Annotated in this window: 61 protein-coding genes, 1 tRNA gene and 1 other annotated feature (1 of these 63 only partly in view); of the genes, 23 read left to right on the forward strand and 39 right to left on the reverse strand. The window is 47.1% G+C overall.

Annotation, left to right across the window (positions count from 1 at the left end; translation table 11 throughout):
- Positions 1–377: 377 nt before the first annotated feature.
- Positions 378–1250, reverse strand: coding sequence for a nucleotidyltransferase-like protein (locus tag AXG56_RS14880; RefSeq protein ID WP_062515278.1), 873 nt, complete (start codon positions 1248–1250; stop codon positions 378–380).
- Between the two features lie 134 nt (positions 1251–1384).
- Here AXG56_RS14880 and AXG56_RS14885 point away from each other — a divergent pair, with 134 nt between their 5' ends.
- The gene (locus tag AXG56_RS14885) at positions 1385–1762 is read left to right on the forward strand and encodes a YgzB family protein (protein WP_062515279.1); all 378 of its coding nucleotides are present in this window, start codon (positions 1385–1387) and stop codon (positions 1760–1762) included.
- A gap of 77 nt (positions 1763–1839) precedes the next feature.
- Here AXG56_RS14885 and perR read toward each other — a convergent pair whose 3' ends face one another.
- From perR to AXG56_RS14910, 5 genes are all read right to left on the reverse strand, one after another.
- Positions 1840–2283, reverse strand: coding sequence for a peroxide-responsive transcriptional repressor PerR (perR, locus tag AXG56_RS14890; protein ID WP_035388587.1), 444 nt, complete (start codon positions 2281–2283; stop codon positions 1840–1842).
- 114 nt (positions 2284–2397) lie between these two features.
- Positions 2398–2955, reverse strand: coding sequence for a cob(I)yrinic acid a,c-diamide adenosyltransferase (locus tag AXG56_RS14895; RefSeq protein ID WP_008632545.1), 558 nt, complete (start codon positions 2953–2955; stop codon positions 2398–2400).
- A 2-nt stretch (positions 2956–2957) separates the two neighbouring features.
- Positions 2958–3911: a D-2-hydroxyacid dehydrogenase gene (locus tag AXG56_RS14900; RefSeq protein ID WP_062515280.1), complete on the reverse strand. Its 954-nt coding sequence runs from the start codon at positions 3909–3911 to the stop codon at positions 2958–2960.
- 74 nt (positions 3912–3985) lie between these two features.
- The gene (gene bcp, locus AXG56_RS14905; RefSeq protein WP_008632555.1) at positions 3986–4456 is read right to left on the reverse strand and encodes a thioredoxin-dependent thiol peroxidase; all 471 of its coding nucleotides are present in this window, start codon (positions 4454–4456) and stop codon (positions 3986–3988) included.
- A 62-nt stretch (positions 4457–4518) separates the two neighbouring features.
- The gene (locus tag AXG56_RS14910; protein ID WP_008632557.1) at positions 4519–4929 is read right to left on the reverse strand and encodes a potassium channel family protein; all 411 of its coding nucleotides are present in this window, start codon (positions 4927–4929) and stop codon (positions 4519–4521) included.
- A gap of 181 nt (positions 4930–5110) precedes the next feature.
- Here AXG56_RS14910 and AXG56_RS19205 point away from each other — a divergent pair, with 181 nt between their 5' ends.
- The 3 genes from AXG56_RS19205 to AXG56_RS14925 all read left to right on the forward strand — a co-directional run bounded on the left by AXG56_RS19205 (position 5111) and on the right by AXG56_RS14925 (position 8079).
- Positions 5111–5197: a YjcZ family sporulation protein gene (locus AXG56_RS19205; RefSeq protein WP_079478425.1), complete on the forward strand. Its 87-nt coding sequence runs from the start codon at positions 5111–5113 to the stop codon at positions 5195–5197.
- A 203-nt stretch (positions 5198–5400) separates the two neighbouring features.
- The gene (locus AXG56_RS14920) at positions 5401–6699 is read left to right on the forward strand and encodes a glutamate-1-semialdehyde 2,1-aminomutase (protein WP_062515282.1); all 1299 of its coding nucleotides are present in this window, start codon (positions 5401–5403) and stop codon (positions 6697–6699) included.
- 312 nt (positions 6700–7011) lie between these two features.
- Positions 7012–8079: an aromatic acid exporter family protein gene (locus AXG56_RS14925; RefSeq protein ID WP_008632560.1), complete on the forward strand. Its 1068-nt coding sequence runs from the start codon at positions 7012–7014 to the stop codon at positions 8077–8079.
- A gap of 173 nt (positions 8080–8252) precedes the next feature.
- Here AXG56_RS14925 and AXG56_RS14930 read toward each other — a convergent pair whose 3' ends face one another.
- The 4 genes from AXG56_RS14930 to AXG56_RS14945 form a co-directional block, all read right to left on the reverse strand.
- On the reverse strand, positions 8253–10019 hold the full coding sequence (locus AXG56_RS14930; RefSeq protein ID WP_062515283.1) for an ABC transporter ATP-binding protein: 1767 nt from the start codon (positions 10017–10019) through the stop codon (positions 8253–8255).
- 68 nt (positions 10020–10087) lie between these two features.
- Positions 10088–10615 (reverse strand): DUF402 domain-containing protein, encoded by a 528-nt coding sequence (locus AXG56_RS14935; protein WP_008632566.1) that lies wholly within the window; start codon positions 10613–10615, stop codon positions 10088–10090.
- Between the two features lie 185 nt (positions 10616–10800).
- A complete protein-coding gene (locus AXG56_RS14940) occupies positions 10801–10977 on the reverse strand; it encodes a gamma-type small acid-soluble spore protein (RefSeq protein WP_008632568.1) in 177 nt (58 codons plus the stop codon).
- 123 nt (positions 10978–11100) lie between these two features.
- Positions 11101–12171 (reverse strand): C40 family peptidase, encoded by a 1071-nt coding sequence (locus AXG56_RS14945; protein WP_008632569.1) that lies wholly within the window; start codon positions 12169–12171, stop codon positions 11101–11103.
- Between the two features lie 264 nt (positions 12172–12435).
- Here AXG56_RS14945 and AXG56_RS14950 point away from each other — a divergent pair, with 264 nt between their 5' ends.
- Entirely contained in the window at positions 12436–12660 is a 225-nt protein-coding gene (locus AXG56_RS14950) for a hypothetical protein (RefSeq protein ID WP_008632571.1), read from the forward strand.
- On the opposite strand, the gene mutY is transcribed toward AXG56_RS14950, so the two are convergent.
- Positions 12650–13738 carry an A/G-specific adenine glycosylase gene (mutY, locus tag AXG56_RS14955; protein WP_008632573.1) on the reverse strand — a complete coding sequence of 363 codons (1089 nt, stop codon included), beginning with the start codon at positions 13736–13738 and terminating at the stop codon, positions 12650–12652. The two genes, AXG56_RS14950 and mutY, sit on opposite strands and share 11 nt — an antisense overlap.
- 60 nt (positions 13739–13798) lie before the next feature.
- Between mutY and AXG56_RS14960 the strand changes: the two genes are divergently transcribed.
- A complete protein-coding gene (locus tag AXG56_RS14960) occupies positions 13799–14800 on the forward strand; it encodes a metal-dependent hydrolase (RefSeq protein ID WP_008632576.1) in 1002 nt (333 codons plus the stop codon).
- A gap of 44 nt (positions 14801–14844) precedes the next feature.
- Here AXG56_RS14960 and AXG56_RS14965 read toward each other — a convergent pair whose 3' ends face one another.
- Positions 14845–15111 (reverse strand): YfhJ family protein, encoded by a 267-nt coding sequence (locus AXG56_RS14965; RefSeq protein ID WP_026578587.1) that lies wholly within the window; start codon positions 15109–15111, stop codon positions 14845–14847.
- Between the two features lie 109 nt (positions 15112–15220).
- Here AXG56_RS14965 and sspK point away from each other — a divergent pair, with 109 nt between their 5' ends.
- Positions 15221–15394: a small acid-soluble spore protein K gene (gene sspK, locus AXG56_RS19210; protein WP_008632580.1), complete on the forward strand. Its 174-nt coding sequence runs from the start codon at positions 15221–15223 to the stop codon at positions 15392–15394.
- Entirely contained in the window at positions 15387–15530 is a 144-nt protein-coding gene (locus AXG56_RS19345) for a YpzG family protein (protein WP_152413291.1), read from the forward strand. Before sspK ends, AXG56_RS19345 begins: the two co-directional genes overlap by 8 nt.
- Before the next feature lie 37 nt (positions 15531–15567).
- On the opposite strand, the gene AXG56_RS14970 is transcribed toward AXG56_RS19345, so the two are convergent.
- Positions 15568–15903 (reverse strand): YfhH family protein, encoded by a 336-nt coding sequence (locus AXG56_RS14970; RefSeq protein WP_008632582.1) that lies wholly within the window; start codon positions 15901–15903, stop codon positions 15568–15570.
- A 92-nt stretch (positions 15904–15995) separates the two neighbouring features.
- On the opposite strand from AXG56_RS14970, the gene AXG56_RS14975 reads away from it, so the two are divergent.
- Entirely contained in the window at positions 15996–16655 is a 660-nt protein-coding gene (locus tag AXG56_RS14975; RefSeq protein ID WP_062515285.1) for an SDR family oxidoreductase, read from the forward strand.
- A gap of 88 nt (positions 16656–16743) precedes the next feature.
- Here the strand turns inward: AXG56_RS14975 and AXG56_RS14980 are convergent, their stop codons facing one another.
- From AXG56_RS14980 to glcT, 3 genes are all read right to left on the reverse strand, one after another.
- Positions 16744–17010, reverse strand: a complete 267-nt coding sequence (locus AXG56_RS14980) for a phosphocarrier protein HPr (protein ID WP_008632598.1) — start codon at positions 17008–17010, stop codon at positions 16744–16746.
- Between the two features lie 15 nt (positions 17011–17025).
- Positions 17026–19062 carry a glucose-specific PTS transporter subunit IIBC gene (ptsG, locus tag AXG56_RS14985; RefSeq protein ID WP_008632601.1) on the reverse strand — a complete coding sequence of 679 codons (2037 nt, stop codon included), beginning with the start codon at positions 19060–19062 and terminating at the stop codon, positions 17026–17028.
- A 243-nt stretch (positions 19063–19305) separates the two neighbouring features.
- Entirely contained in the window at positions 19306–20148 is an 843-nt protein-coding gene (glcT, locus tag AXG56_RS14990) for a glucose PTS transporter transcription antiterminator GlcT (RefSeq protein ID WP_008632602.1), read from the reverse strand.
- Between the two features lie 188 nt (positions 20149–20336).
- On the opposite strand from glcT, the gene AXG56_RS14995 reads away from it, so the two are divergent.
- A complete protein-coding gene (locus AXG56_RS14995) occupies positions 20337–21155 on the forward strand; it encodes a Cof-type HAD-IIB family hydrolase (protein ID WP_062515287.1) in 819 nt (272 codons plus the stop codon).
- Positions 21156–21174: 19 nt separating this feature from the next.
- On the opposite strand, the gene recX is transcribed toward AXG56_RS14995, so the two are convergent.
- Positions 21175–21984: a recombination regulator RecX gene (recX, locus tag AXG56_RS15000; RefSeq protein ID WP_062515289.1), complete on the reverse strand. Its 810-nt coding sequence runs from the start codon at positions 21982–21984 to the stop codon at positions 21175–21177.
- 112 nt (positions 21985–22096) lie between these two features.
- On the opposite strand from recX, the gene AXG56_RS15005 reads away from it, so the two are divergent.
- The 5 genes from AXG56_RS15005 to AXG56_RS15025 all read left to right on the forward strand — a co-directional run bounded on the left by AXG56_RS15005 (position 22097) and on the right by AXG56_RS15025 (position 26887).
- Positions 22097–23005, forward strand: coding sequence for a TIGR01777 family oxidoreductase (locus AXG56_RS15005; protein WP_026578591.1), 909 nt, complete (start codon positions 22097–22099; stop codon positions 23003–23005).
- Between the two features lie 251 nt (positions 23006–23256).
- Complete coding sequence (locus AXG56_RS15010; RefSeq protein WP_026578592.1) at positions 23257–24378, forward strand: amidohydrolase; 1122 nt, start codon at positions 23257–23259, stop codon at positions 24376–24378.
- Positions 24379–24584: 206 nt separating this feature from the next.
- On the forward strand, positions 24585–25385 hold the full coding sequence (locus AXG56_RS15015; protein WP_026578593.1) for a DUF4397 domain-containing protein: 801 nt from the start codon (positions 24585–24587) through the stop codon (positions 25383–25385).
- The gene (locus AXG56_RS15020; protein WP_062515291.1) at positions 25386–26090 is read left to right on the forward strand and encodes a class F sortase; all 705 of its coding nucleotides are present in this window, start codon (positions 25386–25388) and stop codon (positions 26088–26090) included.
- A gap of 245 nt (positions 26091–26335) precedes the next feature.
- Complete coding sequence (locus AXG56_RS15025) at positions 26336–26887, forward strand: GNAT family N-acetyltransferase (RefSeq protein WP_008632611.1); 552 nt, start codon at positions 26336–26338, stop codon at positions 26885–26887.
- An 18-nt stretch (positions 26888–26905) separates the two neighbouring features.
- Here AXG56_RS15025 and AXG56_RS15030 read toward each other — a convergent pair whose 3' ends face one another.
- Positions 26906–27592, reverse strand: a complete 687-nt coding sequence (locus tag AXG56_RS15030) for a DUF3298 and DUF4163 domain-containing protein (protein WP_026578595.1) — start codon at positions 27590–27592, stop codon at positions 26906–26908.
- 133 nt (positions 27593–27725) lie between these two features.
- Between AXG56_RS15030 and AXG56_RS15035 the strand changes: the two genes are divergently transcribed.
- Positions 27726–29975 carry an EAL domain-containing protein gene (locus AXG56_RS15035; RefSeq protein ID WP_062515294.1) on the forward strand — a complete coding sequence of 750 codons (2250 nt, stop codon included), beginning with the start codon at positions 27726–27728 and terminating at the stop codon, positions 29973–29975.
- A gap of 63 nt (positions 29976–30038) precedes the next feature.
- Entirely contained in the window at positions 30039–30398 is a 360-nt protein-coding gene (locus AXG56_RS15040; protein ID WP_026578597.1) for a Lin0512 family protein, read from the forward strand.
- Between the two features lie 32 nt (positions 30399–30430).
- Here AXG56_RS15040 and AXG56_RS15045 read toward each other — a convergent pair whose 3' ends face one another.
- The 6 genes from AXG56_RS15045 to AXG56_RS15070 form a co-directional block, all read right to left on the reverse strand.
- Positions 30431–31099 (reverse strand): TraR/DksA C4-type zinc finger protein, encoded by a 669-nt coding sequence (locus AXG56_RS15045; RefSeq protein WP_062515296.1) that lies wholly within the window; start codon positions 31097–31099, stop codon positions 30431–30433.
- A 103-nt stretch (positions 31100–31202) separates the two neighbouring features.
- Positions 31203–32339, reverse strand: a complete 1137-nt coding sequence (locus AXG56_RS15050) for a bifunctional cystathionine gamma-lyase/homocysteine desulfhydrase (RefSeq protein WP_062515299.1) — start codon at positions 32337–32339, stop codon at positions 31203–31205.
- 4 nt (positions 32340–32343) lie between these two features.
- Positions 32344–33261 (reverse strand): PLP-dependent cysteine synthase family protein, encoded by a 918-nt coding sequence (locus AXG56_RS15055; protein WP_062515301.1) that lies wholly within the window; start codon positions 33259–33261, stop codon positions 32344–32346.
- 21 nt (positions 33262–33282) lie between these two features.
- Positions 33283–33741: an S-ribosylhomocysteine lyase gene (locus AXG56_RS15060; protein ID WP_062515304.1), complete on the reverse strand. Its 459-nt coding sequence runs from the start codon at positions 33739–33741 to the stop codon at positions 33283–33285.
- A 4-nt stretch (positions 33742–33745) separates the two neighbouring features.
- Complete coding sequence (locus AXG56_RS15065; protein ID WP_008632627.1) at positions 33746–34405, reverse strand: class I SAM-dependent methyltransferase; 660 nt, start codon at positions 34403–34405, stop codon at positions 33746–33748.
- A gap of 128 nt (positions 34406–34533) precedes the next feature.
- Entirely contained in the window at positions 34534–35715 is a 1182-nt protein-coding gene (locus tag AXG56_RS15070) for a DEAD/DEAH box helicase (protein ID WP_035388591.1), read from the reverse strand.
- A 160-nt stretch (positions 35716–35875) separates the two neighbouring features.
- Here AXG56_RS15070 and AXG56_RS15075 point away from each other — a divergent pair, with 160 nt between their 5' ends.
- The gene (locus tag AXG56_RS15075; RefSeq protein WP_008632630.1) at positions 35876–37063 is read left to right on the forward strand and encodes a M14 family metallopeptidase; all 1188 of its coding nucleotides are present in this window, start codon (positions 35876–35878) and stop codon (positions 37061–37063) included.
- Between the two features lie 41 nt (positions 37064–37104).
- Here AXG56_RS15075 and AXG56_RS15080 read toward each other — a convergent pair whose 3' ends face one another.
- The 3 genes from AXG56_RS15080 to AXG56_RS15090 form a co-directional block, all read right to left on the reverse strand.
- On the reverse strand, positions 37105–37446 hold the full coding sequence (locus AXG56_RS15080) for a hypothetical protein (protein WP_235601515.1): 342 nt from the start codon (positions 37444–37446) through the stop codon (positions 37105–37107).
- A gap of 116 nt (positions 37447–37562) precedes the next feature.
- On the reverse strand, positions 37563–38936 hold the full coding sequence (gene argH, locus AXG56_RS15085) for an argininosuccinate lyase (protein ID WP_026578602.1): 1374 nt from the start codon (positions 38934–38936) through the stop codon (positions 37563–37565).
- A complete protein-coding gene (locus tag AXG56_RS15090; RefSeq protein ID WP_008632637.1) occupies positions 38929–40164 on the reverse strand; it encodes an argininosuccinate synthase in 1236 nt (411 codons plus the stop codon). Before AXG56_RS15090 ends, argH begins: the two co-directional genes overlap by 8 nt.
- Before the next feature lie 54 nt (positions 40165–40218).
- Positions 40219–40434: a binding site (T-box leader), on the reverse strand.
- 305 nt (positions 40435–40739) lie between these two features.
- Between AXG56_RS15090 and queC the strand changes: the two genes are divergently transcribed.
- The 3 genes from queC to queE are packed head-to-tail and all read left to right on the forward strand — an operon-like array spanning position 40740 to position 42593.
- Positions 40740–41405, forward strand: coding sequence for a 7-cyano-7-deazaguanine synthase QueC (gene queC, locus AXG56_RS15095; protein WP_062515310.1), 666 nt, complete (start codon positions 40740–40742; stop codon positions 41403–41405).
- Positions 41405–41872, forward strand: coding sequence for a 6-carboxytetrahydropterin synthase QueD (gene queD, locus AXG56_RS15100; protein WP_008632644.1), 468 nt, complete (start codon positions 41405–41407; stop codon positions 41870–41872). Before queC ends, queD begins: the two co-directional genes overlap by 1 nt.
- Complete coding sequence (gene queE, locus AXG56_RS15105; protein WP_062515315.1) at positions 41865–42593, forward strand: 7-carboxy-7-deazaguanine synthase QueE; 729 nt, start codon at positions 41865–41867, stop codon at positions 42591–42593. The genes queD and queE overlap by 8 nt, the downstream gene beginning before the upstream one ends.
- A gap of 42 nt (positions 42594–42635) precedes the next feature.
- Here the strand turns inward: queE and AXG56_RS19020 are convergent, their stop codons facing one another.
- The 5 genes from AXG56_RS19020 to AXG56_RS15125 all read right to left on the reverse strand — a co-directional run bounded on the left by AXG56_RS19020 (position 42636) and on the right by AXG56_RS15125 (position 45898).
- Positions 42636–42803: a YqaE/Pmp3 family membrane protein gene (locus AXG56_RS19020; RefSeq protein WP_008632649.1), complete on the reverse strand. Its 168-nt coding sequence runs from the start codon at positions 42801–42803 to the stop codon at positions 42636–42638.
- Positions 42804–42809: 6 nt separating this feature from the next.
- Positions 42810–43541, reverse strand: coding sequence for a phosphatase PAP2 family protein (locus tag AXG56_RS15110; RefSeq protein ID WP_008632651.1), 732 nt, complete (start codon positions 43539–43541; stop codon positions 42810–42812).
- 64 nt (positions 43542–43605) lie between these two features.
- Positions 43606–44580, reverse strand: a complete 975-nt coding sequence (locus AXG56_RS15115) for a bile acid:sodium symporter family protein (RefSeq protein ID WP_062515318.1) — start codon at positions 44578–44580, stop codon at positions 43606–43608.
- A 143-nt stretch (positions 44581–44723) separates the two neighbouring features.
- Positions 44724–45623: a CsxC family protein gene (locus tag AXG56_RS15120; protein WP_051348978.1), complete on the reverse strand. Its 900-nt coding sequence runs from the start codon at positions 45621–45623 to the stop codon at positions 44724–44726.
- Between the two features lie 202 nt (positions 45624–45825).
- Positions 45826–45898, reverse strand: a tRNA-Ala gene (locus AXG56_RS15125).
- A gap of 184 nt (positions 45899–46082) precedes the next feature.
- Here AXG56_RS15125 and AXG56_RS19790 point away from each other — a divergent pair.
- Complete coding sequence (locus AXG56_RS19790) at positions 46083–48110, forward strand: methyl-accepting chemotaxis protein (protein ID WP_082794492.1); 2028 nt, start codon at positions 46083–46085, stop codon at positions 48108–48110.
- Between the two features lie 41 nt (positions 48111–48151).
- Here the strand turns inward: AXG56_RS19790 and AXG56_RS15135 are convergent, their stop codons facing one another.
- From AXG56_RS15135 to trpE, 7 genes are read right to left on the reverse strand one after another with little or no spacing between them, the layout of a single operon-like run.
- Positions 48152–48736, reverse strand: a complete 585-nt coding sequence (locus AXG56_RS15135) for an aminodeoxychorismate/anthranilate synthase component II (protein ID WP_026578607.1) — start codon at positions 48734–48736, stop codon at positions 48152–48154.
- A 34-nt stretch (positions 48737–48770) separates the two neighbouring features.
- Positions 48771–49571 carry a tryptophan synthase subunit alpha gene (gene trpA, locus AXG56_RS15140; RefSeq protein WP_062515321.1) on the reverse strand — a complete coding sequence of 267 codons (801 nt, stop codon included), beginning with the start codon at positions 49569–49571 and terminating at the stop codon, positions 48771–48773.
- Between the two features lies 1 nt (position 49572).
- A complete protein-coding gene (gene trpB / locus AXG56_RS15145; protein WP_008632670.1) occupies positions 49573–50766 on the reverse strand; it encodes a tryptophan synthase subunit beta in 1194 nt (397 codons plus the stop codon).
- Positions 50747–51403, reverse strand: coding sequence for a phosphoribosylanthranilate isomerase (locus tag AXG56_RS15150; protein WP_026578609.1), 657 nt, complete (start codon positions 51401–51403; stop codon positions 50747–50749). Before AXG56_RS15150 ends, trpB begins: the two co-directional genes overlap by 20 nt.
- Positions 51400–52164 (reverse strand): indole-3-glycerol phosphate synthase TrpC, encoded by a 765-nt coding sequence (gene trpC, locus AXG56_RS15155; protein WP_062515323.1) that lies wholly within the window; start codon positions 52162–52164, stop codon positions 51400–51402. The genes AXG56_RS15150 and trpC overlap by 4 nt, the downstream gene beginning before the upstream one ends.
- A complete protein-coding gene (trpD, locus tag AXG56_RS15160) occupies positions 52157–53179 on the reverse strand; it encodes an anthranilate phosphoribosyltransferase (RefSeq protein ID WP_008632674.1) in 1023 nt (340 codons plus the stop codon). Before trpD ends, trpC begins: the two co-directional genes overlap by 8 nt.
- Positions 53176–54690, reverse strand: coding sequence for an anthranilate synthase component I (gene trpE / locus AXG56_RS15165; protein ID WP_062515325.1), 1515 nt, complete (start codon positions 54688–54690; stop codon positions 53176–53178). The genes trpD and trpE overlap by 4 nt, the downstream gene beginning before the upstream one ends.
- Before the next feature lie 384 nt (positions 54691–55074).
- Between trpE and AXG56_RS15170 the strand changes: the two genes are divergently transcribed.
- On the forward strand, positions 55075–55437 hold the 5' portion of the coding sequence (locus AXG56_RS15170) for a sigma-70 family RNA polymerase sigma factor (RefSeq protein ID WP_062515695.1). 144 nt of this gene lie beyond the right edge of the window; only the first 363 of its 507 coding nucleotides appear in the window; the start codon lies at positions 55075–55077; its stop codon lies off the right edge, out of view.

Here is a 55437-nt window from a genome sequence, read left to right on the forward strand (position 1 = left end):
GTGCTTGTTTGAATTCTCTCTATATAATAGAAAGAATGTTTGACGTACTGGTTGGTTCGTTCAGTTTTCAAAGATCGATTTGTTGTCGTTCGCTCGAAAGCGACCTTTACATCATAACATTTAAAGCGATGTGATGTCAACAACTTTTTTCAGCTTTATTTCGTTGTCGTTTTTAGCGACAAGATAAATCTTAACATGTTTCGCTTAAGTAAGTCAATACTTTTTTTGAAACATTGCATTGCTTCGTTTGCGTTGCACCGTTTGTTCTTGATGCGACGCTTAATAATATAGCACGGTTTAAAAGTTACCGTCAATAGTTTTATTCAAAAAAAATCCCCTTTCTTAATTTAAGAAAGAGGTTAACAGAAAAGCACAGGTTAATCCGCTGCCGGCTTATAGGTCCTATGAAAGATCTGCGGTCCTTTCGTCTCTTGCAGTATGACGTTTAACACGCCTTTATCGACCAGATATTCAATCATAGATGATAAATCCAATATATACTCCTGTATTTCAGGATGCACTTTCAATTCACCGAATGACCAAGGTTCTTCCCTCTCGTTCATCAGGGTGAGCAGATGGCGGGCACTTGCTCTCGAACGTTTGCTGACGGAATGTTCTACGGCAAGAATCATCAATTGGATTCGTTTATCCGTCGGTTCCCCGCTCTCAATCAATTCCTGATACAGCTTATAAATCTCCGGTTCGATCCGCTTCACCTGGTTCCATACCGTGACCTCCGGATGAAACCCTTTCTCTATAATAGCCAGCCGGGCGAGATAGTGCAGGGAATGAACCATACGGCTGTAGGAATCCAAGTACTGGCCGGAATCGTACAAATCTTTGGATTCACTGTAACTTCGAATCAGCTTTGCAAACTCGATCGCTTTCTTCAAATCACGAGTCTTCTGTGGGAATTCCCTTAAGTTTTCTTTTAAGTGGCTTACATACTCATTTCTTTCAAATACAATCGTCCCGTTGATGACCCATTCTACAGAACGGCGGTAGGAGCTGGTGTCGATCCAATGCTGAAGCAATGTTTCATCTACTATATGCATGGCTGCCGATTTATTATTGAATTCGTAATGTTTTACATACCATAATTCTTCCGCATCCCTGACAATAATGAAAAGAATAACATCGAAATTATCGGTAACAGGGCTGATCGGCTTCATCTTCTCCAATAGCAGAATACCGAGTGTATTGCTTTGGCTCGCGCGCTCTTGATAGATCGGGCGTAATACATCTTCCATTTTTCTTCCTCCAGATTCAGTTTCCCTTACGTATCTTTTTATTCGCTGTTATTTGGCAAATTCCTTTTTTCCATGCGTATTTATGGCAGGAAAAATATGCTATACTACTTGGTAGATACGAAGGAGGGACCGGCATGGCCTTGAAATACAGCAGCAAGATCAATAAGATTCGTTCCTTTGCTTTCTGGCTGATTTTTCTGGGGATTGGTGTCATGTATATCGGCATCGTCTTCAAACAGACTCCTTGGTTAATGACTGTCTTCATGATTCTGGGAATGTTGTTCGTCGGTTTGAGTACCGTCGTTTATTTCTGGATCGGTTTATTGTCGACAAGGACCATCCAAATCATCTGTCCTTCCTGCGAGAAGCCGACAAAGATGCTCGGAAGGGTGGATGCCTGCATGCACTGCGACCAACCACTGACCATGGATCAGTCCTTGGAAGGCAAAGAATTCGACGAACGCTACAATTCGAAACGATACAAACGACAAAAACCGAAAGAACAGTCCTGATTCAGAAAGAGCCGCTATAGGATAGCGGCTCTTTCTATTTGTACATATAAAAAAACTGAAAGCGAAGGCTTTCAGTTTCAATGAGAATTCTTCGATTGACAGTCGGAACATACTCCGTACACTTCCATGCGATGATGACTAACATTAAATCCAGTCACCTGTTCGGCCAATGATTCTACTTCGTTCAAGCTTGGGTAGTGAAAGTCGACAATCTTACCGCATGATTCGCATATCGCATGATAGTGATCACTGGTATTACAATCAAAGCGGCTGGATGAATCTCCGTAGGTCAATTCACGGACAAGGCCGATATCTTTAAAGACGCGGAGATTATTGTAAACCGTAGCTACGCTCATGTTTGGAAATTTACTTTCCAAGGCTTTGTAGATTTCATCAGCTGTCGGGTGAGTCATAGAATTCAGCAGGTATTCAAGCACCGCATGACGCTGTGGAGTAATCCTCACACCAGAGCCTTTCAATGTATCAACGGCTTCTTGGAGTCGATGATCTGACACAGTCATGCACCTCGCTTTCATTAACTGATTCTTGATTTATAATATTATTAAATTAGAATCCTTACAATTAGTGTAACCTCTGATAAAAGCTTTTGTCAATATAAAGACAGCTGCAGATGTTTACACGTCAGGGTTCAGCAGCGACTCTCTGCCGCCAAGCTGCTTATTGATATAGCGTGCTGCAACAAAAAGGAAGTCCGAAAGACGATTTAAATAGGATACGACCAACGGGTTCTGCAGGTCTTCCTCAAGCGCGACAGCAATCCGCTCCGCGCGCCGGACGACTGTACGTGCCAAATGGAAAGAAGCCGAAGCCTCATGCCCGGAAGGTAAAATGAAGTTCTTCAACGGATCCAAAGACTGATCCCACTCATCAATCTGGTTCTCAAGCAGATCGATATGCTCTTTCTTCACCTTCCACATCACTTCCTTCCCTTTAGGGGTGGCAAGCTCCGCGCCAACGTGGAACAATACAGTCTGGACGTTTTCAAGCGCCTGCATAAAAGCATCTTTATCGGCCCAGTCTTCCTTTCTCAAATAGCTTAATGCAAGACCTATATGGGAATTCGCTTCATCACACGTTCCGTAAGCTTCTACGCGGACATCGTTCTTCGGTACTCTCTGACCATAAATCAAGGACGTCTGCCCCTTATCTCCTGACCTTGTATAAATTCTCAATTTCAGTACCCCCGTTTCGTGTCGATTATATTTTGCAGTTCGCCCTCTCCACTTAGAAAGACGGACAGATTATCTTCAAACAATTGGAATCCTCTCGGCACATACCCCGGCGAAATGCCGGAAAGATGCGGAGTGACAGTGACTTGTTTTTCTTCCCAATAAGGATGCCCCTCAGGCAGCGGCTCTTCCTCCATTACATCAAGAACAGCATGAGCGATATCCCCGTTCCTGACCGCTTCCAACAAGACATCCGTCGCCACCAGATCCCCTCTTCCCATATTCAGAAAGATACAGGTTTCCGGCATGGCAGCGAAGTGCTCCTTCTTTAAAAGGTACCTTGTCTCTTCGGTACTCGGAAGGACAGCGACAACGAAGTCAGCCAGCGGAAGAATCAAGTCCATTTGTTCCACAGGAAAAACACGATCGAAATGAGGACGCCGCTTTCCTGATTTGGAAATGCCTGTCGTCTTCATATGAAACGCCTTCCCCAGGCGGGCCACCTCCTGGGCAATCGCTCCTGTTCCGAGCACGACTAATTTCTTCTCGCTTATTTCTGTCATGGTCGGACGCCTGTCCCACTTATGCTGTTTCTCATTCTCCATGAGCGTTTTTGCCTGTCTGCTGACCTGGAGCAGCATGGAAATGGCATACTCCGCCATCGGCCTGGCATGAATACCGCGGACGTTCGTAACTAGAATTCCCCGCTTTTCGATGTCTTCAAACGGCATCTTATCCATCCCCGCCGACAGCACCATAATCCATTTCAACTTTTTAGCGGCGGTGATTTTAGTTTCGTCCAAATCCTCGCCGTATGTAATCAGTACATCTGCATCTTCAAGGTAATGCACCCCTTCATCCATTCCGTGGCAGAAGCAGAATTCAGCCTCGGAAAACCTGGTCCGAAGGTTATGTTGTATTTCATCCGGTACACGTTTAATGACGGAAACGATCTTCATAGAGTTCCCTTCTTTCCTTGGTTTTGTGCAAAAGGAAACCATAGTCCCTGCAGGGACTATGGTTTCCTTCTCAATTATTGCAGGTTTTCACGAATGTATTGGAGCGCTGCTTCGACATGGCCCTCAACCTTCACTTTACGGAACTCTTGTGCAAGATTCCCTTCTTTATCAATAATGAAGGTGGAGCGTTCGATACCGTAATATTCTTTACCGAAGTTCTTTTTCAGTTTCCATACACCAAACTGCTCGGATACTTCCTGGTCTTCATCGGCCAAAAGTAAAAATGGCAGATCATGCTTATCAATGAATTTTTCATGGGATTTAACTGGATCGGGGCTTACTCCCAGAATTACAGCATCCACGTCGCCGAAGCTCTCGTGATGGTCACGGAAATCACACGCTTCCGTTGTACATCCCGGCGTCATGTCTTTCGGATAAAAGTACAAGACGACGTTTTTCCCTTTATAATCGGATAGTGACACCTGCTCCCCATTGCTGGCAGGGAGTGTGAAATCTGCTACTGGCTTTCCTTGTTCAACTGTCATGAAGGACCCTCCTAAATGAATTCTACCTTAAGGGTACCTCATATGAAGACAAACTTCCAACATCAACGATCTGCCTGATGCTTCTGCCACACTTTTGCTACGAGGGCAGCAGGAAGTGTATAACCGATCATCGCTTCCAGAATAGCGATCCATTTCCCTATCCCGACAGGAATCATATCCCCATATCCTACAGTAAATAAAGTAATGCCGCTGAAATAAATGCTGCGCGCAATCTCCCCCATCCAAAGCGGCTGATAAAGGCTGGATTCAATTCGATAAACGGCCATTCCCTGATTCAGAAGGGCGGCATATATAATTCCGAACCCTATCATGACGATGGCGTAGAGAAGCATAATGGAAATGAAGAGCTGAAAAGAGAAGATCTTATGCTCGAATTCCAAAGAAACGAAGATCTGCCTAAGGCTTGCGGCGATCAAAACAAGTGCGGCCACAGTAATGATGATAGTAATCATGGCATGCTCCCTTTCCCAAGGGCGGAAGGATCACAAGGCCCTCCTTTTCTCTTATGAGGGCTTGTACGATTTTATGCTACTCTCCCTCCGTCACTTTCTTATGAAAAACCGGGCGAATGCACATCCCGCTTTACCGGACCCTGCATACGATACTGTAAACAATGGAAAGGGGGAATTGTGAATGGGTTACGGATATGGCGGAGGCTTTGCGCTAATCGTTGTTCTTTTCATCCTTCTAATCATCGTTGGTGCAGCGTTCGTATACTAAAATCGATACACTAACCTACTTACGTTAAATCGTAAAGGTGGCTATCTTTTTCCGGTGTAAACGATCGGTTACTGTTTCAACGCTCTAGAGTGAAGGAACCGGAAGAAAGACATCCTCTCAGGATGTCTTTTTCCATCTGTCTTCATGAATGGACAAGCATGCTACAATGGTTAGGAAGGAAGAGCTTATAGGAGGTTTATAAAATGAATTTCACTTCATCAGAACAATTATATAAAGAAGCACAGGAACATATCGTCGGAGGGGTAAACTCTCCGTCCAGAGCCTACAAAGGTGTCGGCGGCGGTTCTCCGGTTTACATGGAGCGCGGGGAAGGATCCCGCTTCTATGATGTAGACGGGAATGAGTTCATCGATTACCTGGGAGCTTATGGCCCGATCATCACCGGACATGCCCACCCTCATATTACAGAAGCCATTGTGAAAGCAGCCCACAACGGAGTTCTTTACGGAACGCCGACTTCTCTTGAGAACCGGTTTGCGAAAATGCTCAAAGACGCCATCCCGTCTCTTGATAAAGTCCGTTTTGTTAATTCAGGTACGGAAGCGGTGATGACGACGATCAGAGTGGCGCGCGCGTACACCGGCCGCAATAAAATCATCAAGTTCGCTGGTTGTTACCACGGCCACTCCGATCTCGTACTTGTGGCAGCCGGATCCGGACCATCCACTCTCGGCACCCCTGACTCTGCCGGCGTTCCGAAAGCCATTGCCCAAGACGTCATCACCGTGCCTTTTAATGATATCGAGCCATTCAAGGAGGCACTTCGTAAGTATGGTGACGAAATCGCAGGCGTTCTTGTAGAGCCGATTGTCGGCAATTTCGGAATTGTGGAACCAAAACCTGGCTTTTTACAACAGGTAAACGATCTGGCTCACGAAGCCGGCGCGCTTGTCATATACGACGAAGTTATTACAGCATTCCGCTTTACATACGGCAGTGCCCAGCAGCTGCTGGATATCGAGCCGGATATGACAGCAATGGGTAAAATCATCGGCGGTGGTCTGCCGATCGGGGCATACGGCGGACGCGCAGACATCATGGAACAGGTTGCTCCCCTCGGACCTGCTTACCAGGCAGGAACGATGGCTGGGAATCCAGCATCCATGTCTGCTGGTATTGCCTGCCTGGAAGTGCTGCAGCAGGACGGCGTGTATGTGGAAATGGATCGTCTCGGCAAACGTCTGGAAGATGGCATCCATAAGCATGCAGAACATGCAGGAATCCAAATCAAAATCAACCGCCTTAAGGGTGCGTTGACCGTTTATTTCACAGATGAAGAAGTGGAAAACTATGAGCAGGCGGAAAATACCGACGGCGAACAATTTTCCAGATTCTTCAAACTGATGCTTGCAGAAGGCATCAACCTTGCCCCGTCGAAATATGAAGCATGGTTCCTCACTACGGCTCATACAGATGAAGATATCGATCAGACATTGGCGGCAGTCGAACGTACTTTTCAGACGATGGCCGATGAAGCATGACCTATCCCCTCCCGTTTTTCCGGGAGGGATTTATTTTATTGTAATTTATCTGAATATTCAATTGATTTAACAAGAATGGCATGCTATGATATATACATAATTCTGAATATTCCCACGAATTATGATCTTTGTTTCATTTCTTTCCCTTTTCATAGGTTCCAGCCAAACAGCTGGATCCCCTCAGGCTTATGCATCTACTTAGCATAAGCTTTTTCTTTGTGTTTTTTTACAACCAAAATAAGGTATAATGGTTTCATCGTTCGTCTGTAGCAGCAGATTGCTACCCATATTATATAGAAGGATGATGTTAGCATGAAACTCGGGGCAAGAATGATGAAGACAGGCTTGGCAGTCGGCGTCGCTTTATATATCGGCCACATGGTCGGATTTGTATCGCCTTTACTTGCTGCTATTGCCGTTGTTTTCTCCATCCAGCCATCCATTTACCGTTCGTACCAGTCTATTATTGAACAACTGCAAGGGAATACCATCGGGGCAATCATCGCTATTGTGGCCGTTTTCACTTTAGGTAATGATCCATTCATCGTTGGTTTTACCATCATTATCGTCATCGGAGTGACGACGACTCTCCGCATGAATGAGAATACCATTTCTCTGGCTGTCGTTGCCGTTATTGCATTGATGGATTCAACCGATCAGACCTTCCTGTACTTTGCAGGCTCGAGGTTTACATCGATGTTGATCGGTATCCTTGCTGCATTTATTGTGAATTTGGTTTTTCTGCCTCCACGATACGAGACGAGGCTGTTTATGAAGATCGATTCCGCCACCACGGATATTTTGCAGTGGCTGAGGGTCACGACCCGCCAGTTATCCGATGAACCTGCGTTAAAGTATGAAATCACACGCATACAGGACAACATGCGCTGGGTAGACCATACGTATCTGCTTTATTCCGAAGAGCGGACCTATTTCAAAGGCACCCGTTTCTCCAAAGGACGTAAACTGGTCCTTTTCCGTCAGTTAATTACAACAACGAAAAAATCATTTGATGTCCTGAAGGCTTTCTACCGGCTGGAACATAAAATTGAGCAGATTCCCGAAGACTTTCAGGATGCGCTCGTCCAAGAGCTGGACAAATTAATCAACGCCCATGAAAAACTGATTTTATCCCTGAAGGGCAGAATTAAACGGACACATAAACAGTCCCTTCGTCAGATTGAAGAGCCGGATATACCACTGTTGGTGGAACGGCTTGTTCATGTCTACGAAGAAAATAACAACCCTGATAAACTGGTATTCCTGCCGCTCGCTTCTCAGTTAATGGAGTATTATTACCAACTGGAGAAATTGAAGAGGCTGTTGAAAAGCTACCAGAATCACCATCAGGATGATTTCATTCAAACAACGGATAAATAAGTTTTTTGACGGAAGAGTATTCCCCGTTGATCCGGCAGACCTAAATATCCATAGAAAAAAAGCTGCCTCCAAGAGGCAGCTTTTTTCTATGGAGAAGACGACAAATCTTCTTCAAATGATTTTTTCCAGCTCGAACTATTTGCTATTTCTAAGCGCCCGACAACGAATGTACTTTACCTTATTTCCTGTTTATTCGTGTCCAGTTCCTGCACCTGATACAGATCATAATAGTGCCCGCGCTGCTGGATCAGTTCTTCGTGACTGCCGACTTCGACAATCTCTCCATTTTCAATCAAGACGATACGGTCTGCATGTGTGATGGTCGACAACCGGTGAGCGACGATAAAGGTCGTTCTTTCCGATGCCAGACGTTCCAGCGCACTTTGAATCAAGCTTTCACTTTCCAAATCCAAAGCGGAAGTTGCTTCATCCAAAATCAACAGAGCCGGATCCTTGAGAAACACCCTCGCAATGGCTACGCGCTGCTTCTGACCACCTGACAACTTCACTCCCCGCTCACCGACGAGTGTATCGTATCCGTTGGTCAATCCCATGATGAAGTCATGGGCATTGGCAGCTTTGGCGGCTGCAATGACTTCTTCATCCGAAGCATCCGGGTTTCCCATCCGGATGTTCATGGCAATGGATTCGCTGAACAGGATGTTGTCCTGAAGTACCATACCGACATTGTCACGAAGGGATCGGGTTTCGTAATCGCGGATATCTTTCCCATCAATCAAGATCCGTCCTGATGTCACATCATAAAATCGCGGAATCAAACTGATGAGCGTCGATTTTCCCCCTCCGCTCATACCGACCAGAGCAATCGTTTCCCCTTTTTCTACATCGAGCGACACGCCCTTCAGTACGTCCGGCTCGTCGTCATCATAACGAAAAGAAACATTCTCTATCTTTACATCCCCATAAGCGTTATCCATCTTCACTGCACCTTCGCGGTCCGTGATGTCATACTTCTCATCCACGAATTCGAATACCCTGTCCATCGACGCGATCGACTGTGTAAGAACGGTCGCCGAGTTCACCAGTCTGCGAAGCGGATTATAGACCCTGTCCATATACCCTACGAACGCGACCATCGTACCGATTGTAAGGGAACCGGTGATGACCTGATATCCGGCAAACGTAATGACAAGAAGCGGCGCCAGGTCCGTAATCGTATTTGTCACGGAGTACGTGTAGGCATTCCAATTCGTATGAACAAGGGCCTTATCAAGAAAATTCTTGTTCTTCCCATCAAATTGGTTCTGTTCATAATCTTCGAGCGCAAAACTTCTTGTCACAGGTACTCCCTGGACCCGTTCATGCAAGTGACCCTGAACTTCTGCCAATGCCTGAGAACGGTCCCTCGTCAGCTTGCGTAGTCTGGCGTAAAAGAATTTGACAGCGAATCCGTAAAGCGGGAAGAGAGCGATCGACACAAGGGTGAGCAGCGGATCCATTGTCAGCATAATGATGACAGCTATAACTATCGTAATCATATCCAGCCATATGTTCATAAGCCCGGTAATAACGAACGTCTTCGTCTGCTCTACATCATGGATGACCCTTGATATAATCTCCCCTGTCTTCGTCTTTGAATAGAAACGGAGACTGAGCCGCTGGATGTGATCGAATAAACGCTCCCTGATGTCGTACAGGATTTTATTTCCGATCCACTGAGCCAGATACTGCCGAATGTATTCAATGGGTGGTCTGATGACAAGGAACACAAGAAAAGCTGCGCCCATAAGAAGCAGGAGGTTGTCCATTTTCTCAGAAGCCGCCAGCCCTTGAGCATTGATGATGTCATCAATGACGTATTTAATGATTAACGGCATTAATAATGGAATGGAAAACTTAACGATTCCGATCAGAATAGTTATAATAATTTTACCTTTATAAGGACGGACAAATTGGAGATATCTCTTGATGCTGTCCAAACAAACACCTTCTTTCATTTAACCCTGTAACACAAGGAAGCGCACTTTTTAAAGTGCGCGGAGACTGCTTATCTATACGTCAAATAACGCTCGTACCACTGATCGATGAATTCCGGAGAAAACGGTCCTTTTCTCTGCCTGATCCACCGAATTAACGTATCTATATTGTTATATAGAATTCTGTCTAAAACATGCGGATAATTCATCTTACGCTTGTGTACATCATATTCGTCTTCATCAAGGATTTTAAAAGTCATATCAGGAAATACTTTGACATCAAGGTCGTAATCGATGTATTTGATCGTTTCCTCTTCGAAGATGAAGGGAGAACTGATGTTACAGTAATAGTATACTCCGTCGTTCCTTAACATACCGATGACGTTGAACCAATGTCTGGAATGGAAATAACAGATGGCCGGTTCACGCGTCACCCACCTGCGCCCATCACTCTCCGTAACGGTCGTACGATCATTGGCTCCGATAATAACATTCCTTGTTCCTTTTAAAATCGTGGTGCTTTCCCAAACTCTGTGCAGCTGCCCATTGTGCTTATAACTTTGGATTTCAATCCTTTTTCCTGCTTCTGGGCCGGGCATAATATCCCCCCTTCCCTTTCTATCCGCACTACCTTCTTTCCATTATAACGACAAATAGATGGGATTGAAAATAAATAGGACTGCATCAAAAGAAAAGAAGCCGCCTGGCATCCAGGCGGCTCCTTCCATTCGGGGGATTGTGACAGGCTAATAAACAGCCTGGTCAACCTTACCAACGTCTCAGGTTACTTTTTCTTAGCCTGAGATTTTTGGTTCTGCTGCTTTACGTGCTGTGCATCAGTTTCCTGTGCAAATTCAGCACCGTATTGGTTTTGACCCTGAGCAGCTTGTTGGTTCTGTTGTTTTACGTGATTTTTATCAGTACCAGCAGCTGTTTTGTTTTGTTTTGGTTGCTTAGCCATGTGTATCACCTCCGCAAAAATTATTGTGTACAGGAGGCAGGCTTTTCATTCCTCAAAAATAAATTTTTCTAACAAAAAAAGTGCAGGGCCTCCTGACAATGAAGACCTTGCACTTTTTTTCAATTAGTTGGATAGACGTTTCGTTCCAATATAGCGCTGGCTCCAGTAGTTGCTGGAAAGAGAGCTGATCTCTACACCATTTGTAGAACCAGTGTGAATGAACTGGTTGTTTCCTACATAGATACCGGCATGGGATGCACCAGGCTTGTACGTTTCAAAGAAAACGATGTCCCCGCGTTGACGGCTGGAATCGCTGACGGACGTCATGCGGCTGTCTGCATAAATGGATGCAACCGTACGAGGAATGCTGATTCCTTTTTGAGCAAACACATAGTTAAGGAAACCACTGCAGTCAAACCCGGCCGGAGTGGAACCCCCCCACACATAAGGCGTACCGATGTGTTTCTTAGCCTCTTGAATAACACCTTCTGCATATCCAGAGTTTGAGCTGGATGCATTTGAGGTAGATGTATGACTAGAGGATGAAGAAGACGAAGAGGAGGAAGAAGAAACCGTACCATCCACTTTGATCTTCTGACCGACATAAATCATAGAACCGGAAATATTATTCAGGCTGCGCAGTTTAGAAACAGATGTTCCGTATTTATAAGCAATACCGGAAAGCGTATCTCCGCTCTTCACTGTGTAGGAGCTTGCTGAAGAAGAACTGGAAGATGAGCTGGATCCTTTAGACGCAGAGCTGCTGCTTGAACTGTTGGAGCTGCTGCCGGACAAAGAAAGCTTCTGACCAGGATAAATGATGTCACTGGAAAGTCCGTTGATGCTCTTCAGTTTGGATACGGATGTACCGTTACGGGAAGCAATTACCCAAAGGGAATCACCGGATTTAACCGTGTAAGAACCGCTTGTAGAAGTAGAAGTATTAGAACTTGAACTGCTCTTCGTTGATGAACCTTTTTCAACAATCAAATTCTGACCGACATAAATGATGTCTGAATTTAAACCGTTCCAAGATTTGATTTCTGAAATAGATCCGTCATATTGATGGCTGAGTCCCCAAATAGTGTCTCCGGATTTAACTTTATGTAATTCGTCCGCAAATACAGAAGATCCCCACAATGATGCCCCAATCAAAGCTCCGCCGACAGCCGTCACAAGTTGCTTTTTATTCATAATTTATTTAACTCTCCCTATGTATATAATTATTGAAATTATGTGGTCAATTAACCTATGTCCCATTATTCATCTATGACACGTTTTTGTAAATAGCCCGAAACTTCAACAATTACCAACATTTCACGCTTGACACCTTATCAAATAAGGGTTTCTTTGGTTTCATTACAGTTACTTTACAAGTTTGTTACATACGTGAAGGAGTATCGTTGCAGGTATGAGGAATTCGTTGCAGCGCAGACTAGAGCTATAGGAGGAATAGCTATGTATGTAGGTAGAGACTTGTCCGCACTGACGATGGAATCTAAACAGGAATGGCAGGATAAAGAACTCGGTTACTTCCATTATGCCTTATCCCAATCCGCCCCTTATTTGAATGCAGAAGGTGTCACATTGCTCAGGGAGATCAATAACGAAATAAAGCGCCGCGGTCTTAAAGGCAGCAAAGAAGCTACCTGGACCAACGGCACTCATACAGTCATCGATTAATATAGGGATGGGCTTTCTGATGAGAAACTGGGAATGGATATGCTTCAAGCGCTTCTTCATCGACGAAGCGGGCACGGGCACGATCGAGCTCGCCTCCGGTGACGGTAGCTTTGACGACATCCATTTCCCAAATCAAATGGGAAAAGACGTGTTTGATTTGAGTAACCGTCTCCTCAAAGCGAATGCTCAAGCCGTATTCCCCGTAGAACCAGTGGACGGCGGCTTCCATATCAAGGTCTTCCATCGGCACCATCGGATACTGCCACAAGGAGGCCAAAAGACCTTCATCCGGTCGTTTTTCTATAAGCACTTCTCCCTCTTCGTTCGTAATAACCAAGAGCAGATAAGGGTGTTTTTTCTGTTTCTTTTTGGACGTTTTTACAGGTAATTCTTCCTCGATACCTTGTGCGAAAGCCCGGCATTCGGATTGGACGGGACACAAAAAGCAGGAAGGAGATTTGGGTGTACATATGAGGGCACCCAATTCCATCAGTCCTTGATTAAAGGAGCTGGGATCCTCCTGCGAAATAACTCCACGGACGAGGCCTTCAAAAAGTTTCCTTGTGCTCTGTTTAGCGATATCGTCTTCTACATGGAGCACCCGGGATAAGACACGCATGACGTTCCCGTCTACCGCCGGTTCCGGTATATCATAAGCAATACTCAGAATCGCTCCCTTCGTGTAAGGACCGACCCCTTTCAAACTCCCCAATTCATCCGGATCATCCGGTACGACGCCGCCATAATTTTCGACGACCTCTCTCACGGCGTTTTGGAGATTGCGGGCACGGGAATAGTAACCAAGCCCTTCCCACGCTTTCAGAACTTCCTGCTCTTCTGCTTCTGCTAATGCTTTCGGAGTGGGAAACTTAGTCACAAAGTGGTTAAAGTAAGGGATGACGGTATCAACCTTCGTCTGTTGGAGCATAATTTCTGATACCCACACTCTGTAGGGGTCCTGATTCTCCCGCCATGGGAGAATTCTTTGTTCCTGTTTAAACCAATGGATCAGCTGTTCTCTGAACGATCCACCATTGAAATCCTTTAAAATGTGCTGTACTCGATCTGTTTTTTTCATTGTTGATCATCCTTCGTGATAAACTACTATTGAAGCTTCCCGGCCAAAGGAGGTAGAGACATGGATACTGCCACACATATAGTCATGGGAGTGGCTCTGGGCGGGCTTGCCACACTGGATCCCGCTGTTCAATCCGACCCGGCTTTATTTAATGCTGTACTCGTCGGTACGATCGTCGGCTCTCAAGCACCTGACTCCGATACCGTGTTGAAATTGAAGAACAACGCTGTTTATATCAGACACCATAGAGGAATCACCCACTCCATCCCTGCTGTCGTTCTATGGGGCATCAGCATTCCGGCTGTCATTCACGCCTTTGTGCCTGAAGTAAGCTTCCTGCACCTGTGGCTCTGGAGTTTCCTTGCGGTTATTCTTCACGTCTTTGTCGATGTGTTCAATGCCTATGGGACACAGGCTTATCGTCCATTTACGAAAAGATGGGTGGCTTATGGCTTCATCAACACCTTCGACCCTTACATTTTCCTGATGCATATCGCAGGGATTATCGCCTGGAACCTCGGTGCATCCCCAGGGCCGATGTGGTTGATCATCTACTTCGTCATTGCCCTTTATTATGTCAAAAGGTATATGGATAAACGGACGATTGTCAAACGGATCCACGCCCACTTCGGTGATGTAGAACAAATCGCGACATCTCCTACGATGAAGCAGAATATTTGGAGAATCGCCATTACGACACCGGACAAATATTACGTCGGCCGCGCTGTTGACGGTGAAATAACGATCCTGGACGAGTTTAGGAACAAACCGATCGATTATGAAGACCCGGTCGTCAAAAAAGCATTAACCGACCATAACATTAAAGCTTTCTTGTCCTTTTCTCCAGTATATCGTTACGAAATGAACTACTACGACGAATACACGGAAGTAAGATTTATTGACCTGCGCTACCGGTCGAGAGGGCGTTATCCATTCGTCGCGCTTGCCCAAATTGATGATGAACACGGAGATAAATTAAAAATACTGAACTCCTATACGGGCTGGGTATTCACGGAAGAAAAGCTGCAGAATAAACTGAGCCCGATGGAGGACAGCAGATAAACAGCAGGAAAGGAGCCCCGTTTTTAGCGGAGCTCCTTTTTGTTTTAATGAAAGTACCCTTTACGCTCAAGCATTTGTTTGTACTTGGGGTTGGTGGCGACGAATTCATGCAGTCTCGGCCCGTAATTATCTATCCAGCGCAGAACGATCTGCTCGGTCACCTGCTTGCCCTGATAATCATGCCCCGCTTTCGCCCTCGTCGTTTCAAAGTCTTCCCAAAGCAGCTCCACCCATGTGGTCGCTTCATCTATAGTCAAATGCTCATTCTTTTCATACAAACGCTCAGCTAACCGCTGATAAATTTCATTCATTTCTACCACTCCAAATTTGCCAATGTTTTCGCATCCATTGTACCACATATCCTCCGATGAGCTACACATACTAACCTTGTCTCCTAAAGAGACACGAGGAGGATGACCGATGCGTAACAAGGCGAAGAATTTTCCTAATGTCAAGATGACACACGCGCCTGATGACCAAAGTGAATACCTTGCTAAACGTCCTGACGGAACAATCAACAACAAGCCCCAGGAACGAGCAGCAAGATCAAGGCACAGGGATGTCAATGATATAGGGAGGAATTATCATGGGTAACCGTATGTTTAACGGAAAAAACTCAGGAATACGTTCGCACCGAAGCCTGAAGCACTTGAACAAGCGAGTGAACGGCGAAACGGAACAGACGCAGGCAGACCAAATCACCGAAGTACAGATGCGTAAAAGAAGCTGATCATACAAAAGCCGGGCCCTTAACGCCCGGCTTTTCCTTATACTATTTTATCTCCCAGCAATGCGATAGGAATCGCTTCTTCTTCCTCTTCCGTAAGCTTCTCTCCCTGCTGGTTCTCCCTATATCCCCAAGCAAAAATACCATTCATATAGTCAATTTTGAAGGCAGCAGGCTCCCCTTCTATCCGATACCGTTCTCCCGGATGAAATACGGAGGGGTCCATCATGTAGGACTTTGCCATAATGATCTTCCGTTCATGTACGGCGAATTCGTTGACCATCCCCATCTGCTCCGCCTTCTGGGCCTTTTCCGTCAATTGGGCAATCTCCTGCCTGAGTTCTTCCTGTGTATAATCACTGTATCTTCGTTCCATCCTTGTCCTCCCTTTCTCTGTCTCTTCTTTACATCTTAACAGGATATAGGCACAATGAGTATGGTGAAAGCACGATCAAAGGAGGAGTTTTCATGGAACGCGTATGGATCACTGGTGCCGGGACCGGTTTAGGTAGAGCATTAGCGCACCGTTATGCCGGAGAAGGAAACCACGTCATCTTGACAGGGCGGAACAAGAAAAAGCTGATGCAGGTACACGAAGAGATAATGGAGTATCCAGGGACGTCTGAAATCGTCGTTTGTAACATATCAGACGCGGATTCTGTTGTGGATGCTGTACGTCAGGTCGATCATGTGGATGTATTGATCAACAATGCTGGTGTCGGCATTTTCGGGGAGCTGCAGAATTATACGCCGGAACAAATAGATCTTGTCCTTGATACGAACGTCAAAGGCACCATCCTGCTTACCCAGCATACGGCGTCGATGCTGAAGAAATCAAAAGGACGTGTTTTGAACATCATTTCCACAGCAGGTCTGCGAGGCAAAAGGAACGAAAGCATTTATTGCGCCAGCAAGTATGCGGTCCGTGGTTTCACAGAGAGTCTGCATCAAGAGTGGGAAGGGCTTCCGATGACGGCAACCGCTGTTTATATGGGCGGAATGAACACGCCATTCTGGGATCAGTCCGATCACGTAGAGAACCCGGGGCGAATGAAGGGACCGGAAGTTGTAGCGGAACAAATCTTCCAGGAAGATGACGGGCGGAAGGAGATTTTCGTTGATCGTTAAAGGGGAGCAAGAGCGTTTCTCCATTGGAAACCGCTTTTCAAGCAAAAAAAGCTGACCGCAGAGGGTCAGCTTTTTTTGTTAGAGAGAATTACTCTCCAAGGTTTTCTTCTTTTACTTTCGCTACAATTGCCTCTACAGCTTCTGTTTCGTCAGAACCTTCCGCTTTGAAAGTAACTTCCGCACCGTTAGGGATACCAAGAGACATAACGCCCATGATGGACTTCATGTTAACGGATTTACCGTTGTACTCAAGGTTTACGTCGGATTGGAATTTACCTGCTACTTGTACTAGAGCTGTTGCTGGACGAGCGTGCACGCCGTCAGCAGATGTGATTGTGATTGTTTGTTGTGCCATGATTCATTCTCCTCTTTATTTTGTAATTTCAATGATATCTTTATCATTGTGATCGACATGTCCGGAAGCCTTAATGGTTACAGATTGTCCTTCTTCGAGGTTCGTGAAGACGATCGGTGTAACGATAGACGGCGCGTTTTCTTTGACAAAGTCAAGGTCCACTTCCATCATCGTCTGTCCCTGCTTCACTTCGTCCCCTTCAGCAATTCTATCTGTAAACCCTTCCCCTTTCAAGCCTACAGTATCGATACCGATGTGGATAAGGATTTCTGTGCCGTTATCCGCCTGCAGTCCGATCGCATGCTTCGTCGGGAATACGTTCAGGACTTTACCGTTTATCGGCGAAACTATCTTACCATCTTCCGGCTCCATTGCAAAGCCGTCTCCCATCATTTTACCTGAGAACACTTGGTCAGGTACTTCTGTGATCGGCATGATTTTCCCTTTAATCGGGCTGACGAAGTCCAACTCACCTTCTCTGACAGGCATATCGTTATCGCTGACTTCGTTGACAATTTCTTTTACATCTTCCTGTTTACGCGGTGTCTTTCCATCGATGATATCCTGCATTTGTCCACGAAGGGAATCGGATACAGGTCCGAAGATGGCCTGGATGTTGTTTCCAACTTCCATGACACCGGATGCACCCAATCGTTTCAGACGGTCTTTGTTCACATTACCTTTGTCATTAACAGAAACGCGAAGACGTGTAATACAAGCATCCAGGTGAGCGATGTTTTCCTGACCGCCCATTGCTTCGAGAATTTCATATGGAAGATCGCCCACTTCGCCGTCTTCCTCTGCATTCGCGTCTTCTTTCTCACGGCCCGGCGTCGCCAGGTTGAACTTGAGAATCGCCCAGCGGAATCCGAAGTAATAGATCACGGCAAGGACAAGTCCGACGATGATGACCCACCACCAGTCCGTACGGTTCGGAAGGATACCGAACAGGATGAAGTCGATCAATCCTCCGGAGAAGGTCATACCGATCTTCACATTCAACAGTTCCATGACCATGAAGGAGAAGCCGGCAAATACAGCGTGAATTCCGAAAAGTACCGGAGCTACGAACAAGAATGAGAATTCCAGCGGCTCTGTAATACCAGTAAGGAAAGAAGTCAATGCTGCAGAAAGCATGATTCCTCCGACTACTTTCTTACGTTCCGGTCTTGCCGTGTGGTAAATGGCAAGAGCAGCAGCTGGAAGACCGAACATCATGAACGGGAATTTACCGACCATGAACGTACCGGCAGTGAAGTCCACGCCGTCTTTCAACTGTTCAAAGAAAATCGCCTGGTCGCCACGAACGATATCTCCGGCTGCACTCGTATAGCTGCCGAACTCAAACCAGAACGGTGAATAGAAAATGTGGTGCAGACCGAATGGAATCATGGAGCGCTCGATCAGACCGAAGAAGAACGCGGATATTGTCTGGTTCCCTTCCAGCATCAGACGGGACAGCGCATTCAATCCACCCTGCGCATACGGCCATACGAACAGCATGATGATACCAAGGAATAAAGCAGAGAAAGCGGTAATTATTGGAACGAAACGCTTCCCGGCAAAGAATCCAAGGAACTGCGGCAGTTCAATATTGAAGAATTTGTTGTACAGGGCCGCGGCTAAGATACCGACGATAATCCCTCCGAATACCCCTGTTTGCAGCGTAGGGATTCCTAACACCATTGCATAGGCAGGGTCGGTTACCATATCGGCATCGACGCCTCCCAGTACGCCCATTACGACGTTCATAATCAAATAACCGATGATGGCTGCCAGTCCGGCAACTCCATCCCCTTTTGCAAGGCCGATGGCTACACCGACAGCGAACAGCAACGGCAGGTTATCAAAGACGATTCCGCCGGCTTCCGCCATGACTTGAAGCAATGTCTGAAGCCAAGGTGTTCCGAAGAACGGAACTTTATCGACGAATGAGTCCTGCGCAAAGCTTGTACCGAAGGCAAGCAGGATACCGGCCGCCGGGAGCAGTGCTACTGGTGTCATCAACGCCTTACCTACTTTTTGTAAAGTACCAAAAGCATTTTTGAACATTGTATTTCCTCCTTTTTTAAGTGAATGAAAACAGTTGGACCCGGGATGTATAGTAATAAAACGTTTACAATTATGCCGGGAAACGCTGCACCTGATCAGGCAGGTGCAGCTGTACGACTCGTAATCAGACGAAAAAAAAAGCATGAGTACAAGACATTCCGCCTGCAAAAGGGTACACGTATCCCTTAAGCCGTAACAGAATTCCCTTGTACTCATGCCTGATCGCGTCAGTAACACGTACGTCTAGGATTTATGGGTCAACCGCTGCAGATGAATGGTCAAATAAATGGCCTCAGATTCATCTACGGGTTTGTTCAACTGTTTTTGCATCACTTTCATTAACTTCCATGCAAGATTATAGCACACCGGGTACTCCTGTTTCAACATGTCTGCTAAACGAATTTCATCCCCTACGTTCTCCTCCTGATACACACGATCAATTGCTCGGTGAAGATGCTGGACAAGTCTGTGATAATCAATGCTGTTCCGATCAATCGTCAGCTTCATCGTATCTTCGACGATGGATACAAGTCGAGCGATCAGCTGGTTGTGCCTGTTGATTTCTCTCAAGGTTTTGTCCGTGACTGCACTATGGATATGCAGAGCAATAAACCCGATTTCCCCTTCAGGAAACTGCGTACCCATCCGATCGTAAATCATCGTGACGACTTCCATGGCCACCTGGTATTCTTTTGGATAAATCGATTCGATTTCAGATAAGAAAGGATTGGTAAACTGCATGTTCTTTTTCGCGCGATTGATGGCAAAGGCGAGGTGGTCGGTCAATCCGACGTGGATATGCTGGTGCAGTTCCTGCCCCATCCTCTCTTCAATGTGGATGAGAATATCATTCATGAAATCGATCAGCTGCTCATCGATATGAGGCAGAAGGTTAACATACTGTTCTTTCTCTCTCTCGTTACTTAATAAGAAGGTCTTATCGGCTTTGTCAAAGGAAACATCCTCTCCGGATTTCCGATTAAAGCCGATCCCCTTTCCTATCAATACCACTTCCTCATAAACCGGGTGGGCAGCAATGACAACGTTATTATTCAATACTTTTTCTATCCTTAACTGCTGTTCCATCATGGACCCCCACTCAACACTATTAAAAGCGTTTTCAGCGTTCTCATAACTTCTATCGTATATTCCACAGCGGAATTTTACAAGAGGTTAACATAACAGAGAGGCTTCTCCTTTGTCTGAAAGCGGTTGCGTCGTGTACAATCAGTAAGGTATGTACATCAATGAAGAAACTTGGAGGAGATATATTTATGATCAAACTATTCGTCACAGATCTCGACGGGACCCTTCTCGGCATGGATCACTATATAAAAAACGAAGATATTGATGCATTGAAATGGATGATTGACCACGGCACTCCGCTTACGGTGGCTTCCGGACGTATGGATCACGAAATCGCAGAAGTATTGAAACGTGTGGGCGTCAACGGTCACCGTGTCAGTCAGAACGGTGCTTTCGTTTATGATAACCAAGGACAGGAAATCTACGCAGGAACGTTTGAAGGCAATATGGCGGAAAGAATACTGACTGCCATCGAGAAAGAGCCGATGGTCAAAACCGTCTCCACAGCCGATCAGACCTTTACGGACAAGCACCACGAATGGGTGGATATTATTTCCGAGCAGCTTTTCCATGACATTATCATCCAGCCGGACTTGAAGCAGGAAATCGGCCAAACGATTTTCCCATCCAAGATCACCTTGAATGGACAGGAAGCAGACGTAGTGCATGCCGCCAAAAACATCAAGGAGACGTTCGGTGAAGAGATTGACAGCTTCATTTCCCACGAAACCTGCGTGGACATGATGCCTAAAGGGATCAACAAACGGAACGGAATTCGTAAACTGATTGATAAACTCGGATTAAAACCGGAAGAAGTTGCTTGTGTCGGAGATTCGTTTAATGACATCAGCATGTTCGAAATGACACCACACAGTTATGTCATGGCGACCGCCCATGATGACGTAAAAGCAAAAGCCTCTCAGGTCGTCGACCACGTTCACGAAGCAATCGAAGACTTGGAGAAAAAAAGACTATTGAACAAAAAAGAACAAGCGGCTGACGTCTGAGCCAGCGCTTGTTCTTTTATTAATCTTCCAAATGCTCGTCTAAAAAGCGATCGATCAAATCGAAAGGAAAACCTTTCCTGTATAAACCCGCTTTGACCTTCTGCTTACGCTCGTATCCTTCTTTGGATGCGAACTTACGCTTCAGCTTCTCCCCCTGATAGACGACCGCTTCCCATTCCGAATCCTCCTGCTTTTCATCGGGCAGATTGGCAAGTACCTCCTGGATGACATCCCCGGTAAACCCCTTCTGCATCAATGTCTGCTGAATATTCTGGATTTGTTGACGGTGCGATTTCCGACCATCATGGTTTTGTTTCTTCTCGGCAAATTTCATGGCTTTCTCGTACTGCTTGTCAAACGTATAGTATTCAAGAGCCGCTTCCGCCGCACTGGCAGCCACGCCTTTTTCCATCAATTCTTTCTTGAGAATATGAGGACCTTTGCTTGAGGTCATGATCCTTGTCCGCACCAGCGAAGCGGCAAACTCCTGGTCGTCCAGCAGACGCTCCTTCTTCAATCGTTTGACGATTTCATCTATGTGTTCCGGATCCGCTTCTTTCCCTGTCAAATAGTCACGAATTTCCTTTTCCGACCGCATACGGTAGCTTAAATAATGAATAGCAAGGGTATAAGATTTGTGAAGCGTATCGGTCTGAATCAAAGCGTTGATCAGAGCATCGTCCATCTCCATGTTCTTCTGCAGGCGATATTGGACGAGAACGTCTTCATCGACACTGAACCCGTACTCTTCCCCATTTCCCTTATCCATGAAAATATTATATCTATGTTTATGTTTCTTTTGCGTCGTGATTCTAGTGAGCTTAGCCATATCCATCACCTCTTTTTTTCAGTTTAGCATGTTACCCGGTATGGGAACATGGATTTGAACCGCATCAGAAGCGTAAACTAATCGAGTCTTACTATCGCAAGGAGGAGAATCAATGAAAATTGCTGTTACCGGGGGTACCGGTTTTGTTGGATCGCAGCTGACAGACCAACTGGTTAAAGCAGGGCATGATATTTACATATTGACCCGGAGCCCCGAAAAACATGAGAATCAAGAACGGGTCACTTATGTAGGGTGGCTGAAGGATGAGTACCAACCGGAAAATCACTTACCTGCCCTTGACGCCATTGTTAACCTTGCCGGCCAGTCATTGAACAGCGGACGCTGGACCGAGGAAAGGAAACAGTCGATCCTTGAAAGCAGAATAAAAGCAACCGAGGGTGTGCTCACCCTGATCGACCGCCTTCCCCAACCACCCGAAGTCCTTGTCAATGCTTCTGCCGTGGGCTTTTACGGAAGTTCTCATACGAAAACATTCACCGAAGAGACGACGGAACCAGGGAACGACTTCCTGGCGGACGTAACGGTGAGGTGGGAAAACCTCGCTTCCCAAGCGGCCGATAAAGGAGTACGTACGGTGTATGTCCGGTTCGGAATCATCCTTGGTGAACAGGGAGCTCTTCCGAAAATGATCCTCCCCTATAAGTGTATGATCGGTGGAAACCTCGGTTCCGGAGAGCAATGGATGTCATGGATCCACATCCGCGATGTCGTCGGACTGCTTACATTCGCCCTTCATCATAAGGACATACAGGGACCACTGAATGCCACGGCACCCAATCCGAAAAGAAACAAGGATTTCGGCAGGACACTTGCAGAAGTAATGAACCGTCCCCACTGGCTCCCTGCCCCGTCTTTTGCTTTGAAGGCTGCGCTCGGAGATATGAGCACCCTGCTGCTCGACGGACAGTCGGTGCTGCCGAAAAAAGCACTATCTGCAGGATATGAATTCGAATACCCTGAATTAAAAGCTGCCCTTACGTCTATCCTGAAAGAAAGATAAGATGAAGAATCGGATAAAAAGATAAGACTCTACACATATATAGCAGGGACTACGGAAGGGTAATTCCGGGCAGCGGGCTTAGAGAACCGTGCGGGCTCCTGCCCCCCTTGGTAAGCGGCCCAACTTCCAGACGGAAATCACTTCTTAACAAGCCGGAAAAGAACGAAACAAACAGTTTCGTTCTTTTCCGTGAGCCAACCAGCTGAAATCAAGTATAATAAAAGTAATAACATTTGAAGGGCTGTATGTATATGAACACTGTAATTAAGAATGTCCATATTCACCCGATCACCTCCCCTTCCATCCCGAACGGCACCATTTACATCGTGGATGGAAAAATTCATGACTACGGGGTCTCTATCGCCCTGCCGGAACAGGCGGAATACATTGACGGCAAAGGGATGGATCTATATCCGGGGTTTGTCGACGTCCACACCCACCTTGGTTTATATGATGAAGGAACGGGTTGGGCCGGCAGTGATGCCAACGAAACGATAGAAGCGGTCACCCCTCATTTGCGAGCCATTGACGGAGCCCATCCATTGGACCCTGCATTCTTCAACGCGAGAAAAGCCGGAGTCACAACAGCGCATATTATGCCTGGAAGTGCGAACATGATCGGCGGGATGACGTCTGTTATCAAAACGGTCGGTCATACCATCAACCATATGATCCTCCGTCACACCGCCGGTCTGAAACTGGCACTTGGGGAAAATCCGAAACGTATTCACTCCCAATCAAAGAATGCATCGATCACAAGACTGGGGATTATGGGGACGCTTCGTGAAACGTTCTATGCGGCGATGAAGGATCCGGATCCCGGCTTGAGAGTACAACCGATCATCAAAGCATTAAACAAAGAAATACCCGTCCGCATTCATGCTCACCGCGCGGACGACATCATCACAGCCCTTCGTTTTGCCGATGAATTTGATCTGGATCTCCGGATTGAGCATTGTACGGAAGGCCACTTAATCGCTGACGAACTGGCAGGAAGGGATTTACAGGTGTCTGTAGGCCCGACATTCACACGCGCGTCCAAGATTGAGCTGCGTAACAAGACATGGCAGACGTATAAGATTCTGCATGATTACGGCATTCGGGTATCGATAACTACTGATCACCCCTACACACCGATCCAATACTTGAACATATGTGCAGCCCTCGCCGCAAGAGAAGGAATGGAAATAGAAGACGCGCTTCGGGGCATTACCATCGTTCCGGCCAGAAACCTTGGTGTAGACGACCGCGTGGGGTCCATTGAAAAAGGAAAAGATGCTGACCTCGTTTTATGGAGCGGGCACCCCTTCGAGTATCTTTCCAAGCCGATATGGACGATGATTGATGGGAAAATGGTATATTTCCAGGAATAATACAGAAAGTAAAACCAGGAACTGTTTCCTGGTTTTTTGTTTTGGGTTTCTATATAACCTATCAGAACCTATACACAGGATTGAAATGTGTGAATAAGGAGAATGTTATAGGTGTGCACGTCCTTTTTTCGTTTTTGAACACGGTTGAAACTGCTGAACAATAACGACAGCAGTGGAGATAAAAAAACTTTGGTAGGAGTGGAGAAATGAAGAAGTTTATTACCTTATTTACTGCTGTCGCTCTTGTTCTCAGTCTGTTTGCCCCATCGGTTTTTGCAGACGGTCATGAAAGTAATGCCATGGTCCGGATTCTGCATGCCTCCCCTGATGCACCAGCCGTAGACGTTTATGTGAATGATGAGGCAGTTGTGGAAGGAGCCGAGTTCAAAGCGGCTACAGATTACATGGAAGTTCCTGCCGGGGAACACAAAGTAGAGATTTATGCAGCAGGAACAAAGGGAGAACAGGATCCGGTCATTTCTACTACCGTAACGGTTGAATCCGGAATGGCTTACACAGCGGCTGCCATTAATAATTTGGACAGCCTCGAATTAAAAGCTCTCCAGGATTCCATGGATGCAAGTGAAGGGATGGCCAAGATCCGTGTCGGCCACTTCATCCCGGGAGCACCAGCAGTAGATGTCGGACCAATTGACGGAGATGCCCTGTTTGCAGGTGCTGAATTCCCTATGGTAACAGATTACAAGGAATTGGAGCCTGGAACGTACGACTTGGAAGTACGGACGACAGACGGTACACAGCTGATCGACTTGTCCGGAACTACCTTGGAATCGGGTAAAGTCTATAGCGCTTTCGCTGTAGGTACAGCGGATAATCCGGAAGTTCTTCTGCTTCAGGATTCGAATGCCATGCCTTCCGAGATGCCTGCGACCGGCTTGGGCGGAACGGCAGCATCCTCTTCCTCCACTATCTGGTATGCAGCAATTTTAGGAGTACTGGCCATGGGTGCTGGCCTGCTGTTCACACGTAAACGTTTCAACACGTAATTGCGCCATATAATATATTCTCTGGCCCTGGGCTGCCTTGTCTTCTTTATCAGTCTCCTTTTACTGAATACACAAGAAGAAGAAGGCGTCCAGGTCCTTTCTGTATCTGAAGATTCCAGCACCTCTGAGGATATAGAAAGCGCCAAGGAAAGAGAAGCGCCGATAAAGAAAAACTACGAGCAGGCTGTAACCGTCCACAACCGTGTTCAGGAAGGGATCGTTCCTTCCAGATTGGTCATTCCTTCTCTCGGAGTTGATGCGCCTGTCCGTGCTCTTGGTTACACGGAAGAAGGCGGCATGGCTGTGCCGGACAATATTACGGATGTCGGCTGGTTCGAGCCGGGAACGAAACCGGGAAACCAGGGTAATGCAGTGATTGCAGGACATGTCGACGGCAAAAGTGGTCCAGGTGTGTTCTATGACCTTAAAGACCTGTCTTCAGGTGAGGTGATAGAGGTTTACGATCGTACGGGTCAAAAAAAGACGTTCATCGTTTCCCAAGTGGCGGCTTATCCGTATGAGGATGCCCCCATCCGTGACTTGTTCGGACCGTCGAACCAAGCCTCTCTGAATTTAATTACGTGTACCGGTCCTTATGATGCAGATGCCTCTACTTATTCCAAAAGATTGGTCATCTATTCTGTGGCAGAAAAAACCTCCTCTACCAGCGATCATGGACAACAAAAAAATAATCGTCCAACTTGAAAAAATCCATTCACTTTTTTTAAGTTCTCGATTATTATAAAGTTAGATGTTCATTTATACGTTTTTGGTGTAGGGAAGGCAAATGGTGCGCCACCAGCATGATGCTGGTTCTAGTGGGTTCGATTCCCACCCCGAATTTTTGTGAGCTGTTGATAAAAATTCGAGGGTGGGCCGAATCCGGCTAGGTGCATGCTTTTTTCCCTATGCATCCGGTCCACCCTCCTCATTACAAGGAGGGATTTTTTATGCTGAAAAAACGTGACCTACATGACGCCCCGGTACTTTTTGAATTGATGAGTCATCCCGAAGTCTTTCCGTACGTCCGCCACAAAGCTGCATCAAGTGATGAGTTTTATTTCTTAACGAAGCAGACGATAGAAGCAGAAGATCGGGGGGAATTGATTTCACGTACCATCCTTGATGAGTGGGCACAGCCGATCGGCACGATCAACCTTTTCGACGTGACAGAAGGTAAGGGTTTTCTGGCAACATGGATTGGCAAACCCTATTTCGGTAAAGGTTACAACCAACCTGCGAAAGAGGCCTTCTTTGAAGAATTGTTCTTCCAACTCGGCATCGAAGCGATCTTCATGAAGATCAGGAGAACCAACATCCGATCCATGAAAGCGGCCTTGAAAATCCCTTATGTATCCTTGGCGAACGAAACGTATCCGGAAGTTCTCCAGCAGATCAATGGAGTAGAAGATGTTTATGACTTGTATGTCATTACGAAAGAACAATATATGTTCCATTATTACGGAGACCAGAATCAGGAAGAAGAAATGTTAGAAGCATAAGCCAAGGCTTATGCTTCTTTATTTTATATAGGCGGAAGTATAGGACGGAACAGGAGCCCGTTTTTCTTTCGGATGCTCTTTCTTCATCCCCTTTAAAGGAATCGACATCTCAGGTGTACCAAACACGCCAGGAGCGACTTCATACTTATTAAATACCAGTACGATTTTGTCTTTTTGAAGATAGTAGGCGGTATTGTCCCTTACACCGCGGAACGTTTTCTGAAAGTACGTATCAGGATCGGATTGGATAATTTTTTCCACAGCTTTGTTTAACCGATCCATGTGAACAACCTCTTTTAAAGGTCTGATCTCCCCTGCTGCTCCATCCACAAAGTTCACAGATGAGACAGTCGAATTATAGCGGTCCCCCCGTGAGATATGAGATGTCATGACAACCGAGAAGAACTCCTTCTCTTCGTAAACAATCGTTTCTTCATAATACAAATAAGGGATGCCTATCGACTCACCTGCGCCCCTCTTGACCATACGGAATTTCTCTTCCAACTTATCGATGATGTCATTGTTCACCCGCTCCTGTATCGCCTTATTCTCCAGTTGCTCAAACAGCGGATAGTCGACATGGATTTCCCAGCCTTCTGTCACTTGATCTTTGTGAACGATTTTGTACTGACTTTCAGCAGCGACACCAGTGCTGTACAATAGAACGAATACAATAGCCAACAGGGCTACATTTAAGCGCTTCAAAGCACATCCCTCCTGTACTTCTTAGCTTATCCCAAAGCGCTAAAAGTAAAGCATCCAGTAGAAATAATTCGAATCATGTCGGATAAACGTAGTACACTATAGACAATCCAACACAAATAAAGGGAGTGCAAGCATGGATCAATCCCCTCTGGTCACTACATCATTCATGTCGAGTCTTCTTACGAAAGACCCTTTGAATGCCGTCTCCTACATATTGGAACAATGCTGTCTTTATTTCAAAGCGGATGGAGCATTCCTTTACCGTCAAGAGAAGGAGGAGGGTATGTTTCATTCATCGTTCGAGCACGTGAACGATTCACGTTTCTACCCACTTCCTGGAATCCAGTGGTACGGAAAGCCCGGGGAGATCCATAACGTTTCTTCCCTCTTTCCAGGCGAAGAAAAGGCAGCAGCGGTTATGCTGCCTTCGGAAAAAGAAATAATTATTCTCGCCGGTCATAATTGTGACATCGAGGCATCAGAAATAGCTGGACTGTTACCCATATTAGAAGCCTGCACCCTTCCATTACGTCAGGGTCCGAAATCGTATTCTTCCCGCGCAAATCGAGAAGAGCGCATTCGCCGTCAGCAGTCGGAGCTGATGAAAATCATGAAAGATGCCCGACTTACAAGGATCGATCTGCTGCCTGCTTTTGAAATGATTTGTAACACAACGATTGAAACCCTCGATACGGACAGAGTCAGCGTCTGGATGTTTGATGAGGCTCGTGAAAACCTTCAAGTGGAAGCGATGAAGGAAAGAGGGGATAGGACCGTTGATCCTCCAATGAAAAACCTTCCCAGGAATGCTTTCCCAGCCTATTTCTCCGCATTGGAGAACGAGCGCACACTGGCTGTCAGTAATACAACACAGGACGACCGGGTCTTTGAGCTGAGCGAAGCTTTTAACCAACCGAATAACGTCCTGGCTATGCTGGATATTCCGATTATCTGCGGTGGCGAAATGGTTGGTGTCCTCTGCTGTGAACAGTTCGACCGCTCGCGTCCATGGGATTTCGATGAGAAAGCTTTTGGTACTTCCATTGCGGATATGGCAGCCTTCATCACCGAGCATGTGAAGCGGAAAGAAGCGGAAATGGAGCTTGAACGAATCGCTTTCTATGATTCGTTGACGAACCTTCCGAACCGACATTGGATCGAACATTACCTGGATGACGAGATCCAGAAAGATCAGCCCTTTGCAGTCCTCTATATGGACATTGACCGTTTTTCTGCTTTTAATGAAGAACTGGGGTACCGGGTGGGAGATCAACTGATTATGGGTATAACGAGACGCCTTAAATCCGCTCTTCATGGGAGGGACAAACTTGGATGGTTCCAGGACGGTTTTGTTGTCCTGCTGCATGATCCGGGAGAAGGCATTCAGCTTCATCAGAGGATCAGCCATTATTTACAGCAGTTCCATGCTCCTTATTCTATCGAAAGTCAGGATATATACGTAACGGTAAGTACTGGAGGGGCTGTTTTTCCTGACCATGGAGATTCACCGGCGACCATTATCCGTCATGCGCACCGTGCGAAGACCGCGGCTAAACAAAACGGACGCAGCCAATTTCGGTTCTTTGACCCGGAGATGGATCAGGATCACCTCGCTTACGAACGGTTCCAACTGAATTTAAGAAAGGCGCTTGATAAGGACCAGTTTGAATTGTTTTATCAGCCTCAGGTGCAAGCATCTACTGGAAAAGTGAGAGGAATGGAAGCTTTGATACGCTGGGAGCACCCGGAAAAAGGTCTGCTCCCCCCGGCATTATTTTTACCGCTTGCAGAGATGACGGGCATGATTGTAGAAATCGGCGAGTGGGTGCTTCAAACCGGTCTTGCTAAGCTGAATGAATTAGAAAACGCCGGCTACACTGGATTAGTCATGAGTATCAACATTTCGCCGCAGCACTTCGAGCATCCGTCCTTTTTGAAGACGCTCGAAGCAGCGCTCGCCCAGTCAAGGGTGAATCCTTCTCAATTATTACTGGAGGTGACCGAACAGATTGCCTTCCGACAGGAGAGCAGGACGGTGGAAACCTTAAGGAAAATGGAACGTATGGGCGTCCAAATCGCCATCGATGATTTTGGTACTGGGTATTCGTCGATGAAATACTTAAGCCTTTATCCAATTCATACGCTGAAAGTCGACCGCAGCTTTACGAAAGATCTGCTGCTCAAAGATAAAAGCCGCATTATTGTTAAGAAGATGATTGAACTTGGACAGAGCCTTGGATGTGAAGTCGTCGTGGAAGGCGTGGAAAATGCCGAAACGGCTGATTACCTTCAAGGCATCCATGCGGACATGTTGCAGGGCTTTTATATTGAAAAGCCACTTCCTTCCGCCCTGCTCCATGAGTGGATGAGAGATCAGGAATGATTTCCGTTTCATTCCCTGGTCTTTCCTGTGATACGATAAACAGTAAGAAAGGTGGTTCAATACATGGAACAATTAATGTTTATACAAACCGGGATGGGTACGGATGTTCATGGTCAGGATGTGACGAAAGCTTCTGTTCGTGCCATTAAAAATGCCATCCATACTAATTCGATGCCGGGCATCCGTACCGTGCTGCCGGAGCAATCCCTTGATAACATGAAAATCAAAGTGAAGCTGGCGGTCCCATGCGATCATGATAAGCTGGATCATGATGCCGTTAAACAAGCCATTCCATACGGGGACGTCACCATTGAAGTGATGGAAGGCGGCATGCTCACATCGAGTGGAATCCTGCTCAAAGACAAAGAGGACAAGAACGATTTAATGTACATTGTGAACGCCGCTGTCGAAGTGGGATATTAAAAAGAGCCTGAGCAATCCGCTCAGGCTTTCCTCTATTCTTCGATTTCTTCCAAATCATCCATATACTTATCGTAGTGCACGTTACGTTCAAATCGGACGTGATCCGCACCTGTGTAGCCATAAATATCGGTTGATACAAACGGTTCGTATTCTTCCACATATCCGACCCCGTCCTGATTGTCCATTAAGGAAGAGTCATCATAGGTCATAGCGCTTTGATTGAAAGACGCTACTTGTTCATAGGCATTCTGCTCATTGTATTCCGGCGTCATGCGGATCTCTCCATAGGCTTCTTCCATTTCAGAAAGCACCTCTTCCTCCGGCGGACGGCCTGAATAAAGCCTGTCGTTCGGAGATTCTTCCGCAATCGTTCTGGCGGTGGGAAGAGCATCGAGCCTTTCTTTTGGTATCTGCCGCCCGGTCTTCTCACAAACACCGTACGTACCCTTTGCTATTTGAGTAAGCGAATAATGAATATCAGAGAGCTCTTCACGCAAATGCCCGGACAACGCGAGATCTTTCTCACGCTCATAAAGCTCCGTCCCGGAGTCAGCAGGATGGTTGTCATACTGCGACAACTCTCCGGAAGCCATATCACTAGCGAAACCACGTTCCAAGCCGAAATTCGCTTCTTCTTCCATTCGTCGTTCTATTTCACGCTTACGTTGCTGTAATCGTTCTTTGTATATAGTGTCATCCATTTTATCTCCACTCCTTGACTTGCCCCCTTAGTTTGGCACGATCAAAAGACACCTATACAGACAAACAAAAAAGAGCATCCCATCATCGGAATGCTCCATTTTTTTACGCGCGTAAAGCGGCCAGAAAGTCTTCTTTTAAGTCCTCTATATCTTCCAAACCGATGGATACGCGGATCAATCCGTCTGTAATACCGAGCTCAGCTCTGCGATCTTCGGGAATGGAAGCATGCGTCATCATAGCAGGAACAGAAATTAAGCTTTCTACTGCTCCAAGGCTTTCCGCCAGTGTGAAATAGCGGACGTTTCGCAGAACTTTGTCTGCTTTCTCACCACTGCCGACGTCAAAGCTGATCATTCCGCCGTTCCCTCTCGCCTGAGCGTGGTGAATGTCACTTCCCTTATGCGAGGACAAGCCCGGATAATAAATCTTCGTCACTTCAGGAAGGCCTTCAAGAAAGCTTACGAATTCCTTCGTATTTGCTTCGATCTCCTCCATGCGGATTCCAAGCGTTTTGATCCCCCGCATGAGCAGCCAGGAGTCCTGTGGACCGAGGATTCCTCCGGTGGAATTCAATACGAAGTGGACAGCTTCTGCAAGTTCCTCCGAGTTCACAACGACAAGGCCTGCCACGACGTCACTGTGACCGCCTAAATATTTCGTTGCACTGTGAAGTACGATATCTGCTCCGAGGTCGATCGGATTCTGCCAATATGGTGTACTGAACGTATTATCGACAATCAACGTCAGTCCCTTGGCACGGGCAAGTTCCGAGACCCGTTTCAAGTCGGTGATTTTCAATAGAGGGTTTGTTGGAGTCTCTACGTAAATGGCTTTCGTATTCGCTTGGACAGCCGCTTCCACCGTGTCTACGTCGCTCGTATCCACAAAACTTGCTTCCAAACCGAAGCGGTTGATTACTTTGGATACCATCCGGTACGTACCGCCATAGACGTCATCGGTAAAGATTACGTGATCGCCTTTATCAAAGGTCATCAATACAGCCGTGATCGCCGCCATTCCTGAACCAAACGCAAAGCCTCGGTAACCGCCTTCCAATTCCTTAATCAACTCTTCCAAGGCGAAACGGGTCGGGTTTCCAGTCCGGGAATATTCATACCCGCGATGCTTTCCAACACCATCCTGTTCATAAGTGCTGACTTGATAAATCGGCACACTGACCGCGCCTGTCTTCTCATCTCCAGTAATTCCTCCATGGATCAGCTGCGTTTTCTTTCTCATTTCATCACTCCTCATATATGCCTTGGCTTAGATATCTTTCACTACTATCCGGAAAAATGGTCACGATCTTCGAACCCGGTTTGGCGGATTCTGCCTCTCGCAGCGCTGCTTCGAACGCCGCACCGGAAGAACTGGCTACCAGCAGCCCTTCCTTCCTTGCAAGCTCCCTCACCCTTTGAAAGGCGACGTCATCGGAAATCGTATGAATCGCATCGAAGTAAGCTGTGTCCATATAGGAAGGCAGAAACTCCATTCCGATGCCTTCCGTACGGTGAGATCCCGGCTTACCACCATTCAGAATCGAGCCTTCCGGTTCCACGATGACGGTTTTAATTTCTTCTTTTTTCCCTTTTAAATACCGGGCCGTTCCCATAAACGTCCCCCCGGTACCGGCGCCGGCAACAAAAATATCTATTTCACCGTTTAAATCCTGATAAATTTCAGGTCCTAAGGAATCCGTGTACGCTTGAGGGTTCGCTTCGTTGCTGAACTGCTTAGGGCTGTACGCACCGGGAATGGTCAGGCACAGCTGCTCTGCCTTCTCAATGGCTCCCCGCATGCCTTCTTCTGTAGGCGTGTGGATGACTTCAGCACCGAGCGCCCGCATCAACGTCTGCTTTTCTTTACTGAACTTCTCCGGTGTAACAAAAAGAACCCGGAAGCCCCTGCCGATTGCGGCCAGTGCCAATCCTATACCGGTGTTCCCCGCTGTAGGCTCGACAATGGTGCCACCCTCCCGAATCAGGCCTTTCTCCAGTGCATCCTCAATCAGTTTTAAACCCAGGCGGTCTTTGACACTACCGCCTGGGTTCATGAATTCAAGTTTGGCAAATATCCTAACTTGATTCGGGATGTCTGAATGAGTGAGTTCAATCATAGGTGTCTGACCGATCAGTGACTGTATATTCTTGACGTAACCCATCGCATTCTCATCTCCCGTGTATTAAAAGACTTCCGTCCATTCGCTGCGTTTCTCCAGCAGCTCCTTCGCAAGTTCCTTCGCGCCTTCCAGGCTGTGACTGGCTGCGAATCCGCACTGTACTTCATTGCAGGCCGGCACTTCATCGGCTTCCAGAACGTCGTTCAATGTTTTCTCGATGACATCAAGGACATTGTCGTAGCTGTCATCATTCAATACGGCTATATAGAAGCCGGTCTGACAGCCCATCGGACCGATATCAATGATTCGATCGTGGTGGTTACGGCTGTTTTCCGCCATCAAATGCTCCAGGGAGTGCAGCGCAGGCATATCCATATATTCCTGGTTCGGCTGCTTGATACGCAAATCGTATTTATATATTTTGTCGCCGTGTTCTCCTTCTGTCACTCCTACAAGACGCACATAAGGTGCTTTCACTTTCGTGTGGTCTAAGTTGAAGCTTTCTACGTTCATTTTTGGCATAAGATCATTCCCCTTTGTTCGCTTGTATGAGCCAAGCGTATTTATTCAGCTGCTCGAAGGACACTTTAAACCCTTGAGCAATAAACGCCTCCCTTAATTCTTCTAGATAGGCATAGTATTCTTCCTGCAAATCCTGTGCTAAATTTAAAAATCCCGCTTCTTCCGCTTTACGGATCAGCCTCTGTTTATGTGCTTCATCCTGGAAGATGGTATCAATAAAGATGACTTGACCGTCTGTATCCAGCTGGTCGTGGAAGCTTTTGATCGCTGTTTCCTTTTCCTCTTTGGTCAGGTGGTGGAAGGCGAATGAGCTGACAATGGAACGAATCGGAGTCCCAAACTGCGGGTAATCCAGAAAGTTCCCATCATATATTGCTGCTTCCGGACATTTCATCTTAGCAATTTTGCGCATTTCCGAAGAGGGTTCGACTCCGATTACCAATTTTCCTTGATCCACCATCCGGCGGGTTAAATTGGCTGTGCCGACACCGAATTCCATGACAGGCGATACGGACAAAGCGGCGAGGCGGGCAAGCATTTCATCGTACCCGTCGAACACTTCCCTATATTCGGGATCTTTCCCGGCTACTGTGTCATCATACGAACTCGCCCATTGGTCGAATAAGTCGACGAATTCCATTCCCATTTCGTCATCTCTCCCCATAATTTATAATTCCTATAAGTAAACTCGGAATTACATTGTTACTATATCATATTTCCAGACGCCTCTCAATGTTAAACTTTTGTCACTATTCCATAAAAAAAAGACGAAGGCCTCCCGGGCCTCGTCTTTTACTTTCTTCTACGCCTATTATGACGTGGTTTTCTTTCCGTATCTTCCTGTTCCTTCCGCTTTCCTGGTGAAAGACCTTCGATCGTCCGGCGTTCCAGTTTTTCACTGATGAACCTCTCAATATCTCTAAGCGCTGGTTTGTCCTTCGGTGCAGCAAACGTGATCGCAAGTCCCTTGCCGCCTGCTCTCCCCGTCCGTCCGATCCGGTGCACATAGCTTTCCGGGTCCTGCGGGATGTCATAATTGAAAACGTGAGTGACACCTTCCACATCCAATCCCCGAGCAGCAACGTCTGTTGCTACCAGATACTGCAGCTTCGCTTCACGGAACCGCTTCATCACTTTTTCCCTTTTTGCCTGGGAAAGATCTCCGTGCAGCTCATCCGATGCAAATCCTTCTGCGGTCAAGGCATCGTTCAACTTCTTCGCCCGCCTTTTCGTCCGGCAGAAAATCACCGCAAGGAAGGGACGGTGCTCCCTCATGATTGTCAGGAGCGCGGCCTGCTTCTGCCTGTCCGTCGTCTCATAGAGAAGCTGCTTAATATTCGAAACCGTGACCTGCTCCCCTTTTACTGAAATACGCGCCGGGTCCTTCAGCATCTTTCTACCAAGCTTCTGGACCTGCTTCGTAATCGTCGCTGAGAAAAGCATCGACTGTCTCTCGGCATTCATTTCAGAGAGAATCGCTTCCACATCAGGAAGAAATCCTGCTTCAAGCATCTGATCCGCTTCATCCAGGACAAGGTGACGGACGGACTGGAGGCTGATCGTCCCTCTCCGCATATGATCGAGGAGCCTGCCCGGCGTCGCGATAACGATATGGGCTCGTCCGTTCAACTTATTCGCCTGCTTCGCAACATCTTGTCCACCGTACACTGCGAGGACATGAGTAGCCGCATCCTTCACTTTCGTCACTTCCTCCGTGATCTGCAGCGCAAGTTCCCTTGTCGGGGTAATGACGACAGACTGTACCTCTGCCAGATCCGGGTCAATATTGTGCAGTATAGGCAGCAGGAAGGCGAACGTCTTGCCTGTTCCGGTCTGTGCTTCTGCGATGATATCCCGGCCATCCATTAAAGCGGGGATGGCTTCCACCTGTATATCCGTAGGAGAAGTGACGCCTTGCTGCTTCAGCTTTCCGACTAAATGGGAAGGCACTCCTAATTGTTCGAATGTTTGCATGTATATCACTACTTTCTTCAACTGAGGCCTTGGATGGCCATTACGCCTTATTGTACCTGAAATCCAGCTGCTATGTATCGTTTTTTAAAAAACTGTAGAGAAAATGACTTCATGCTCCTTTTCCTCTTTCCATATACATATAAGGAGAGGGGGCTTTATCGTGGACGTAAAAGTGAGAAGTGGAGATACGTTATGGTATTATGCCAATTTGTTCAATATCCCGCTGACTTTATTAATAGACTCCAATCCCGGGATCGAACCGGGTGAACTCTCCATAGGTCAAACCATCTTTATTCCGGGTTACGAAACAAGCACCTATACCATCCAAAAAGGAGATACATTATGGAAGTTGGCGAGCGAGCGGAGAATCTCCCTGGACGCGCTTGCTCTATTAAATCCGGGGATAGACCCCTCACGTCTCGTCATCGGCCAAAAACTAACTATTCCTGTCCTTGTGACTTACCGGATCCTCGACGGGAACCAACCGTATGACTCGACTATTCTTCGCAAGGATATCGATAAGCTCCTCGCTTTGTATCCATATATCCGGAAGAATGTCATCGGTCAAAGCGTCATGGGCAAAGACCTGGTGGAGCTTCAAATCGGACGCGGTCCGAAAGTGGTTCACTGGAACGGCTCCTTCCATGCGAATGAGTGGATCACAACTGCTGTCATCATGCAGTTTCTCAACGATTATGTCCTCGCTTTAACAAATAAAGAAACGATACGAGGGCTTGATATGCTCCCCTACTATGATCAAATCACCATATCGATCGTCCCGATGGTCGATCCTGATGGTGTCGATCTCGTCTTAAACGGCGCGCCCGAAGGAGAATTCGGCAGAGAAGCATTGCGCATTAATCAAGGAAGTAATGATTTCACCGACTGGAAGGCGAACATCCGCGGGGTGGACCTTAACAATCAATTTCCTGCTAAGTGGGAAGTGGACGCCGCGAGAAAACCGACGGCACCAGCTCCGCGTGATTTTCCCGGATATGAACCACTGACAGAGCCGGAAACGATCGCCATGGCCGAGTTGGCAAAGGATCGGAACTTCGAAAAGATGCTTGCCCTGCATACGCAGGGTGAGGTCATCTTCTGGGGATACGAGGGATTAGAGCCTGCGGAATCCATTGCCATTGCAGAAGAATTCGGGAGAGTCAGCGGCTACGAGCCCATCCGCTATGTAGACAGCTTTTCCGGCTATAAAGATTGGTTCATTCAGGAATTCCGCCGTCCCGGATTCACCCTTGAGCTGGGAGAAGGAGTAAACCCGCTTCCACTTGACCAGTTTGATGAGATCTATCAAGAAACAATGGGGATCTTCCTTGCCAGCCTATACATGTAAAAGAAATCACCTCCGTCTTTCTGAGGAGACGGAGGTGATTATCATTTCAATAATTTTTTATCCACATGGCCGCCGTGGTCCTTCATAATTTTGAGGGCTTCTTCCAAGGACTCTTCCTCTACGGAAAAGTGCAGCACATGAGTCAAGTGCTTTTTATCTGTCAACGCTTCTTCATGATCATGTTTTGGTGAAATCACTTCTGTGAAGGTAAACGTACCTCCCCCTGTTGATGTCGATCCTGCCAACGGAACAATCGGTGTCAAGTCCGCTTCCTCTGGAACAGCTTCCAACATTTCTCCTTCCACCGCTAGCTTCTGCAGGGACGACTTCGCACCCTCGGCATCGTTCTCTGTTTGAAAATAGGCTTGTACATACTTAGACATGTCACATACTCCTCTCGAGATTAAGGTCGTATGGTTATAATAGCCTTCCAGACATTTTTCAAACGTTTTCATTACTACACTATTCTCTTCCATTAGAAAAGAAAAAGGACACCTGCTCAACCCAGATGCCCTTTTGCCAATTGCAATTGCTTATTCACTTGCTCAAATCCTGTTCCACCTTCACTGTTTCGTGCCGCTACTACATGATCCGGTGCTAGTTTCTCATATATATCCGCTTCAAACAGCTCGGAAAATTCCTTATACTCCTCCATTTTCAAATCGAGCAGATACTTTTTGTTTTCTATCGCATACAGAACGATTTTTCCGATGACTTCGTGCGCTTGACGGAAAGGCATACCTTTTACTGCCAGGTAATCAGCGATATCCGTCGCATTGGAATAATCTTCTGTGACTGCCTTCTTCATCTCTTTATCATTGACTTTCATGGATGCAAGCATCGGCGCAAGCAGCTGCAGTGCTCCTTCCAGCGTTTCAACGGTATCGAACATACCTTCCTTGTCTTCCTGCATGTCTTTATTGTAGGCAAGCGGGAGACCTTTAAGCAAAGTAAGCAGTCCTATAAGGTTTCCGTATATGCGACCGGTTTTCCCTCTCAACAGTTCAGGAACATCCGGGTTCTTCTTCTGCGGCATGATACTTGATCCTGTACAGAATGCGTCATCGAGCTCCACAAATTGGAATTCCTGACTTCCCCACATCACAAGTTCTTCCGACAGACGGGAGATATGCATGATCAAAATCGAAGAAATCGATAGAAACTCAAGAATGAAATCCCGATCGCTCACGGCATCCAAAGAGTTGGGATACGGTTGGTCGAACCCCAGCGCTTCCGCTGTCATCTGACGATCGATTGGATATGGTGTACCTGCCAAGGCAGCCGCCCCAAGTGGTGACCAGTTGACACGCTTCAAGCTGTCCTGCAATCTTTCTTTATCTCTTTCAAACATCCAGAAATAAGCAAGGAGATGATGTCCGAAAGAAATCGGCTGGGCGCGCTGCAAATGTGTATAACCAGGGACAATGGTTTCTACATGGGATTCCGCCTGATCAACAAGAGCCGCTTGGACTGCTTCCAGCAATTGAATGAGATCCTTCGTCTTCTCTCTCAAATACAGATGCATATCTGTCGCTACCTGGTCATTCCTGCTTCTCCCTGTATGCAGTTTGCCGCCAACGGGACCAATTTCATCAATCAACAGCTTCTCAATATTCATATGAATATCTTCATGCTCTACAGCGAACGTGACGTCCCCGTTCTTCACCTTTTGCTCAATAGTTAACAAACCATCTTTGATTTGAGCAGCTTCCTCTTCGGAAATGATGCCGCACGCGCCGAGCATCGTAACGTGTGCCATGCTTCCCTTAATATCCTGAAGGGCCAGTTTTTGATCAAAGCCGATGGAAGAGGTGTACTCTTCCACCAGTTTATTCGTTGGTTTGGTAAAGCGGCCGCCCCACAGCTTAGTCATGCGCGCTCACCTTGGCTTTGTTCAACAGCTTATCGCCTTTATGAACATCAGCATATACTTTCGTCGGAAGCCCCCACAGTTTAATGAAACCGACAGCTGCATTGTGATCGAACGCGTCTTCTTTGGAATAAGTGGACAGTTCCTCGTTGTAAAGACTGACCGGCGATTTCTTACCAATCACTGTGTGATGACCTTTAAACAGCTTCACTTTCACTGTACCAGTCACTACGTTCTGTGTTGTCTCTACGAAAGCAGCAAGCGCCGGCTGCAGCGGAGAGTACCATAGACCATCGTAAATGATCTTGGAAAGCTGCTGATCGACATTCGCTTTGTACTGGGATACTTCTCTTGTCAATGTCAGGAACTCAAGCTCTTTATGAGCATTGATCAGGATCATGGCTGCAGGGTTTTCATACACTTCTCTTGATTTGATTCCGACAAGGCGGTTTTCTGTATGATCGATACGTCCGACTCCGTGCTCTCCACCCAGTTCATTCAAGTATTCGATCAATTCTACAATACCCATTTCCTTACCGTTAATAGCTACCGGCTTCCCTTCCACAAAATCGATATCGATCGTTTCCGGCGTATCCGGAGTTTTCTCAATAGGATTCGTCCAGGCGTATGCCGCTTCCGGAGCCTCTTTCCAAGGATCCTCCAGAACGCCGGCTTCGCAGGCACGTCCCCAGATATTCGCATCGATGGAAAACGGATTTTCTAAATTCACAGGAATTGGAATGCCATTTTCTTCTGCATATACGATCTGTTCATCACGAGTCATTCCCCACTCCCGGACTGGAGCGATCACTTCAAGGTTTGGATTCAAGGCCTGGATGGACACTTCGAAACGAACCTGGTCATTTCCTTTTCCTGTACAACCGTGTGCGACAGCTACTGCGCCTTCCTGTTCCGCTACCTCCACCAACAGCTTGGAGATTAATGGACGGGATAGTGCAGAAGACAGCGGGTATTTCCCTTCATACAGTGCGTTTGCTTTCAAAGCGGGAATCAGGTATTCCTCCGCAAGCAGTTCCTTAGCGTCCACCATAATCGCCTTAATCGCACCGACGTCCAGCGCTTTCTGACGGATCTTCTCCAAGTCTTTCCCTTCACCAACGTCCAACCCTAAGGCGATGACATCATATCCGTACTTTTCCTGAATCCATTTCACTGAAATCGAAGTATCCAATCCACCGGAATATGCGAGTACTACTTTTGGTTTTGTCATAATTAAATTCCTCCTAGTTATTTATATCCATAAAAAAACCGTCTCCTACTAAAGGTAAGAGACGGACGTTATTATCATCCGCGGTGCCACTCTCATTGTCTAATTAAATAGACCAACTCAATGCTGATAACGGGAGCTCCCGGTTACGGCTACTATCGTTCACCGAACTTCTCAGAAGTGCGTTTCCGTATGAATCGATCACCAGGCTTCCACCAACCCCGGCTCGCTGCAGATCCGATGCCTACGTACTCTCTTCCTCAATGAATAATCCTGCATATTTATTACTTGATGTTTATAATTATACAAAACCTATGTAAGAAGTCAACAGGTAAATCGCAATTTTTTAACTAATGAGCCTATTCCACCTCTCCAAGTCTTTCCTTCCCTTTTTCACCTGCTCCATGTTAGAATAAGGGAAGCAATGGAATAAAATCTGCAGACAGATGCAGGAGAGGTTCTAGCGACACCCTCTATAAAAAACTAAGGATGGAACTGTACCTTACCTTAGGTACGGTTTTTTTAGTGTTTTGGGTGTATAGAATACTCTCTTTCCTATATGGAAGGGGAATTTTTTTATGGAAAAAAACAACAAAGCCGTGGTTGTATTCAGCGGCGGCCAGGACAGTACAACGTGTCTGTACTGGGCTTTAGAGAAGTTCGATCACGTCGAAGCCGTAACCTTTGATTACGACCAGCGGCATAAAGAAGAAATTGAAGTTGCCAAAGAAATCGCCGCCGATAAAGGCGTCCGCCATCATATCCTGGATATGGCTCTCTTGAACCAGCTCGCACCGAACGCTTTGACGCGTAATGATATGGAAGTGAAAGACGGCGAAAACGGGGAGCTCCCATCCACCTTCGTTCCGGGCAGGAACTTGTTGTTCTTATCCTTCGCTTCCATTCTTGCCAGACAGATCGGTGCCAAGCACGTGATCACCGGCGTATGTGAAACAGATTTCAGCGGCTATCCGGACTGCCGTGACGTCTTTGTGAAATCACTGAACGTCACCCTCAACTTGTCCATGGATGACGAATTCGTCCTTCACACACCGCTTATGTGGCTCGATAAAGCCGAGACATGGGAGCTTGCTGATACACTCGGTGGATTCGAATATGTGCGCGAAAAGACGCTTACGTGTTATAACGGCATACGCGGAGAAGGCTGCGGCGACTGCCCGGCGTGCCGCCTCCGTCAGAATGGTCTGGATATGTATCTTGCTCAAAAAGAGGTGAGCCGCTGATGTTCGGCTTCACCATTGTAGAAAACTTACAGAAAATAGATGAAGACATTAAGCGCCAGGATTTGAAGTATCATTCCAAGCGGGTTATGGTAAGCAAAGAATTCACCTTCGACGCGGCCCATCACCTGCACTGTTATGAAGGAAAGTGCAAAAATCTGCACGGCCATACGTACAAAGTCATCTTCGGTATAAGCGGATTCGTTGATGATATCGGACTTGTCATCGACTTCGGTGATATCAAACAGATATGGAAAGAAAGCATTGAGGTCCATCTCGATCACCGCTATTTAAATGACACGCTCCCTAACATGAATACGACGGCTGAAAACATGGTCGTCTGGATTTATAATCAGATGGAAGAAGCACTGTTAAACCGCGGTGACGGCTCCCGCGTGGAGTTCGTGAAGCTTTATGAGACGCCGACAAGTTATGCAGAAGCAAGACGGGAGTGGATGCGCGATGAATAAGTTTCCCGTCTTGGAAATCTTCGGACCTACGATACAGGGAGAAGGCATGGTCGTCGGTAGAAAAACGATGTTCGTCCGGACGGCCGGCTGTGATTACAGCTGCGCCTGGTGCGATTCTGCTTTTACTTGGGACGGCAGCGCAAAAGAGGATATCGAACGCCTGACTGCCGAGGAAATCATCACCCGCTTGAAAGAAACCGGTGGGGAACGCTTCGATCACGTCACCATCTCAGGCGGCAACCCTGCTTTGCTGAAACATTTAAACGAATTGATTGACGGACTTCACGACCTCGGTATCGAGGTCGCATTGGAAACACAAGGAAGCCGTTATCAGGACTGGTTCCCGGACATCGATGACCTTACCATCTCTCCGAAGCCGCCAAGCTCATTGATGAAGACGGATTGGAACATCCTCGATGACATCCTTCATCGCTTGGAAAGGAAGGGCCGGAGTGATTCTACAAGTTTGAAGGTCGTCATTTTCAACGAAGAAGATTTGGATTATGCAGCGCAGGTCCATGAACGATATCCAGCCATTCCTTTCTTCCTGCAGGTCGGAAACGATGACCTCAAGGAAGGCGAACCGGCGAACCTGGCCGGTCATCTGCTTGAACAATATGAATGGCTGATCGATCAGGTAGTCGCCTCGGAAAAGCTTAATCACGTCCGTGTGCTGCCGCAGGTACATGCCCTCGTCTGGGGAAACAAACGAGGAGTTTAATCAAAAAGAAGCGTCTGAAGGGATCCCTTCAGACGCTTCTTCTCATCTATGCTTCTTTCTATCGTAATGACCTTTAACAACTACGGCTGCATGAACCGCTCCCGGCACGTAAAAGAGCATGGTCAAAATTAAGTTCAGCAGCGCTTTCAACGGCTGACCCGTAAACAAGACCGCTAGCGGCGGCAGAAATATAACTAAGATGTATAACATGATGTATCACTCCTCCATCTTCTTATTCCCCCCGGAGCTCATTTTATAACCTTGTTGTCGGCGCCGCTGATTCCAAAGCGTCACTTCGAGAGCAGCGATACAAACAAGCAGCCAGGCAAGTCCGAATAAGAAGCCGGCAGTGATGTCCGTCAGGTAGTGGACACCCACATAAACGCGGGAAAACCCCACGAGCAGGATTACCAGTCCCAGCAGAAGACCGAGCGTGACTTTCCACTTCCGCTGAAGACGGCTGATGACGACAACATAGATCATGAATCCATAGAAAACCATCGACCCTGTCGAGTGACCGCTTGGAAAACTGAATCCTGTCCCGTCATATTGCGCCAGCACCTCGGGCCGCTCCCGTTCGAACGTGAGCTTGAGAGCCTTTGTCAACAGGCTGATACCCGCCATGTTGACAAGGAAGAAGACGGCCACCCATCGGCTGAGTTTGGAGAAGAATAACAAGTAACCCAGTACGAGGACGGTAGCTGTCGTCAAGAACCATACGGACCCTAGTTCGGTTAATCCGCCCCAGGCTGTATCGAGCCACGGAGACCGAATGGCCCCAAAGAAATCCTGAGCCGCCTGATCCATGAAGAACTGGTCCTGCTCCAATACATCCTCGGCAAGTTCTGCAAAGAAAAACAACGCCCCTCCCACTAGGACGAATCCAGCTGCGATGAGCAGGATCGATACTTTGGAGAGATCGGATAATTTAATTCCTGAAAATAACATACGCGCCTCCCGTCCTTCCTTCTATTCCATCAGATTCCCCTGTTTCTTTAACTATAAAACGCCTTTATATCTGTTTGTGCGTCAGTGCGGCCACACCTTTATCGCCTTTCCCAAAGTTGTCCAGCCACTTGCCGGCGAAGGAGGCAAGGACCTGTTGGAACAACATTCCGACGATGACCGGAACGGCGACCGGTGGTGGAAAATAGGTGATGGCGATCACGGCACCGCCGCTGATATTACGCATTCCACTGTTGAACGTGAGCGACAGGACACTGCCACGCTCCACCCGCAGCAGCCGACCGGTCCAAAACCCGAGCACATAGGACAACGCAGCCAGACACAGGACCGTCACTCCGGTCCAAACCAGCGTTTGGTCGATCACTCTCAAATAAGGAGCGACGGCAGAGCTGTTGATCGTCACAACGAGACCGATCCCGATTTTCGTCAATGGCGCTAGGTTGGTTTCCATTTTGGACGTGAAAGAAGCCCTCCCCCACTGATTGACAGCCATTCCGGCCAGAGAAGGGATAACGATCATGAACAGAAGACCGACCATGATGTCGCCTATGTCCATCTGGACAGAGCCCCCGACCAACAGCTGCATAACCAAGGGTACTGTAAACGGAGCAAGAAGCGTATCAATCAGTATGATGGAGAGCGTCAGCACGACGTTTCCTTTATAGATGGAAACCCAGATCAAAGACGTAATCCCCGTAGGAATGACAAAGGACAGCACCAGCCCGATTGTCGTATAATCCTCCTTCCCGAACAATAAGCTTCCGACTCCAAGAGCAATTAAAGGCATGATGATATGTAATAAGACGATACATGCAACCAGTGCGACCGGATGTCTGAGTACTTTTTTCAAATCGGTAAAGTTCGATCCAAGGCTGCCGGCAAACGTCATGACCGCAAAGATCCACGGCACGAGGAAGACGAAGTTATCGAACCATTCCGCAAGCAGGACACCGATCACCACCGCGCTTGGCGTAATATAGGGCATCAGACGCTGTAAAACACGGTTGAAAGACACGATCATAGCAAAGACTCTCCCTTTTTTTCCTTCTATTATACCTTTTCAAACCACACAAAAACACGGTATCCCAGTGGCACCAAACGCCCGCTTCCTACATAAAATAACAAAAAGGCCCGACCCGTAAAGGATCAGACCCTTGCAGATAATTATCTGCCTCTGTTCATTTTATTCTGGATGCGACCTTGTGTCGCTTGATTCTGCGCACCAGGCTCTTCTCCATCAGGAAGCTCATCGAACTGCTGTGACTGAATCAGACGGAAGATAAGCAATACTTCTGCTTTTTCTACAATCTTACAGAAACGGCCCCACTTGTCGACATGCTTATACAAGTCAATGTCGTTTACCGCACTGAACAAAAGACGGCACTCGATCGGCTCGTTGTAATATTCGAACGTAAGACCGCCGGATACACAATGGTCGCCTCCCATGCCCTTCTTATCAACAAAGATTCTCTCTCCTGTGCTTGTAGACTTTTCACTGAAGAATTGAGTCGGGAAGTTCTCGATTTCCACTGTTTGGTTGCAGCTGAAAGGAACTTCTACAGAGTAATCCTGCAGGTACCCGCTGCACTCTTCTACATACTGAATGTTCTTGTGGATATAACCAGACACGAATACGTTGACGGAAGCTTCTGTAGCGATAGACGGGATCGCTTTACACTGAGTCAAGTACACGTTTCGGCGCACGTTTTTGATTTCACGTGCAGCCGTAGGAAGGGTAATTTCAGACTCAACAAGTGCCTGCAATTCCACATCACGAAGAACGACCGGCAGGAAGAATCCACCTCCAAAGCCTTCCGAATTACAGTTGACGCTTACTGTTTCCGCAATATCACACTCTGGATATTGCTTTGAACAGCTGTTTTTCCTTTCGGGGTAGAATTTCCCTGTTCCAGTCGTACCGCCAGCCAAGTTTCCTGGTTGACGCAGGCCATACCCGCCGTATGGTTGACCTGCGGCATTTGTTCCGTTTGTACGGCTGCAGCCACCAAGCCCGGACAGGCGGTTAGATCTGAAAGACTGACTGTTTGGATCGTAAATATACATCGCTTTCTCTCCTTGAAATAATATAAAGCCAAATTTATTGACTTATTATTATGTATGTCAGAGAGGCAGTGTTGGTATAGTCAAATGATGGACTTATAGTAATTTACATGGAAAATATAGAGAAATAGGCATTCTATCGTTAAAAGGGAATTATAGAAAAAATAAAAAGCACTTGCATATGCAAGTGCTTTTTATATCGAAGTGGAGCATAGCGGGCTCGAACCGCTGACCTCTACACTGCCAGTGTAGCGCTCTCCCAGCTGAGCTAATGCCCCGTATTTTGAAGACAATTAATATAATAGCACCTTCCTTCCCCACTTTCAATACTAATCTTTTCATTTATTTTAATTAGATAACGCTCTCATAGAAACATCCTCTTTACAACTCTTAATCCGATGCCGATACAAGAGAGAAGAAAGCACTGGGAGAACACAAAGAAAGTAATACGGGAGGGTACCAATGAAGAAGAAAGAGAAGATCAAGAAGAAACAGCGTCCATCCATTTTCACAAAGACGATTCAGCGGCAGATTTTGATTCCTTTTCTTACGTTAATTGTCATCGCCGGCATTGTCGTCGGCATTGCCAGCTATTCCTTCAGCGTGGATAACACGACGGCAGAGCTCACAGACAATGTGGAAGAACAAATGAAGACGTTGAGTCAGTCCTTCGATATTTTCCTCGAAGCACAGGAAGATACGATCAATTACTATTCCGGCCAGGAGGAATTCTTAAATATAGAATCAGACCCTGATGCGGTCATAGAAGAGCTCAATGACATACGCGCCTCCAATGATATTGTCCAAAATGCGTATGTAGGTATGGAATCGGAAGGAACGACTGTGTCCGACGATGAACTGAAGCTCCCCGATGACTTCGATGCGCGCACACGCCCGTGGTATCAAGATGCCGTGGACAATGCCGGTTCTCTCGTCTGGACGGAACCGTACTTGGATGTAAATACGGAAGAGACCATTATGAGTGTCGCTAAAGCGGTGCAAAACGGTGACGAGCTCGTCGGCGTCTTTTCTATCGATATCAATATGAGCTCCCTCCTCCGTCTGATCGATGGCGTGAAAATCGCAGATTCCGGCTATGCTGCTATTTTTGCAGAAAACGGCATATTCATCTCCCACCCGCAGGAAGACCTTGTCGGAACGGATATTACAGAAAACAGCTTTTATACTTCTATTATGAATCAAAACAAACAGTCAGGCGTTATTTCTTATCAATATGAAGGAAAAGATAAGACACTCGGCTACTCAAAGAATGATATAACCGGATGGATCATAATCGGAACGGTCGATAAAGCGGATCTCGAACAGCAAAGTGCCGCCATCATTATTCCGATTGCCATTACAGTCCTGATCATTTTATTGTTGTCAATCATAGCCGCTACATTGATTACAAGAAGAATCCGCAAGCCGATTGTCCGACTGCAGTCACAAATGAAGGAAGTAGAAGAGGGCAACCTCACCATTGATCTTCGACAGAATCGAGAGGATGAGATCGGTCAATTGGCGGGATCCACTCATGAAATGAAAGAAGGAATCAGACAAATCATCCTCCAACTTCAAGGTGCGGTAGAATCTGTCCGCACACAAAGTTCCGGCTTGAGGCTGTCTGCAAACGAAGTACAGGAAGGTAGTGAGCAGATTGCATCTACGATGGAACAGCTGTCAGCAGGCGCGGAATCACAGGCCCACAGTTCTTCCAAACTATCAGAAATGATGGAAGCTTTCACCACGGAAATACGGGAGGCTTATGAGAATGGCAAGGGAATCTCGGAGTCCTCTGGATCAGTTCTTCGCATGACGAACGAAGGCAGTGACATGATGCGTCATTCTGTCGATCAAATGCAGACAATAGACCGCATCGTCAAAGAATCTGTTGATAAGGTTCGGGGCTTAGACAGTCAATCCCAGCAGATTTCAAAACTTGTCCAAGTCATTCAGGATATCGCCAACCAGACGAACCTCCTTTCTCTGAATGCAGCTATTGAAGCAGCAAGAGCAGGGGAGCATGGGAAAGGATTCGCCGTCGTTGCTGATGAAGTCCGCAAGCTCGCCGAGCAGGTCTCTCATTCTGTCGAAGATATCACATCAATTGTCGATACGATTCAAACGGAATCCGGTGAGGTGGCCGCTACTCTTCAGAATGGTTACAAAGAGGTCGATCAAGGTACCACCCTGATGAAACAAACCGGGGAAACCTTTGATAAAATTCAGCATTCTGTCACAGATATGGTGGCGCGCACACGGGAAATTTCTGCAAAGCTCCAAAAGATCTCGGAAGACAGTTATGAAATGAATACATCGATTGAAGAAGTGGCTTCTGTTTCGGAAGAATCCGCCGCCGGTGTCGAACAGGTCACCGCAGCGGCCCAGCAGTCCAACAGTTCTGTGGAAGAAGTATCGAACAGCGCCGAAGACTTAGCAGAGCTATCGAATGTACTGAACGATCAAATAAAACGATTCAAAGTCGATTGAACCTCATAAGAAAAAGCCTCCCGGTCAATGGGAGGCTTTTCTTATGATAATAATGCTTTCGCACGCTGCTTAATAAGATTCTCCAGCAGCTTCCTGCCGTCTGCCGTGCCGATCGATTCCGGATGGAACTGGACGCCCTCTATAGGAAGAGCCTTATGACGGATTCCCATGATTTCTCCTTCCGCAGTCTTCGATGTGACTTCAAAATCCTCCGGCACTCCATCCTGCTTCACTATCAGCGAATGATAGCGCATCACTTCCATCGGATTATTCAATCCATCATAAATACCACGGCCGTCATGGTGGATGAGGGATGATTTCCCGTGCATTAAGCGGTCTGCACGAACCACCTTCCCCCCGAACACCTGAGCAATTGACTGGTGGCCGAGACAGACACCGAATATAGGAATGCTGTCCTTGAATGCAGCGATGACGTCCAGCGTCATCCCTGTTTCATCCGGAGAACAAGGTCCCGGCGAAAGGAAAATCAGATCAGGGTTACATTCTTTAATTTCACTCAAGCATACTTCATCGTTTCTTCTGACGATGATCTCCTCTCCCAAATCCCCTAAATACTGCACAAGGTTATAAGTGAAAGAATCATAATGGTCAATCATGTATATCACTCTGCTCCACTCCTCTCAGCTGTGCCGGCAGCGACTATTCGACCAGGTCACGGATGCCTTTAGTAAAGTTATCAAGAGCTTCATCTCTACGGCCGGCTTCTACGTGCTGCAACTCTTCTTCGATCAAACGGATGATTTTACTTCCGATAATGACTCCATCCGCATGATGACGCACAAGTTTCACGTGCTCGTTAGTGGAGATGCCGAAACCGACCGCAACCGGTACCTTGCTGTGTTCTCTCACTTTTTCAATGAAGGAGAGCGCTTCTCCGGACATGTCATTCCGTTCTCCTGTGACTCCAAGTGAAGAAACGCAGTACAAAAAGCCTTTTGCATTCTCTGCAATCTGCTTGATCCGTTGATCGGAGTTCGGAGCGACAAGGGAAATGAATTCAATGCCCCTCTCTTCAGCCATGCTCCGTACCTCTGCACTCTCCTCATATGGAAGGTCAGGAATGAGCACCCCTTCTACTCCGTTTGCTTCCAGCTTATCGAAGAAGTCTTTATGTCCAATCTGCAGAACAGGATTGTAGTAGGTGAAAATGACAACCGGTATTTCCACCCCGTTGTCCCGCAATGCCGGGACCAGTTCTATCGCTTTTCTCAAAGACATACCGCTCTTCAAAGCGCGCTTGGCGGCGCGCTGGATAGTCGGACCATCTGCAAGCGGGTCCGAATAAGGGACGCCAAGTTCAAGGATGTCCGCTCCTTCCGCTTGGAGTCTAAGAGCAAAGTCTATAGTGTATTGGGGGGCCGGATCACCTGCAACGATGAAAGGAATGAATAAGTCTTCTGTTTTCGTCAATTTACCTTGGAACGCTGTTTTCGTAAGCATGTCATACCTCCTCCTGGAAGTGTTCCATCAATGTCGCCATATCTTTGTCGCCCCGACCGGACAAATTAATGAGAATCGTTTCTTCCGGTTTCATCGACCCGGCTTCCTTGAACGCCTGGGCAAGTGCATGAGCACTTTCAATAGCCGGTATGATTCCTTCCGTTTGCGTCAACAATTTCAAGGCATCCAATGCTTCCTGATCCGTAATCGATTCGTAACGCACACGCTTCGTTTGGAAAAGATGTGCGTGTTCCGGTCCGATTCCGGGATAATCAAGTCCTGCGGAAATCGAATACGGCTCTGTAATCTGGCCATTCTCATCCTGCATCAAATAAGTAAGAGAACCATGGATGACGCCGGGCGTCCCTTTCGTCAATGTCGCCGCATGCTCTGGTGTCTCCACCCCTTTGCCTGCCGCTTCCACGCCGATCAACTCCGATTCATCTTCCAAGAAAGGATAAAACATACCCATAGCATTGCTTCCTCCGCCTACGCAGGCGTAAATACGGTCGGGCAGCTCCGGCTCCGCCTCAAGGAATTGTCGCTTCGATTCATCCCCAATAATACGCTGAAAATCACGGACCATCTTCGGATACGGATGAGGTCCCACGACAGAACCGATCAAATAAAAATGGTCCTCACAGTTGGCTACCCAGTATCGTATAGCTTCGTTCGTCGCATCTTTAAGCGTGCCGTTTCCGCTTGACACGGAAATGACTTCTGCGCCGAGCAGCTTCATTCTAAATACGTTAAGCTCCTGCCGGCGGATATCCTCTTCGCCCATGAACACTTTACACTCCAGACCGAACTTTGCCGCCACCGTTGCAGAGGCGACGCCATGCTGGCCAGCACCCGTTTCGGCGATGATTTTCTTCTTGCCCATACGCTTCGCCAACAGGGCCTGTCCGACGGCATTGTTCAACTTGTGGGCGCCGGTATGATTCAGGTCCTCCCGCTTCAGATACACTTTCGCCCCGCCGAGATGTTCCGTTATCTTATCTGCAAAGGTAAGGGAAGTAGGTCTGCCGGCGTATTCTTTTAATATATGATGATACTCCTCCATGAAGGATGAATCGTTCAATGCTTCATCTAATGCATCTTCCAACTCTTGAAGGGGACCCATCAGTGTTTCCGGAACATATTTCCCTCCGAAATCACCAAAACGGCCTTTTATATCAGGTAATACTTGCAACATTACGCTCCACCTCTTTCATGACTGCTTGAATCTTGCCGATATCTTTTGTTTCATTGGATTCGATACCACTGGACAGATCGATCCCATCCGGGTCGTAAGTAAGAAGCTCTGCCACGTTTTCCGGCCTTATTCCACCTGCAATAAGACAGGGAACGCCCTGCTCATAAGCAGCGCTCTGATAGGAAGGAACAGCTTCCCAATCGAATCGAACGCCGGTTCCGCCCGCTTGACCATCCACTTTAGAATCGATCACATACCCGTCGGCAACTCCTTGAAAAATCTCCATTTGGTTCATCCCGTTCTCTTGATGATGAATGACCTTCCAAACCGGAAGGCCGAATGCTTCTTTAATGCGCAGGAGCTGGGATACGGTTTCGTTTCCATGGAGCTGTATAACGTCAAGTGGAACAAAATGAAGAATCTGTTCCAGTTCCTCAAGTGTCGGTTCAATGAAAACCCCGACAAGCTTCTGCTTTGGCCGGATCTTCCTGATCCAGCGGGCGACGGCTTCCGGACGAACATACCTTTTCGTTCTTCTGACGAAAATGAAACCTAAATGCGTCGCTTCCGAGGAAGTAGTCTTGGCGACATCCGAGAGCGACCGGTTTCCACACAGTTTGACAATCGGCTCCTTCATCGGACATCTTCCCCTTCCATCAGCACTTGAACAGCCTTGCCTATGTCCTGCTGTCTCATCAACGATTCACCGACGAGGATTCCTTCTGCTCCGAAGCTGGATACGGCAAGTAAGTCGTCATGCGTGAAAATGCCGCTTTCCGAAACAAGAAGAGCTTCTGCCGGAGCAAGCTTCGCCATCCGCTCTGTCTGAGAAAGCTTCGTTTCAAACGTATGCAGATTCCTGTTGTTGATGCCGAGTATTTCAGGGGTGAACTGCTTCAACAATCCCTCCAGCGTTTCTTCCCCATGCACTTCCACCAGCACTTCCATTCCAAGTTCATATGCCTGCAGATAAAGTTCGTGCAGGGCCTGTGCTTCCATCGCTTCTCCAATCAGAAGGACTGCATCCGCTCCAATAGAAGCACTTTCTACGATTTGTATGGGATCGATGAGGAAGTCTTTCCTAAGTACGGGTACATCGACCACCTGTTTTATGGAAGATAAGTAATCCCGGTGCCCCTGGAAGAAATGCTGATCCGTCAAAACAGAAATCGCCTGGACTCCCGCTTGATTGTAATCATGCGCGATCTTCACAGGATTAAAGTCTTCACGAATAATCCCTTTCGACGGAGAAGCCTTTTTCACTTCTGCGATCAGTCCCGCTCTATAGGGGGAAGTTTTCAAGGATTCATGCAGAGAATATTTCCTGTATGTTTGTTCTTCCGGTAAATACATTTTTTCAATTTCCTGCTGTTTGACTGCCAAGATGGTTTCAAGCATATTGACGATTCTCCCTTTCCGTTACAATGGATTCAAAGTAATCTTTGGTCACTCCTGTTCGAAGAGCTTCTTCGACCTGCTTTACTCCTTCGTGAAGGTCATCAGCTTTTCCTGCCACGTACAGGCCGGCAGCCGCGTTCATTTTGACTATATCGACGGCGCTTTGGTTTGATTCTCCGTAGAAAATCTCTTTGATGATTGCTGCGCTTTCCGAGGGTTCGGATGCTTTAATATCGTCAAGGGATCCCCTTGATAACCCGAAGTCTTCCGGAGTGATCGTATATCGGGTGATAGACCCTTCGTTCAGTTCAACTATATCCGTCACGCCTGTTATCGTTATTTCATCCAGACCGTCTCTGCCCGTAGCAAGCAGCACTCGTTCGGATCCGAGCTCTTTCAGCGTTTCGGCCATCTTCTCTGCATAATCCGTGGAGTAAATGCCAATCAGCTGCCGTTTGGCATTGGCTGGATTTGACATAGGTCCGAGGAGGTTGAATATCGTCCGGAATCCAAGTTCCTGCCTCGCCGGGCCGGCATGCTTCATTGCCTGATGATACAATGGTGCGAAAAGGAAAGTCATCCCTTTATCCTGCAGAGCCTTCGCTCCTTCTGCCGGTGTTGTATCGATTGGAATACCAAGCATCTCCAGTACATCTGCGCTCCCGCTCTTGGAAGAAACTTTTCGGTTTCCGTGTTTGGCAACTTTGACACCCATACTTGCAAGCACGATCGATACGGCCGTGGAGATATTGAACGTAGATGCACCGTCCCCTCCGGTACCGCATGTGTCGATGATGGTGGAATCATGGACATCCAGCTTCGTCATGTTGGCACGCATCGCCCGGACGAATCCTGTCATTTCTTCCACTGTCTCCCCGCGGAAACGCATGATGCTTAAAAGACTCGTCAACTGGGCTGTCGTAACCTCGCCCTGCATGATACCGTTCATCGTTTCGAACGCCTGCTGCTCATCCATTACTTCCCCTGATACAACTCTATTTAATAGCTCTTTCATCTCATCTCCACTCCTTCTCCGCTCTTCTCAAAAACCTTCTCTGCTAATTGAATCGTCCGCTTCAAAGCACTCGCTTTGTTCAGCGTCTCCTGATACTCTGCTTCGGGATCGGAGTCAGCCACCACTCCTGCCCCTGCCTGGACGTATAGATCCCGTCCCATAAGCGTCATCGTCCGGATCGTTATACATGAATCGATGTTACCGTCGAACCCGAGGTATAAGATGCCCCCGCCGTATAGATTTCTCGGAGTCGGTTCGAGCTCCCGCAATATCTGCATAGCGCGGACTTTCGGAGCTCCGGATAACGTTCCTGCCGGAAAGGAAGAAATAAGGGCATCAATCGGTGATACATCCTCTTTCAGTTCACCAATCACTTTACTTATGATGTGCATCACTTTGGAGAAACGACCAATCGTCATATATTCACTGACCTGAACCGATCCGTATTCGGCTACTCGACCAATATCGTTTCTGGCCAGATCCACAAGCATCCGGTGCTCAGCCAGTTCCTTTTCATCCTTCATCAGCTCTTCTGCAAGGCGGTCATCTTCCTCCTTGGTGCGGCCCCTCTTCCTTGTTCCTGCTATGGGATGGATTTCAAGCTTCCTGTCCCTTACTTCAAGAAGGCGCTCCGGAGAGCTTCCGATGACTTCCACGCCGCCCATCTTCAAATAGAACATGTACGGGGATGGATTCACATTCCGAAGAACGCGGTACAGTTCAAATCCGCTCCTGTCCGTTACCGTGTGGAAGCGCTGGGAAAGTACAGTCTGGAAGACATCACCCGCCAGAATGTATTCTTTAATACGTTCCACGTCCGCTTTGAATTTGTCCGGTTCATAATTGCTGTCCCATTCCATCTCTTCTTCAGACTCCGCCTCTTCCTGCATCATCAAGTCCGGCAGACCAGGAGCCTTCGCCAAGCGGGATTGGACTTTCTCGATCCTTCCCAGTGTATCTTCATAGGCACTTGTCAGGTTCTCTTCACCGCCGCTTCCGAGCCTTGCAAAGGACAAGATCGTCGTCTGCTTCGTTTTGTGATGATAAGCGATTAAAGTCTGGCAGAACAGCAGATGATAATTCGCAAGACTTCCAGCCTCCTCGGCTCTTGGAATCGGTTCATAATCGGATATTGCGTCATAGCTGATATAGCCGACACCTCCTCCTTTAAAAGGGAGATCGCTATCTTCAGCCGGTTTCACCTGCAGATCCTCCAACACCTTTTCGTAAGCTGCTTTGAAAGAAGGCGCTTCTTCTTCCTGCTTCGTCTGGAAATCTGTAATATAGAACGTGCTGTCCATTTCTTTTAATTCAATCATTGGATCTAAGCCAATAAAAGAATAGTTCGACCAGGGTGATTCCGGATCCTGGCTCTCGAGCATATATACCGCTTCGTTATTTAAAGCGTGAAACATGTGAATAGGTGTTAACGTATCCGTGTAAAAGGATTTAGTAATTGGGATGGTGCGATACAGGGATGCATCGCTTTGAAATGTTTCAAAAGTAGTCAAAAAGGCTCACCTCTCCATAGTAGTATGGAGAATGAGACGTTGAGGGTGATAAAACGAGTGGGGGGTTGTCATTGAATACTTACTTACGGCCAGGCAATCGGTCAGCTCCTTCGTCCGACGATTCCTCGCTCTCTCGGCTCAGCTCACTCTAACCTCAACTCAACTCATTCTCATCTCAACTTGCTTATTAAGCTTTCTCACAGTCTATAAAATTCAGACTTCAAAGTCAACAGCGATGTTTCCATGATTTGTAGGAAACAATAAGAAGAAGCAGGAACCGCCGCTTTTCACGGATAGGTCTGCATAAATAGAAAAGAAAGAAAAAAATTGAACGGATGACAGGGTTCATTCGTCATATAGGCAGATAGGAAATGAGGGATGCCCATGGACCTTGAGAGAATAAGAGCTGCCCAAGGGGACAACAAAGCTTTAGCAGGGCTGCTGAAAGATCACTACAGCTTCTTGTTCAAATACGCCTGGAAGATGTGCGGGGAGGAACAACTGGCTTATGACATTACCCAGGAAACAATCATGAAAGCGATCCGAAAGCTCCATCAGTATAAAGGGAATGCCAGCTTCTCCACATGGCTGCTGCAAATTGCAACGCATACCTTCCTTGATATGAAAAAGAAGCACAAGAATACCCGGTTCCTTCATGAGCATGAAATCAATCATATCGAAGCTGCCAAAGTACCCGAAGAATGGTTCGAAACCCAAACGGCCATATGGAAGCTGGAAGAGAAGCAT

This window comes from Halobacillus sp. KGW1 (assembly GCF_001592845.1).
In the GTDB taxonomy this organism is placed as follows: Bacteria; Bacillota; Bacilli; order Bacillales; family Halobacillaceae; genus Halobacillus.

Bases quoted from the DNA above. Each gene is read 5' to 3' on its own strand.
- queE (WP_062515315.1), top strand. From the start codon at position 41,865: ATGAATAAGTTTCCCGTCTTGGAAATCTTCGGACCTACGATACAGGGA.
- trpA (WP_062515321.1), bottom strand. From the start codon at position 49,571: ATGCTTACGAAAACAGCGTTCCAAGGTAAATTGACGAAAACAGAAGAC.
- AXG56_RS15010 (WP_026578592.1), top strand. From the start codon at position 23,257: ATGAACACTGTAATTAAGAATGTCCATATTCACCCGATCACCTCCCCT.
- AXG56_RS15055 (WP_062515301.1), bottom strand. From the start codon at position 33,261: ATGGGTTACGTCAAGAATATACAGTCACTGATCGGTCAGACACCTATG.
- AXG56_RS15005 (WP_026578591.1), top strand. From the start codon at position 22,097: ATGAAAATTGCTGTTACCGGGGGTACCGGTTTTGTTGGATCGCAGCTG.
- AXG56_RS15065 (WP_008632627.1), bottom strand. From the start codon at position 34,405: ATGGGGAGAGATGACGAAATGGGAATGGAATTCGTCGACTTATTCGAC.
- AXG56_RS14880 (WP_062515278.1), bottom strand. From the start codon at position 1,250: ATGGAAGATGTATTACGCCCGATCTATCAAGAGCGCGCGAGCCAAAGC.
- AXG56_RS15110 (WP_008632651.1), bottom strand. From the start codon at position 43,541: ATGTTATTTTCAGGAATTAAATTATCCGATCTCTCCAAAGTATCGATC.
- AXG56_RS15015 (WP_026578593.1), top strand. From the start codon at position 24,585: ATGAAGAAGTTTATTACCTTATTTACTGCTGTCGCTCTTGTTCTCAGT.
- queD (WP_008632644.1), top strand. From the start codon at position 41,405: ATGTTCGGCTTCACCATTGTAGAAAACTTACAGAAAATAGATGAAGAC.
- AXG56_RS15035 (WP_062515294.1), top strand. From the start codon at position 27,726: ATGGATCAATCCCCTCTGGTCACTACATCATTCATGTCGAGTCTTCTT.
- recX (WP_062515289.1), bottom strand. From the start codon at position 21,984: ATGGCTAAGCTCACTAGAATCACGACGCAAAAGAAACATAAACATAGA.
- bcp (WP_008632555.1), bottom strand. From the start codon at position 4,456: ATGACAGTTGAACAAGGAAAGCCAGTAGCAGATTTCACACTCCCTGCC.
- AXG56_RS14960 (WP_008632576.1), top strand. From the start codon at position 13,799: ATGGATACTGCCACACATATAGTCATGGGAGTGGCTCTGGGCGGGCTT.
- AXG56_RS19020 (WP_008632649.1), bottom strand. From the start codon at position 42,803: ATGTTATACATCTTAGTTATATTTCTGCCGCCGCTAGCGGTCTTGTTT.
- AXG56_RS14920 (WP_062515282.1), top strand. From the start codon at position 5,401: ATGAATTTCACTTCATCAGAACAATTATATAAAGAAGCACAGGAACAT.
- AXG56_RS15060 (WP_062515304.1), bottom strand. From the start codon at position 33,741: ATGCCAAAAATGAACGTAGAAAGCTTCAACTTAGACCACACGAAAGTG.
- trpD (WP_008632674.1), bottom strand. From the start codon at position 53,179: ATGAAAGAGCTATTAAATAGAGTTGTATCAGGGGAAGTAATGGATGAG.
- AXG56_RS15080 (WP_235601515.1), bottom strand. From the start codon at position 37,446: ATGTCTAAGTATGTACAAGCCTATTTTCAAACAGAGAACGATGCCGAG.
- AXG56_RS14935 (WP_008632566.1), bottom strand. From the start codon at position 10,615: ATGCCCGGCCCAGAAGCAGGAAAAAGGATTGAAATCCAAAGTTATAAG.
- AXG56_RS14970 (WP_008632582.1), bottom strand. From the start codon at position 15,903: ATGGAACGAAGATACAGTGATTATACACAGGAAGAACTCAGGCAGGAG.
- AXG56_RS15150 (WP_026578609.1), bottom strand. From the start codon at position 51,403: ATGAAGGAGCCGATTGTCAAACTGTGTGGAAACCGGTCGCTCTCGGAT.
- AXG56_RS14885 (WP_062515279.1), top strand. From the start codon at position 1,385: ATGGCCTTGAAATACAGCAGCAAGATCAATAAGATTCGTTCCTTTGCT.
- AXG56_RS19345 (WP_152413291.1), top strand. From the start codon at position 15,387: ATGGGTAACCGTATGTTTAACGGAAAAAACTCAGGAATACGTTCGCAC.
- argH (WP_026578602.1), bottom strand. From the start codon at position 38,936: ATGACTAAGCTGTGGGGCGGCCGCTTTACCAAACCAACGAATAAACTG.
- AXG56_RS15045 (WP_062515296.1), bottom strand. From the start codon at position 31,099: ATGGATGACACTATATACAAAGAACGATTACAGCAACGTAAGCGTGAA.
- sspK (WP_008632580.1), top strand. From the start codon at position 15,221: ATGCGTAACAAGGCGAAGAATTTTCCTAATGTCAAGATGACACACGCG.
- AXG56_RS19790 (WP_082794492.1), top strand. From the start codon at position 46,083: ATGAAGAAGAAAGAGAAGATCAAGAAGAAACAGCGTCCATCCATTTTC.
- AXG56_RS14940 (WP_008632568.1), bottom strand. From the start codon at position 10,977: ATGGCTAAGCAACCAAAACAAAACAAAACAGCTGCTGGTACTGATAAA.
- AXG56_RS14910 (WP_008632557.1), bottom strand. From the start codon at position 4,929: ATGATTACTATCATCATTACTGTGGCCGCACTTGTTTTGATCGCCGCA.
- AXG56_RS15050 (WP_062515299.1), bottom strand. From the start codon at position 32,339: ATGAGAAAGAAAACGCAGCTGATCCATGGAGGAATTACTGGAGATGAG.
- AXG56_RS19205 (WP_079478425.1), top strand. From the start codon at position 5,111: ATGGGTTACGGATATGGCGGAGGCTTTGCGCTAATCGTTGTTCTTTTC.
- AXG56_RS14975 (WP_062515285.1), top strand. From the start codon at position 15,996: ATGGAACGCGTATGGATCACTGGTGCCGGGACCGGTTTAGGTAGAGCA.
- ptsG (WP_008632601.1), bottom strand. From the start codon at position 19,062: ATGTTCAAAAATGCTTTTGGTACTTTACAAAAAGTAGGTAAGGCGTTG.
- AXG56_RS15070 (WP_035388591.1), bottom strand. From the start codon at position 35,715: ATGCAAACATTCGAACAATTAGGAGTGCCTTCCCATTTAGTCGGAAAG.
- AXG56_RS15090 (WP_008632637.1), bottom strand. From the start codon at position 40,164: ATGACAAAACCAAAAGTAGTACTCGCATATTCCGGTGGATTGGATACT.
- mutY (WP_008632573.1), bottom strand. From the start codon at position 13,738: ATGAAAAAAACAGATCGAGTACAGCACATTTTAAAGGATTTCAATGGT.
- AXG56_RS15120 (WP_051348978.1), bottom strand. From the start codon at position 45,623: ATGTATATTTACGATCCAAACAGTCAGTCTTTCAGATCTAACCGCCTG.
- AXG56_RS14925 (WP_008632560.1), top strand. From the start codon at position 7,012: ATGAAACTCGGGGCAAGAATGATGAAGACAGGCTTGGCAGTCGGCGTC.
- trpB (WP_008632670.1), bottom strand. From the start codon at position 50,766: ATGTTGCAAGTATTACCTGATATAAAAGGCCGTTTTGGTGATTTCGGA.
- AXG56_RS15040 (WP_026578597.1), top strand. From the start codon at position 30,039: ATGGAACAATTAATGTTTATACAAACCGGGATGGGTACGGATGTTCAT.
- AXG56_RS14945 (WP_008632569.1), bottom strand. From the start codon at position 12,171: ATGAATAAAAAGCAACTTGTGACGGCTGTCGGCGGAGCTTTGATTGGG.
- AXG56_RS15025 (WP_008632611.1), top strand. From the start codon at position 26,336: ATGCTGAAAAAACGTGACCTACATGACGCCCCGGTACTTTTTGAATTG.
- AXG56_RS15115 (WP_062515318.1), bottom strand. From the start codon at position 44,580: ATGATCGTGTCTTTCAACCGTGTTTTACAGCGTCTGATGCCCTATATT.
- trpC (WP_062515323.1), bottom strand. From the start codon at position 52,164: ATGCTTGAAACCATCTTGGCAGTCAAACAGCAGGAAATTGAAAAAATG.
- perR (WP_035388587.1), bottom strand. From the start codon at position 2,283: ATGACTGTGTCAGATCATCGACTCCAAGAAGCCGTTGATACATTGAAA.
- AXG56_RS14900 (WP_062515280.1), bottom strand. From the start codon at position 3,911: ATGAAGATCGTTTCCGTCATTAAACGTGTACCGGATGAAATACAACAT.
- AXG56_RS14950 (WP_008632571.1), top strand. From the start codon at position 12,436: ATGTATGTAGGTAGAGACTTGTCCGCACTGACGATGGAATCTAAACAG.
- AXG56_RS14980 (WP_008632598.1), bottom strand. From the start codon at position 17,010: ATGGCACAACAAACAATCACAATCACATCTGCTGACGGCGTGCACGCT.
- glcT (WP_008632602.1), bottom strand. From the start codon at position 20,148: ATGGAACAGCAGTTAAGGATAGAAAAAGTATTGAATAATAACGTTGTC.
- queC (WP_062515310.1), top strand. From the start codon at position 40,740: ATGGAAAAAAACAACAAAGCCGTGGTTGTATTCAGCGGCGGCCAGGAC.
- AXG56_RS14965 (WP_026578587.1), bottom strand. From the start codon at position 15,111: ATGAATGAAATTTATCAGCGGTTAGCTGAGCGTTTGTATGAAAAGAAT.
- AXG56_RS14995 (WP_062515287.1), top strand. From the start codon at position 20,337: ATGATCAAACTATTCGTCACAGATCTCGACGGGACCCTTCTCGGCATG.